Origin of the sequence: Enterobacter sp. MGH 37, assembly GCF_000534515.1 — a bacterium.
Classification (GTDB): domain Bacteria; phylum Pseudomonadota; class Gammaproteobacteria; order Enterobacterales; family Enterobacteriaceae; genus Enterobacter; species Enterobacter kobei.
In genome coordinates, this window is record NZ_KI973206.1 from 115344 (window position 1) to 171773 (window position 56430).

58 protein-coding genes (2 of these 58 running past the window's edge) are annotated in these 56430 nt (G+C 57.1%); 21 read left to right on the forward strand and 37 right to left on the reverse strand.

Translation table 11 applies throughout. The annotated features are described in order from the left end of the window. Both hydN and L383_RS10525 read right to left on the reverse strand, forming a co-directional pair. Positions 1-281, reverse strand: the 5' portion of a protein-coding gene (gene hydN / locus L383_RS10530; protein ID WP_008499565.1) for an electron transport protein HydN. The gene continues 265 nt to the left of window position 1, outside the view; the window shows 281 of its 546 coding nt (coding positions 1-281); its start codon is at positions 279-281; the stop codon falls past the left edge of the window. A 134-nt stretch (positions 282-415) separates the two neighbouring features. Continuing rightward, positions 416-1429, reverse strand: a complete 1014-nt coding sequence (locus L383_RS10525) for a LacI family DNA-binding transcriptional regulator (RefSeq protein WP_023331162.1) — start codon at positions 1427-1429, stop codon at positions 416-418. Positions 1430-1643: 214 nt separating this feature from the next. Between L383_RS10525 and ascF the strand changes: the two genes are divergently transcribed. Together ascF and L383_RS10515 are read left to right on the forward strand one after the other, a co-directional pair. Next, the gene (gene ascF / locus L383_RS10520; protein WP_023331163.1) at positions 1644-3095 is read left to right on the forward strand and encodes a PTS cellobiose/arbutin/salicin transporter subunit IIBC; all 1452 of its coding nucleotides are present in this window, start codon (positions 1644-1646) and stop codon (positions 3093-3095) included. Between the two features lie 18 nt (positions 3096-3113). Continuing rightward, a complete protein-coding gene (locus L383_RS10515) occupies positions 3114-4538 on the forward strand; it encodes a 6-phospho-beta-glucosidase (protein WP_023331164.1) in 1425 nt (474 codons plus the stop codon). An 87-nt stretch (positions 4539-4625) separates the two neighbouring features. Here the strand turns inward: L383_RS10515 and hycI are convergent, their stop codons facing one another. From hycI to hycA, 9 genes are all read right to left on the reverse strand, one after another. After that, positions 4626-5081 (reverse strand): hydrogenase maturation peptidase HycI, encoded by a 456-nt coding sequence (gene hycI, locus L383_RS10510; protein ID WP_014884999.1) that lies wholly within the window; start codon positions 5079-5081, stop codon positions 4626-4628. Beyond that, positions 5074-5484: a formate hydrogenlyase maturation HycH family protein gene (locus L383_RS10505; protein ID WP_014885000.1), complete on the reverse strand. Its 411-nt coding sequence runs from the start codon at positions 5482-5484 to the stop codon at positions 5074-5076. Before L383_RS10505 ends, hycI begins: the two co-directional genes overlap by 8 nt. Beyond that, positions 5481-6248 (reverse strand): NADH-quinone oxidoreductase subunit B family protein, encoded by a 768-nt coding sequence (locus L383_RS10500; RefSeq protein ID WP_014885001.1) that lies wholly within the window; start codon positions 6246-6248, stop codon positions 5481-5483. The genes L383_RS10505 and L383_RS10500 overlap by 4 nt, the downstream gene beginning before the upstream one ends. Continuing rightward, positions 6248-6790, reverse strand: a complete 543-nt coding sequence (locus L383_RS10495) for a formate hydrogenlyase complex iron-sulfur subunit (RefSeq protein ID WP_023331165.1) — start codon at positions 6788-6790, stop codon at positions 6248-6250. The genes L383_RS10500 and L383_RS10495 overlap by 1 nt, the downstream gene beginning before the upstream one ends. 9 nt (positions 6791-6799) lie before the next feature. Then, a complete protein-coding gene (gene hycE, locus L383_RS10490; RefSeq protein WP_023331166.1) occupies positions 6800-8509 on the reverse strand; it encodes a formate hydrogenlyase subunit HycE in 1710 nt (569 codons plus the stop codon). A gap of 15 nt (positions 8510-8524) precedes the next feature. Next, positions 8525-9448, reverse strand: a complete 924-nt coding sequence (locus L383_RS10485; RefSeq protein ID WP_023331167.1) for a respiratory chain complex I subunit 1 family protein — start codon at positions 9446-9448, stop codon at positions 8525-8527. Between the two features lies 1 nt (position 9449). Then, positions 9450-11264, reverse strand: coding sequence for a formate hydrogenlyase subunit 3 (gene hycC, locus L383_RS10480; protein WP_023331168.1), 1815 nt, complete (start codon positions 11262-11264; stop codon positions 9450-9452). Next, positions 11261-11869: a 4Fe-4S dicluster domain-containing protein gene (locus L383_RS10475; RefSeq protein ID WP_023331169.1), complete on the reverse strand. Its 609-nt coding sequence runs from the start codon at positions 11867-11869 to the stop codon at positions 11261-11263. The genes hycC and L383_RS10475 overlap by 4 nt, the downstream gene beginning before the upstream one ends. A gap of 73 nt (positions 11870-11942) precedes the next feature. Further along, positions 11943-12407 (reverse strand): formate hydrogenlyase regulator HycA, encoded by a 465-nt coding sequence (gene hycA / locus L383_RS10470; protein ID WP_014885007.1) that lies wholly within the window; start codon positions 12405-12407, stop codon positions 11943-11945. A 210-nt stretch (positions 12408-12617) separates the two neighbouring features. On the opposite strand from hycA, the gene hypA reads away from it, so the two are divergent. From hypA to L383_RS10420, 10 genes are all read left to right on the forward strand, one after another. Then, the gene (hypA, locus tag L383_RS10465; protein WP_023331170.1) at positions 12618-12968 is read left to right on the forward strand and encodes a hydrogenase maturation nickel metallochaperone HypA; all 351 of its coding nucleotides are present in this window, start codon (positions 12618-12620) and stop codon (positions 12966-12968) included. Positions 12969-12971: 3 nt separating this feature from the next. Further along, positions 12972-13835: a hydrogenase nickel incorporation protein HypB gene (hypB, locus tag L383_RS10460; protein WP_023331171.1), complete on the forward strand. Its 864-nt coding sequence runs from the start codon at positions 12972-12974 to the stop codon at positions 13833-13835. Next, on the forward strand, positions 13826-14098 hold the full coding sequence (locus L383_RS10455; RefSeq protein WP_014885010.1) for a HypC/HybG/HupF family hydrogenase formation chaperone: 273 nt from the start codon (positions 13826-13828) through the stop codon (positions 14096-14098). The genes hypB and L383_RS10455 overlap by 10 nt, the downstream gene beginning before the upstream one ends. 3 nt (positions 14099-14101) lie before the next feature. After that, positions 14102-15223: a hydrogenase formation protein HypD gene (hypD, locus tag L383_RS10450; RefSeq protein WP_023331172.1), complete on the forward strand. Its 1122-nt coding sequence runs from the start codon at positions 14102-14104 to the stop codon at positions 15221-15223. After that, on the forward strand, positions 15220-16230 hold the full coding sequence (hypE, locus tag L383_RS10445) for a hydrogenase expression/formation protein HypE (RefSeq protein ID WP_023331173.1): 1011 nt from the start codon (positions 15220-15222) through the stop codon (positions 16228-16230). Before hypD ends, hypE begins: the two co-directional genes overlap by 4 nt. 64 nt (positions 16231-16294) lie before the next feature. Continuing rightward, positions 16295-18367, forward strand: a complete 2073-nt coding sequence (gene flhA, locus L383_RS10440) for a formate hydrogenlyase transcriptional activator FlhA (protein ID WP_023331174.1) — start codon at positions 16295-16297, stop codon at positions 18365-18367. 154 nt (positions 18368-18521) lie between these two features. Then, positions 18522-19520, forward strand: a complete 999-nt coding sequence (locus tag L383_RS10435) for a siderophore ABC transporter substrate-binding protein EitA (RefSeq protein WP_023331175.1) — start codon at positions 18522-18524, stop codon at positions 19518-19520. Continuing rightward, entirely contained in the window at positions 19520-20557 is a 1038-nt protein-coding gene (locus L383_RS10430; protein ID WP_014885014.1) for a FecCD family ABC transporter permease, read from the forward strand. The genes L383_RS10435 and L383_RS10430 overlap by 1 nt, the downstream gene beginning before the upstream one ends. Then, on the forward strand, positions 20557-21318 hold the full coding sequence (locus L383_RS10425) for a siderophore ABC transporter ATP-binding protein EitC (protein WP_023331176.1): 762 nt from the start codon (positions 20557-20559) through the stop codon (positions 21316-21318). Before L383_RS10430 ends, L383_RS10425 begins: the two co-directional genes overlap by 1 nt. A gap of 16 nt (positions 21319-21334) precedes the next feature. After that, positions 21335-22555 carry an MDR family MFS transporter gene (locus tag L383_RS10420; RefSeq protein ID WP_023331177.1) on the forward strand — a complete coding sequence of 407 codons (1221 nt, stop codon included), beginning with the start codon at positions 21335-21337 and terminating at the stop codon, positions 22553-22555. Between the two features lie 5 nt (positions 22556-22560). Here the strand turns inward: L383_RS10420 and L383_RS10415 are convergent, their stop codons facing one another. Then, entirely contained in the window at positions 22561-22905 is a 345-nt protein-coding gene (locus tag L383_RS10415) for a nitrous oxide-stimulated promoter family protein (RefSeq protein ID WP_014885017.1), read from the reverse strand. Between the two features lie 175 nt (positions 22906-23080). Here L383_RS10415 and L383_RS10410 point away from each other — a divergent pair, with 175 nt between their 5' ends. Together L383_RS10410 and mutS are read left to right on the forward strand one after the other, a co-directional pair. Next, positions 23081-23311, forward strand: coding sequence for a SymE family type I addiction module toxin (locus tag L383_RS10410; RefSeq protein WP_023331178.1), 231 nt, complete (start codon positions 23081-23083; stop codon positions 23309-23311). 113 nt (positions 23312-23424) lie between these two features. Continuing rightward, complete coding sequence (gene mutS / locus L383_RS10405) at positions 23425-25986, forward strand: DNA mismatch repair protein MutS (protein WP_023331179.1); 2562 nt, start codon at positions 23425-23427, stop codon at positions 25984-25986. A 92-nt stretch (positions 25987-26078) separates the two neighbouring features. Here the strand turns inward: mutS and L383_RS10400 are convergent, their stop codons facing one another. Genes L383_RS10400 through L383_RS10390 form a run of 3 tightly spaced genes read right to left on the reverse strand, consistent with a single transcriptional unit; the run spans position 26079 to position 28330 of the window. Continuing rightward, positions 26079-26300, reverse strand: a complete 222-nt coding sequence (locus L383_RS10400) for a non-oxidative hydroxyarylic acid decarboxylases subunit D (RefSeq protein ID WP_003862116.1) — start codon at positions 26298-26300, stop codon at positions 26079-26081. Positions 26301-26310: 10 nt separating this feature from the next. Beyond that, complete coding sequence (locus tag L383_RS10395; RefSeq protein ID WP_023331180.1) at positions 26311-27738, reverse strand: non-oxidative hydroxyarylic acid decarboxylases subunit C; 1428 nt, start codon at positions 27736-27738, stop codon at positions 26311-26313. Beyond that, on the reverse strand, positions 27728-28330 hold the full coding sequence (locus tag L383_RS10390; protein ID WP_014885021.1) for a non-oxidative hydroxyarylic acid decarboxylases subunit B: 603 nt from the start codon (positions 28328-28330) through the stop codon (positions 27728-27730). Before L383_RS10390 ends, L383_RS10395 begins: the two co-directional genes overlap by 11 nt. Positions 28331-28502: 172 nt before the next feature. Between L383_RS10390 and L383_RS10385 the strand changes: the two genes are divergently transcribed. Further along, a complete protein-coding gene (locus L383_RS10385; protein WP_023331181.1) occupies positions 28503-28910 on the forward strand; it encodes a MarR family winged helix-turn-helix transcriptional regulator in 408 nt (135 codons plus the stop codon). On the opposite strand, the gene L383_RS10380 is transcribed toward L383_RS10385, so the two are convergent. After that, the gene (locus L383_RS10380; RefSeq protein ID WP_023331182.1) at positions 28907-29794 is read right to left on the reverse strand and encodes a LysR family transcriptional regulator; all 888 of its coding nucleotides are present in this window, start codon (positions 29792-29794) and stop codon (positions 28907-28909) included. The genes L383_RS10385 and L383_RS10380 overlap by 4 nt on opposite strands. A 108-nt stretch (positions 29795-29902) precedes the next feature. Here L383_RS10380 and L383_RS10375 point away from each other — a divergent pair, with 108 nt between their 5' ends. Together L383_RS10375 and L383_RS10370 are read left to right on the forward strand one after the other, a co-directional pair. Beyond that, a complete protein-coding gene (locus L383_RS10375) occupies positions 29903-31111 on the forward strand; it encodes an MFS transporter (RefSeq protein WP_023331183.1) in 1209 nt (402 codons plus the stop codon). After that, positions 31108-31485, forward strand: a complete 378-nt coding sequence (locus tag L383_RS10370) for a DUF4440 domain-containing protein (RefSeq protein ID WP_023331184.1) — start codon at positions 31108-31110, stop codon at positions 31483-31485. Before L383_RS10375 ends, L383_RS10370 begins: the two co-directional genes overlap by 4 nt. 52 nt (positions 31486-31537) lie before the next feature. On the opposite strand, the gene rpoS is transcribed toward L383_RS10370, so the two are convergent. From rpoS to cysG, 13 genes are all read right to left on the reverse strand, one after another. Continuing rightward, positions 31538-32530 carry an RNA polymerase sigma factor RpoS gene (gene rpoS / locus L383_RS10365; protein WP_008499600.1) on the reverse strand — a complete coding sequence of 331 codons (993 nt, stop codon included), beginning with the start codon at positions 32528-32530 and terminating at the stop codon, positions 31538-31540. Positions 32531-32589: 59 nt separating this feature from the next. Next, on the reverse strand, positions 32590-33714 hold the full coding sequence (gene nlpD, locus L383_RS10360; protein ID WP_014885026.1) for a murein hydrolase activator NlpD: 1125 nt from the start codon (positions 33712-33714) through the stop codon (positions 32590-32592). A gap of 116 nt (positions 33715-33830) precedes the next feature. Continuing rightward, positions 33831-34457, reverse strand: coding sequence for a protein-L-isoaspartate(D-aspartate) O-methyltransferase (locus tag L383_RS10355; RefSeq protein ID WP_014885027.1), 627 nt, complete (start codon positions 34455-34457; stop codon positions 33831-33833). Then, complete coding sequence (gene surE, locus L383_RS10350) at positions 34451-35212, reverse strand: 5'/3'-nucleotidase SurE (RefSeq protein WP_023331185.1); 762 nt, start codon at positions 35210-35212, stop codon at positions 34451-34453. Before surE ends, L383_RS10355 begins: the two co-directional genes overlap by 7 nt. Next, a complete protein-coding gene (gene truD, locus L383_RS10345) occupies positions 35193-36242 on the reverse strand; it encodes a tRNA pseudouridine(13) synthase TruD (protein ID WP_023331186.1) in 1050 nt (349 codons plus the stop codon). The genes surE and truD overlap by 20 nt, the downstream gene beginning before the upstream one ends. Then, the gene (gene ispF, locus L383_RS10340; RefSeq protein WP_006811766.1) at positions 36239-36718 is read right to left on the reverse strand and encodes a 2-C-methyl-D-erythritol 2,4-cyclodiphosphate synthase; all 480 of its coding nucleotides are present in this window, start codon (positions 36716-36718) and stop codon (positions 36239-36241) included. Before ispF ends, truD begins: the two co-directional genes overlap by 4 nt. Further along, positions 36718-37428, reverse strand: a complete 711-nt coding sequence (gene ispD, locus L383_RS10335; protein WP_023331187.1) for a 2-C-methyl-D-erythritol 4-phosphate cytidylyltransferase — start codon at positions 37426-37428, stop codon at positions 36718-36720. The genes ispF and ispD overlap by 1 nt, the downstream gene beginning before the upstream one ends. Positions 37429-37447: 19 nt before the next feature. After that, positions 37448-37759, reverse strand: coding sequence for a cell division protein FtsB (gene ftsB / locus L383_RS10330; protein WP_008499609.1), 312 nt, complete (start codon positions 37757-37759; stop codon positions 37448-37450). Between the two features lie 79 nt (positions 37760-37838). Continuing rightward, positions 37839-38165 (reverse strand): DUF3561 family protein, encoded by a 327-nt coding sequence (locus tag L383_RS10325; protein WP_014885031.1) that lies wholly within the window; start codon positions 38163-38165, stop codon positions 37839-37841. A gap of 58 nt (positions 38166-38223) precedes the next feature. Then, complete coding sequence (cysC, locus tag L383_RS10320) at positions 38224-38829, reverse strand: adenylyl-sulfate kinase (RefSeq protein ID WP_023331188.1); 606 nt, start codon at positions 38827-38829, stop codon at positions 38224-38226. After that, positions 38829-40253, reverse strand: coding sequence for a sulfate adenylyltransferase subunit CysN (gene cysN / locus L383_RS10315; protein ID WP_023331189.1), 1425 nt, complete (start codon positions 40251-40253; stop codon positions 38829-38831). The genes cysC and cysN overlap by 1 nt, the downstream gene beginning before the upstream one ends. A 9-nt stretch (positions 40254-40262) precedes the next feature. Next, positions 40263-41171 carry a sulfate adenylyltransferase subunit CysD gene (gene cysD, locus L383_RS10310; RefSeq protein ID WP_008499613.1) on the reverse strand — a complete coding sequence of 303 codons (909 nt, stop codon included), beginning with the start codon at positions 41169-41171 and terminating at the stop codon, positions 40263-40265. A gap of 9 nt (positions 41172-41180) precedes the next feature. Further along, positions 41181-42539 carry a siroheme synthase CysG gene (cysG, locus tag L383_RS10305; RefSeq protein WP_023331190.1) on the reverse strand — a complete coding sequence of 453 codons (1359 nt, stop codon included), beginning with the start codon at positions 42537-42539 and terminating at the stop codon, positions 41181-41183. A gap of 237 nt (positions 42540-42776) precedes the next feature. Between cysG and L383_RS10300 the strand changes: the two genes are divergently transcribed. Then, positions 42777-43820 carry an aminopeptidase gene (locus L383_RS10300; RefSeq protein ID WP_023331191.1) on the forward strand — a complete coding sequence of 348 codons (1044 nt, stop codon included), beginning with the start codon at positions 42777-42779 and terminating at the stop codon, positions 43818-43820. Between the two features lie 71 nt (positions 43821-43891). Here L383_RS10300 and cysH read toward each other — a convergent pair whose 3' ends face one another. From cysH to cysJ, 3 genes are read right to left on the reverse strand one after another with little or no spacing between them, the layout of a single operon-like run. Continuing rightward, a complete protein-coding gene (gene cysH, locus L383_RS10295) occupies positions 43892-44626 on the reverse strand; it encodes a phosphoadenosine phosphosulfate reductase (protein ID WP_023331192.1) in 735 nt (244 codons plus the stop codon). A gap of 15 nt (positions 44627-44641) precedes the next feature. After that, positions 44642-46354: an assimilatory sulfite reductase (NADPH) hemoprotein subunit gene (gene cysI, locus L383_RS10290; RefSeq protein ID WP_023331193.1), complete on the reverse strand. Its 1713-nt coding sequence runs from the start codon at positions 46352-46354 to the stop codon at positions 44642-44644. Then, on the reverse strand, positions 46354-48159 hold the full coding sequence (gene cysJ, locus L383_RS10285; protein ID WP_023331194.1) for an NADPH-dependent assimilatory sulfite reductase flavoprotein subunit: 1806 nt from the start codon (positions 48157-48159) through the stop codon (positions 46354-46356). The genes cysI and cysJ overlap by 1 nt, the downstream gene beginning before the upstream one ends. A gap of 306 nt (positions 48160-48465) precedes the next feature. Here cysJ and queD point away from each other — a divergent pair, with 306 nt between their 5' ends. After that, positions 48466-48828, forward strand: a complete 363-nt coding sequence (gene queD / locus L383_RS10280) for a 6-carboxytetrahydropterin synthase QueD (protein WP_014885039.1) — start codon at positions 48466-48468, stop codon at positions 48826-48828. Positions 48829-48858: 30 nt separating this feature from the next. Here the strand turns inward: queD and queE are convergent, their stop codons facing one another. Genes queE through L383_RS10265 form a run of 3 tightly spaced genes read right to left on the reverse strand, consistent with a single transcriptional unit; the run spans position 48859 to position 51851 of the window. Beyond that, positions 48859-49530, reverse strand: coding sequence for a 7-carboxy-7-deazaguanine synthase QueE (gene queE / locus L383_RS10275; RefSeq protein WP_023331195.1), 672 nt, complete (start codon positions 49528-49530; stop codon positions 48859-48861). 54 nt (positions 49531-49584) lie between these two features. Then, the gene (locus L383_RS10270; RefSeq protein ID WP_023331196.1) at positions 49585-50292 is read right to left on the reverse strand and encodes an N-acetylmannosamine-6-phosphate 2-epimerase; all 708 of its coding nucleotides are present in this window, start codon (positions 50290-50292) and stop codon (positions 49585-49587) included. After that, positions 50292-51851, reverse strand: coding sequence for a maltose/glucose-specific PTS transporter subunit IIC (locus L383_RS10265; RefSeq protein ID WP_014885042.1), 1560 nt, complete (start codon positions 51849-51851; stop codon positions 50292-50294). The genes L383_RS10270 and L383_RS10265 overlap by 1 nt, the downstream gene beginning before the upstream one ends. A 165-nt stretch (positions 51852-52016) precedes the next feature. Here L383_RS10265 and L383_RS10260 point away from each other — a divergent pair, with 165 nt between their 5' ends. Both L383_RS10260 and L383_RS10255 read left to right on the forward strand, forming a co-directional pair. After that, a complete protein-coding gene (locus tag L383_RS10260; protein WP_023331197.1) occupies positions 52017-52841 on the forward strand; it encodes a MurR/RpiR family transcriptional regulator in 825 nt (274 codons plus the stop codon). A gap of 357 nt (positions 52842-53198) precedes the next feature. After that, positions 53199-54308: an SDR family oxidoreductase gene (locus L383_RS10255; RefSeq protein ID WP_023331198.1), complete on the forward strand. Its 1110-nt coding sequence runs from the start codon at positions 53199-53201 to the stop codon at positions 54306-54308. A 52-nt stretch (positions 54309-54360) separates the two neighbouring features. Here the strand turns inward: L383_RS10255 and eno are convergent, their stop codons facing one another. Both eno and pyrG read right to left on the reverse strand, forming a co-directional pair. Continuing rightward, positions 54361-55659, reverse strand: coding sequence for a phosphopyruvate hydratase (gene eno / locus L383_RS10250; RefSeq protein ID WP_014885045.1), 1299 nt, complete (start codon positions 55657-55659; stop codon positions 54361-54363). A gap of 82 nt (positions 55660-55741) precedes the next feature. Next, positions 55742-56430 carry the 3' portion of a glutamine hydrolyzing CTP synthase gene (pyrG, locus tag L383_RS10245; RefSeq protein WP_014885046.1) on the reverse strand. The gene runs 949 nt beyond the window's last position, so only the last 689 of its 1638 coding nucleotides appear in the window; its start codon lies off the right edge, out of view; it ends in the stop codon at positions 55742-55744.

The window sequence follows — 56430 nt, forward strand, 5'->3', positions numbered from 1 at the left end:
GTTTTACAGCCAATGCAGCGCTCCTGCATCACATGCACAAAGCCCTTCTCGCGTTTAATCGCCCCGTTCGGGCAGACGTTCGCGCACGGTGCGTCTTCGCACTGGCGACAAATAGCGGCGGTGGAAATATTCACGCCTTTAATGACGTGGATGCGTGGCAAAAACGTGTCGGGGGTAAGTGATGCGCAATCCTGCTCCGCCTGATGGGAAACCACGCACGCCACTTCACAGGTACGGCAACCAATGCACTTACTGGCATCGGCCATAATAAAACGGTTCATCTGCTTCTCCAGCATTACAGTTATGCGCGGAGCTATTCATAAACCGTGCCAATTATTAAACAATTGATTTTAAACGACTTTAAAAATCACAGTCGCGCTGTCATCGTCACTTATGACGATGACAGCTGTCGACATCAGCAGTGGGGGCCGTCAGTCACGGAGTCGCGCAGGATAAGCTCGCCGGAGAACGTTTGCTGATATTTGAATTCACCGCCGTCGAGCATGAAAATCAGACGACTGATGGTTTCCTGGATCATCTCCGTGACCGGAATACGCACGCTGGAGAGCGAAGGCACAATGTACGGCGCTATCGCCACGTCGTCGAAGCCGATGACTGACACCGCGTCCGGCGTGGCAACGCCGCTCTCGTGCAGCTGTTTAATGGCGCCAATCGCCATGTCGTCATTGCTCGCCACCAGCGCCGTAAAGCGTTCGCCGCGTGCGAGCAGTTCGGATACCGCCGCCGCGCCGCTGGCCGGGTTCCACTTCCCTTCGGTGATAAGCTCGTCGCGCAGGGCAATACCGTGCTGCGTCAGCGCATCTTTGTAACCGGACAGTCGCTCAACGCCGGTCGGGGAATCCAGCGAACCGGTGATAAACGCAATCTCCCGGTGCCCTTTTGCAATCAGCTGCGACACCGCGTCCTGACAGGAAGCTTTATGATCGGACCAGACGCTGTGGCTGCTGTTTTTCCGCAGGCGGCGGTTGAGCACCATAATCGGCTGCTCACACTTCTCGACGATCGCATCCAGTTCATCCACGTTCAAAAAGCGCGGGTAGATGATCACCGCGTCGCAGCGCATATCGAGCAGATACTGGATCGCCTCGCGCTCTTCATCGGCGCTGTGCTTGCCGTCCGCGAGGATCAACTGCCGCCCTTTCTCTTCCGTCATTCGTGCGGCATGAAACAGCAGTTCGCTAAAGTAGACGCCGTGATAAAGGGTGTTCGTCACCACCAGCCCCAGGGTCTGGGTACGTTTGGTCGCCAAGTTTCGCGCCAGTAAATTCGGGCGATAACCGCTCTCTTCAATGGCCTGAAAAACCCGGTCTTTGGTCTCCTGGCTGACATAGCCATTTCCCGACAGCACGCGGGATACCGTCGCTTTCGAAACGCCTGCCCGCTTCGCCACTTCAAGCATCGTGGTCATGTTGTTATTCCATCTGAATCTGATGAAGCGCAGTGTACTGCACTGCAGAAAAATTGTCGCAGCGGCGAAATCACGCTTTCGCTACCGACCAGTGATCATCATCACGAATTGAAAAAATGACCAAAAAGCGATCTTGTTTCACTCAAAGAAACTCATGATGATTATGTGGAACCGGTTTCCTACATTTCACACAACGATAACAGGATCACATCCGATGGCCAAAAATTACGCTGCGCTGGCGAACGACGTTATCAGCGCGCTGGGCGGCAAAGAGAACATCGTCGCCGTCACCCACTGCATGACGCGACTGCGTTTCGTTCTGAAAGACGAAACCCTCACCGACGCCGCGCGCCTGAAAAGCATCAGCGGCGTGCTTGGCGTAGTGCGTAACGACAACCAGTGCCAGGTGATCATTGGCAACACGGTTTCTCAGGCCTACCGCGAAGTGGTCAGCCTGCTGCCCGTTGACCTGCAGCCCGCGGTGCCTGAAGGCCCGCAGAAGCTGACGTTACGCCGCATTGGCGCCGGGATCCTCGACGCGCTGATCGGCACCATGTCGCCGCTGATCCCCGCGATCATCGGCGGTTCGATGGTCAAGCTGCTGGCGATGATCCTTGAGATGACCGGCGTGCTGCCAAAGGGCGCGCCAACGCTTACCATTCTGACGGTGATTGGCGACGGGGCATTCTTCTTCCTGCCGCTGATGGTGGCCGCCTCGGCGGCAGTGAAATTCAAAACCAATATGTCGCTGGCGATCGCCATTGCGGGCGTGCTGGTGCACCCGAGCTTTATCGAACTGATGGCGAAAGCCGCGCAGGGCGAGCATGTTGAGTTCGCCTTTATCCCGGTGACGGCGGTGAAATACACCTACACCGTTATCCCCGCGCTGGTGATGACCTGGTGCCTGTCTTACATCGAACGCTGGGTCGATCGCATTACCCCGGCGGTGACGAAAAACTTCCTCAAGCCGATGCTGATCGTCCTGATTGCCGCCCCGCTCGCCATCGTGCTGATTGGGCCGCTCGGGATCTGGATCGGGAGCGCTATCTCCGCACTGGTTTACACCATTCACGGCTATCTGGGCTGGCTCTCCGTCGCCATCATGGGCGCACTCTGGCCGCTGCTGGTCATGACGGGGATGCACCGCGTCTTTACGCCAACCATCATTCAGACCATTGCCGAAACGGGTAAAGAAGGGATGGTCATGCCGTCAGAAATCGGCGCCAACCTGTCGCTCGGCGGTTCGTCTTTAGCGGTGGCATGGAAAACCAAAAACCCGGAACTGCGCCAGACGGCGCTGGCTGCGGCGGCTTCTGCCATCATGGCGGGGATCTCTGAACCGGCACTGTACGGTGTGGCGGTACGTCTCAAGCGTCCGCTGATTGCGAGCCTGATCAGCGGCTTTATCTGCGGCGCGGTGGCCGGCATCGCGGGTCTTGCCAGCCACTCCATGGCGGCGCCGGGGCTGTTTACCAGCGTGCAATTCTTCGATCCGGCCAACCCGATGACCATCGTCTGGGTATTCGGCGTGATGGCGCTGGCAGTTGTGCTGTCGTTTGTTCTGACCCTGCTGTTAGGGTTTGAGGATATCCCGGTCGAAGACGAGGCCGAAAAAGCGCGCGCTCTGCAGACCGCGGCGGTACAGAACAACGCAGCAAAAGCATAAATTGAAAGCGAGGTAAGAATGTCTGTTTTTCCACAAGGATTTTTATGGGGCGGCGCGCTTGCCGCTAACCAGAGTGAAGGTGCTTACCGTGAAGGCGGCAAAGGACTGACGACGGTCGATATGATCCCCCACGGCGCCAATCGTCTGGCGGTGAAGCTCGGCAAGGAAAAGCGTTTTTCGCTGCGTGACGACGAGTTTTACCCGAGCCACGAGGCGATTGATTTTTACCATCGCTATAAAGAAGACATTGCCCTGATGGCGGAGATGGGCTTTACGGTATTCCGCACCTCGATTGCCTGGAGCCGCCTCTACCCGAACGGTGACGAACCGCTGCCGAACAAAGAGGGCATAGCCTTTTACCGCGCGGTATTTGAGGAGTGCAAAAAGTACAACATCGAGCCGCTGGTGACGCTCTGCCACTTCGACGTGCCGATGCACCTGGTGACGGAATACGGTTCCTGGCGCAACCGCAAGATGGTCGACTTCTTCGCCCGCTACGCCCGCACCTGCTTTGAGGCGTTTAACGGGCTGGTAAAATACTGGCTGACTTTCAACGAAATCAACATCATGCTGCACAGCCCGTTCTCCGGTGCCGGGCTGGTGTTTGAGGAAGGTGAAAACGAAGATCAGGTAAAATATCAGGCCGCGCACCACGAGCTGGTGGCGAGCGCGCTGGCAACCAAAATCGCTCACGAGGTGAACCCGGAAAATCAGGTGGGCTGCATGCTGGCGGGCGGTAACTTCTATCCGTACTCCTGCAAACCGGAAGACGTGTGGATGGCGCTGGAGAAAGACCGCGAGAACCTGTTCTTTATCGACGTGCAGGCACGCGGCCGCTATCCGGCCTACTCGGCTCGCGTGTTCCGTGAGAAAGGCGTGGTCATTGTCAAAGACCCCGGCGATGACGAGCTGCTGAAAAACACCGTCGATTTTGTCTCGTTCAGCTATTACGCCTCGCGCTGCGCGTCGGCGGATATGAACGCGGGCAACACCAGCGCGGCAAACATCGTGAAGTCCCTGCGTAACCCGCACATTCAGGTGAGCGAATGGGGCTGGGGCATTGACCCGCTTGGCCTGCGCATTACCATGAACATGATGTACGACCGCTACCAAAAGCCGCTGTTCCTGGTGGAAAACGGCCTGGGTGCGAAAGATGTCATTGATGAAAACGGCGAGATTAACGACGACTACCGCATCAGCTATCTGCGCGAGCATATCCGCGCGATGGGTGATGCGATTGAGGACGGCGTGCCGCTGATGGGCTACACCACCTGGGGCTGTATCGACCTTGTTTCAGCGTCTACCGGCGAAATGAGCAAACGCTACGGGTTCGTGTACGTTGACCGCGACGATGCGGGGAACGGCACGCTGGACCGGAAGCGCAAGAAATCGTTCTGGTGGTATAAGAAGGTGATTGCGAGTAACGGGGGCGATCTCGAGTAGCCTGTTGCCCTCACCCCGGCTCTCTCCCACAGGGAGAGGGAACGGGTTTGGTAGGCCGGGTAAGGCGAAGCCGCCACCCGGCACTGCTCAGAGCGGAGAAAACCCCCCGTCCCCAACCCACCCTTCAAGCCGTGAATAAACCACTTCCACCGCCTCTTTTACCGGCGGCGTCATCGGGTAATAAAACCCAACAATGTCCGGCTGAATCCCCAGAAACAGCACCTCACCCACGTCGTCCTTGATCTGATCCACCAGATAATTCAGCGGCATATTGTGGGTCGTCATCATAAACATCCCGGCAATGTCGTCCGGGTCAATGAGTCGGATCTCTCCGGGGTTGAGCCCCATATCGGTAGCATCGACAATCAGCAGCCTCTCCGGGCGCAGCTCGCGGATGGCGACCACGTCATTTTCTGGCGCGCTACCGCCGTCAATCACCACCCAGTTGCCCTGAGGGTTCGCGGCGCACATCTCTGCCAGCAGCGGGCCCGCGCCGTCGTCGCCCATCATGCTGTTGCCGACACACAGTAAAACGTCAGTCACGTAATCTCCTCACCATCAGGTAGATGGCACTCTCCTGATGAATATCATGCAGCATGCCGAGCAACGTTTTGCTCCACGCCTGCTGTTCGGCGGATTGCCTGCTCAGCGCCGCATCAAAGGCGTTGGCGAGCATCGCAATGTGGTTGGCATCGATGACGATCTCACCGTACTTTGGCACGCCTTCCATTTTACGCCGCGCCGTGCTGCCCTCCTCCAGCGTGGCGATCCACGCCAGATACTCAGGCCAGGGGCAGCTCAGCGCGGCCTCCAGACAGTCAATCACCCCGAGGTGATGCCCAATCGCCAGGCTGTAATAGACCACCTGCTGCGCCGCATCCGGCGTGGCATCGTTCTCATCAATAAACTTACGGCTCAGTTGACTGAACACCACCGTTTCACTCATCGGATACGCGCCTCGTCCACAATGCTGTTCAGGTTCGCCACAATCTCATTCAGACGCGGATCGTTTTCCGCCTCCAGCCAGCGGGCTACCTGCTGCTCGCCCTGGCTCAGCAAACGCAGATAATCGTCGGCAATCTGACGACCATAACGGTAGCCCGCCAGCCTGCGCGCCGTACGGTCGACCTTCACCCGCAGCGGCTGCACCATATCCGGATGGAGGAGCATCGCGGGCTGGTTGTCGAGCTCGCCCGGTTCACGGGCGTGGATTTTCTGCTCCAGCAGGCCAAGCGCCATCGCAAAGCCGTACAGCGTGGCGGCAGGCGTCGGCGGGCAGCCCGGAATATAAACATCCACCGGTACGATTTTGTCGGTGCCGCCCCAGACGCAGTAGAGATCGTGGAAGATGCCGCCGCTGTTGCCGCAGGCACCGTAGGAGATGCAGATTTTCGGGTCTGGTGCAGACTGCCAGGCACGCAGCGCGGGCGAGCGCATGGCACGGGTGACCGCCCCGGTAAACAGCAGAATATCCGCATGGCGCGGAGACGGCACCACTTTGATACCGAAGCGTTCAGCGTCAAACAGCGGCGACAGCGTAGCGAAGATCTCGATCTCGCAGCCGTTACAGCCGCCGCAGTCCACGCGGTAGACGTAGGCCGAACGTTTGATTTTTTTCAGCAGCGACGCCTTCATGCTGGCAATGGATTCCTCCACCGTCATTGGCACCGGCATGCCATTGTCGTCGCGCGGGCCGAGTAAGTGTTCCATCAGCTGGCCTCTCTCATATGGCGGGTGATATCAATCCGGTCGGACGGCAGCAGGCATTTCTGACGCTTACACTCCGGGCAGGTTTCAAAACTTTCACGGTGATGTTCCGCCCGGACGTCACCGTTGTGCTGCAGCAGCGCGATGGCGTAGTCGATCTCTTTTTGCACGGCGAACGGACGCTTGCAGACGCGGCAGTGACACAGCGTGAAACGCGACTGCTGGAGGAAATCGGCTTTCTTCCACACTGCCAGCTCGTACTCCTGCGACAGGCGAATGGCGACCGTCGGGCAAACTTCCTCGCAGCGGCCGCAGAAAATGCAGCGTCCGAGGTTAAACTGCCAGGCCAGTTCGCCGGTTTTGAGATCCGTTTCCACCGTCAGGGCATTCGACGGGCAGGCATTGACGCAGGCCGCGCAGCCTATGCACTGCTGCGGATTGTGCTCCGGCTTGCCGCGAAAGTTTTTATCGACCGGCATCGGCTCCAGCGGATAACGGCTGGTCTGCGTGCCGGTTTTGATCACTTTTTTGATAAAGGTAAACATGACGAGTCCTTATTTCAGCGGCGAGTTCTTACGCTCGATGCTGTAGCGCTCAAGCTCTTTGTACGGCACCACCTGACTTTTCTTCTTGCGCACGTCCACCACGGTCATGCGGTCGGTGCAGGAGTAGCACGGGTCGAGGCTACCGATGATCAGCGGCGCATCGGAGACCGTATTGCCGCGCAGCATGTAGCGCAGCGTTGGCCAGTTGGCGTAGGTCGCCGCACGGCAGCGCCAGCGGTAGAGCTTCTGGTTGTCGCCAGTCATGCTCCAGTGGATATCGTCCCCGCGCGGCGCTTCTGCAAAGCCGAGCGCGAAGCGGTTCGGGATGTAGGTGAAGCCCTCTACCATCAGCGGACCGCCCGGCAGGTTATCGAGGCCGAAGTCGATCATGTTCAGGGCAGTGAACACCTCGTTAATGCGGACTTTCAGACGTGAGATGACGTCGCAGCCCTGCTCGCTGTGCACGGTCATGGGCAGCAGGCCGTAGCCGACGAACGGGTGATCGGCGCGGGTGTCGCGGGCGTGGCCGCTGGCGCGCACCATCGGGCCGACGTTGCTGAAGTCGCGGGCAATTTCCGGATCAAGACGGCCAATCCCTACGGTGCGCTGCTCGATGTTTGGCGTGCTGAGCAGCATATCCACCAGCTCCTGCACGTCCCGGCGCATCTGCTGCGCCAGCTGACGGGTCTGGATCATGTCATCTTTCAGCAGGTCGCGGCGGATCCCGCCGATCAGGTTCAGCCCGTAGGTTTTACGTGCCCCGGTGAGGATCTCCGCCATCTTCATCGACGCCTCACGCACGCGGAAGAACTGCATAAACCCGGAGTCAAAACCGACGAAGTGGCAGGCCAGGCCGAGGTTTAGCAGGTGCGAGTGCAGACGTTCCACCTCCAGCAGAATGGCGCGGATCATCTGCGCACGTTCCGGCACCACGATCCCCATACCGTTTTCTACCGACGTGGTGTAAGCGGTGCTGTGGGCAAAGCCGCAGATGCCGCACACGCGGTCAGAAAGGAACGTCACTTCGTTGTAGCCCATGCGGGTTTCCGCCAGCTTTTCCATGCCGCGATGGACGTAGAACAGGCGGTAGTCGGCGTCGATAATGTTTTCGCCGTCGACGAACAGACGAAAGTGGCCCGGTTCGTCGGAGGTGACGTGCAGCGGACCAATCGGCACCACGTTGTTCTTTTTGCTGCCCAGCTCGTTGATGAACTCGTAGGTTTCGCTGTCGGTGGTCGGCGCCGGGCGCTGGCGGTAGTCCATGCTGTCTTTACGCAGCGGATAGAGTTCATCCGGCCAGTCGTCCGGCAGCACCAGACGGCGCTCGTCCGGCAGGCCGACCGGCACCAGGCCGTACATGTCGCGCACTTCGCGTTCGCCCCAGACGGCAGCAGGCACCCGCGGCGTAACGGACGGATATTCCGGCTTATTCGGATCGACTTCAACGCGCACGGTCAGCCAGCACTTCTCGCCCTGCTCCATCGACATCACGTAGTACACGGCGTAATTGCCGCACAGCTGGCGCTCGTCGTTACCGAACAGCACCGACAGCCAGCCGCCCTGCTGGTAGTAAAGAAACTCCACCACCTCCGGCAGGTCGTTCACCTTTATGGTGACGGTGATCTGGTCTTTGGTTTGCCAGGACTCTTCCAGCACCACGCCGGGGAAAGCCTGGTGCAACGCGGCGAGATACTGCTGACCTTTCTTTTCTTCAGACATAAACACTCTCTTTAATCACGCCACCAGCAAGGAGACGAACGCTAAAAATGCAAAGCCAAAACCGGCCCAGGTGATGCGCGAGGTCGCCACAAAACGCAGACGCGCCATGCTGTTCTCGAACAGCGCAATCACCAGCACGCCGATAAGCAGCTTGATTGCAGCAACCACGACGGCCAGCACCAGGCCGCCCGCGGAAAAGTGCGTCATCTGCCCCCACGGGAAGAAGACGCCGACAAACATCTGCAACACCACCAGCTGCTTGAGGCTGATCCCCCACTTCAGTACCGCAAAGCCGTAGCCGCTGTATTCGGTGAGTGGCCCCTCCTGTAATTCCTGCTCGGCTTCCGCGAGATCGAACGGCAGTTTGCCCATCTCAATAAACGTGGCGAACGCGCAGGCGCAGAGTGCCAGCACCAGCGGAATGGAGCGGCTTACCGGCCAGTGATAAACGGTATGGGTGATAAAGCTGATATGGGTGGAGCCTGCGACCTGCGCGGCGACCCACAGCCCCAGCAGCAGGATCGGCTCAACCAGCACACCCAGCATCGCCTCGCGGCTGGCACCGAGGCCGGTAAACGGACTCCCGGTGTCCAGACCCGCAATCGCAAAGAAGAAACGGGCGATGGCGAAGAGGTAGATAAGCGTGATCAGATCGCCGAGCGCAGGCAGCGGTGAGCCCACCGTGACGACGGGCAGCGCGGTGGCGATGGTGAGCATCACGCCAACCATCACAAACGGCGTCAGGCGAAAGACCCAGCCTGCGGCATCGGGCGCCACGCTCTGGCGAGAGAGCAGCTTGAAGAGATCGCGATACTCCTGGAGCACGCCAGGGCCGCGACGGTTGTGCATCCGGGCGCGCGCCACGCGCGTGATGCCCGAGAGCAGCGGCGCAACGGCAAACAGCACCAGCGCCTGAAGAATTGCCAGTAACAGACTCATGTCAGGCTCCTCGTGAAATCACAATGACCACCAGCACCGACAGCTCAATCAGCGCCAGACGGCGGAACAGTGCGGGCGCGGCAGCACTCTGCCAGCCCGGAACCCAACCCTGCGGGTTGAGCATGCGGCGCAGCTTCAGCACGGCGGCGAAGTTCTCTTTTACCGGCATGGCGAAACCGTGGGCGGTGATGACCATTGACTGCTCGTGTTCGTAGCCGCAGGCCCAGGCTGCGCCGCGCGCACGGGAGGCGAGTCGATCGCGTTTAAAGAACAGCATCAGCACGAACGGCAGTAGCGGAGAGGCAATCAGCAGCAGGGCTATCATCGGTTGGGAAACGGTGGTTTGTGCCGTCTCAAGCGGCAACGGAATAGCGTTTCCGAGCAGCGGCAGCAGCCACGGCGCGGCAACCCCACCCGCAATGCAGCACAGCGCCAGCGCAACCACGCTGGTGGCCATCAATACCGGTGCACAGCAGGCATTTTCAGCCTCACGCGTGCGCGGTGCGCCAAGGAAGGTAACGCCGTAGACTTTCGCCATACACATCACCGCCAGCGCCCCGGTAATCGCCAGGCCGACCGCCAACAGCGGCCCCAGCAAACGGCCGATAAACGCATCGCTCTGACCGAGCGCGAAGAAAGACTGGTAGATCACCCACTCGCCGGCAAAACCGTTCAGTGGCGGCAGCGCGGCCATCGCCATCAGCCCCACCAGCATCGCCAGGGAAATCACCGGCATCTTTTTGCCAATGCCGCCGAGCTTTTCGATATCCCGATGACCGGTGCGGAACCAGACGCTGCCCGCGCCGAGGAACAGGGTGCTTTTAAACAGGCTGTGGTTGACGAGGTGATACAGACCACCGATAAACCCGGCGGCAATCAACGCGGGCTGATTCAGCGCCAGACCGGTGACGCCCGCGCCAAGACCGAGCAGGATAATGCCGATATTTTCGAGCGTGTGGTACGCCAGCAAACGCTGGATGTTGTGCTCCATCAGCGCGTACAGGCCACCCACGAACGCGGTGATCATCCCGGCCAGCAGCAGCACGACACCCCACCACAGCGGCGGTTGCCCGCTGGTCAGCGTGAGTACCAAAATCCCGAATAAACCCACTTTCATCACCACCACAGAGAACAGCGCGGCGGCGGGCGCGGAGGCATTGGCATGCGCCTGCGGCACCCAGCCGTGCAGCGGGATGATCCCGGCGAGCAGGCCAAAGCCCACAACGCCCAGCAGCCAGACGTCATTCCCCAGCGGATGGCCGTTGAGCGCAGAGAAATCCAGCGTACCGAAGCGTTGCCACACCAGCCAGCAGGCCAGCGCCAGCAGCAGCGTGCCGAGGCGACCGAGAGCAAACCACAGCTTGCCGGAGGCGCTACAGCCCGTCAGGAACACGCCGCACAGGGCCATAATTTCGGCCATCACCACCAGCGTGCCAAGATTGCTGGCGATAACGGTGCAGACCGCCGTCGCCATGAGCAGGTTTACCAGCAGACCATTAGCTCTGGTGTGCTGGTGGCGGTGCCAGTCGATATTGAACAGGCTGACAAACAGCCCGCACAGACCGAACGTCACCAGCCAGATGGCATTCAGCGGCGTAATCTCAACGCTGTGACGAATCAGCGGCATCACGGCCTCTGTGGATTGCCCCCCCAGCAAAACGACACCGCCTGCCGCGAGCGTCATCAGGCTGCCGAGCGCCCCGCCGATACCGGCTATCCAGCCGCTCAGGATTTTATGGAAAGAGAAGAGCAGCGCCAGCACGGCGGCGGCCGCAAAGTACGCTACGGCGCTGTTAATCATGTCTATCGCGTTCATTTCGCCCCCTCGTTAAGCGCCTGCAGAAGCGAAAGATCGCCGACGTCGGTATTAATGGTCAGCTCGCGCTTGCGTTTGCTGGTACGGGCGATATCGCGGATGTTAACCAGAATGAGCGCCTTGGTCGGACAGGTCCGCACGCAGGCCGGTCCCTGTTCATCAAAGCTGCACAGGTCACACTTCACCGCCACGGCGCGGATGCCGGGAACCCAGTCCAGTAGCGTACTTACGCGTGCCGGAGCCGGTGGCGCGGGCGGCGCTTTCGGGGAGTTGGCATTGGCCGGAATGTGCAGCGGACGGCTGCCGGAAAATTCAATGGCGCCGAACGGGCAGGCAATGCCGCACAGCTTGCAGCTGACGCACAGGCTTTCGTTCAGCTGGACCGCGCCATCAACGCGGGTGATGGCATTCACCGGACAAACACCCGCGCAGGGGGCATCTTCACAGTGGTGGCAGAGCTGCGGAGCAGACTCTTTTTCATTACGCATGACGCGAAGGCGCGGCATGGACTGCAGCCCGTGCAGGCGGTGAGTTTCCGAACACGCCGCCTCACAGGTTCGACAGCCAATACAGACCGTCGAGTCAGCAATTACAAAACGGTTCACCGGGCAATCCTCAGGTGATGGTCATTTTTGACGACGAAAAGCTGTCTTCTCGACACTTTTCGACACTCGGTTCTCAGGCAACGTTTGCGGAAGGGTTTCCGGCGATCAGCTGTTTCAGGTCGACCGGTAAGTCGTGTTCAACCGCGTGATAAAGCCCGTTGTAAACCGGCGCGATTTTCTCCAGATAGTGTTCAAGCACCTGCTGGCGATCGCGGTTGCTGACGTAGCCATCGACCATGCCGTCAGCCATCAGTTGCGCTTGCGCAATACACTGTTTTTCACCCTCTTTGTTCTCGACGTAGTACTCAATGGTGTGGCTGTTAAAGCTGTCTGCCAGGGTGACAAAGACCGTGAAGTGGCCGAAGAGGACAAAGCGCATATCGCCTTGCGCCGCACAACTCATCGCATGATGCAGACGCGCTTTTGACAGGGTGATCCCCTGAACCAGAGAGTTGCAGTAGAGGTGCCACTGCTCCTGTAGCTGCTGGTGGCGCTGCGCGATGTAATCCGCTTTTTCGCTGATTTCCCAAATAGTCATAAAAGGTATCCGGTTAATGGAGATAGCGGCTGTTAAGCAGATTCCGTGCCAGTTTTTAATCAACTGATTTTATTGATCTTTAATTTCAAAACTGCTGTCAACGCGGCGGTGTCGACGTGTCATTTCGACAGCATTGACATCGTCACGCCCTGACAAAATACAGGCTGGCACTGTTATTGCATTACCGGGGCAATTCATTGAGGAGGCGTCATGCACGAAATCACCCTCTGCCAGCGAGCGCTTGAACTTATCGAACAGCAGGCAGTGCAAAACCACGCGAAACGCGTCACCGGCGTCTGGCTGAAGATCGGGGCATTTTCCTGCGTCGAGACCAGCGCCCTGACCTTCTGTTTTGAGCTGGTATGCCGCGGCACGCTGGCGGAAGGCTGCGAGCTGCATATCGACGAGCAGCGGGCGGAGTGCTGGTGCGAGCAGTGTCAGCAGTACGTCACGCTGCTCTCCTCAAAGGTTCAGCGCTGTCCGCAGTGCCAGCGTACCGGGCTGCGGATCGTGGCGGATGACGGTATGCAGATCCAACGCCTCGAAATCGAAAAGGAGTAATGTATGTGTAGTACCTGCGGTTGCGCCGAAGGCAACCTGTATATAGAAGGGGACGAACACCGCCCCCACTCCGCGTTTCGCTCTGCGCCCTTTTCCCCTGCCCCGCGTCCTGCGGCAGTTCTGACCGGCATTACCTTTGCGCCGCAACGCTCTGACGCGGGCGACCTGCACTACGGCCACGGCGAAGCGGGCACTCATGCGCCGGGCATGAGCCAGCGGCAGATGCTGGACGTCGAGATCAACGTGCTGGACAAAAATAACCAGCTCGCGGCCCGCAATCGCGCGCGCTTTGCCGCCCGCAAACAGCTGGTGCTGAACCTGGTCTCCAGCCCGGGTTCAGGCAAAACCACGCTGTTAACAGAAACACTCAAGCGCCTGAACAAACGCGTCTCTTGCGCGGTGATCGAGGGCGATCAGCAGACCGTAAACGATGCCGCGCGCATTCGTGAAACCGGCACCCCGGCGATTCAGGTCAACACGGGCAAAGGCTGCCATCTGGATGCGCAGATGATTGCCGATGCCGCACCGCGTTTGCCGCTTGAAGAGAGCGGCATCCTGTTTATTGAAAACGTCGGTAACCTCGTGTGCCCGGCGAGCTTTGACCTCGGCGAGCGCCACAAAGTCGCGGTGCTCTCCGTCACCGAAGGGGAAGACAAGCCGCTGAAGTACCCGCATATGTTTGCCGCCGCCTCCCTGATGTTGCTGAACAAAGTCGACCTGCTGCCGTACCTGAATTTCGACGTGGAGAAATGCCTGGCGTATGCCCGCGAAGTGAATCCGGAGATTGCGATCGTGCTGGTCTCCGCCACGCGCGGCGACGGCATGGACGCATGGCTAAACTGGCTGGAGAGCGAACGATGTGCATAGGCGTACCCGGACAAATTCAGGCAATCGACGGTAACCAGGCCAGGGTGGAGGTCTGCGGTATATTGCGCGATGTGGATCTGACGCTGGTGGGCAGTACCGATGAAACCGGCGCGTCACGTCTCGGCCAGTGGGTGCTGGTCCATGTGGGCTTTGCAATGAGCGTGATTAACGAAGCGGAAGCCCGCGACACGCTGGATGCGCTGCAAAACATGTTTGACGTGGAGCCTGACGTGGGCGCCCTGCTGTACGGCGAGGAGCGGTAGCACATGCGTTACGTTGATGAATACCGCGCGCCAGAACAGGTACTGCAGCTTATCGGGCACCTGAAAACACGGGCGGCGCTGCTGAACAACACGAAAGAAAGGCCGCTGCGGATAATGGAGGTGTGCGGCGGACACACGCACGCCATCTTCAAATTTGGCCTCGACCAGCTACTGCCAGATAACATCGAGTTTATCCACGGCCCCGGCTGCCCGGTCTGCGTGTTGCCAATGGGCCGCATCGACAGCTGTATTGAAATTGCCAGCCAGCCTGACGTCATTTTCTGTACCTTTGGCGATGCGATGCGCGTGCCGGGGAAAAATGGCTCGCTGCTGCAGGCGAAAGCGCGCGGTGCGGACGTGCGGATCGTCTACTCGCCAATGGATGCCCTGACGCTGGCGAGGGATAACCCTGAGCGCAACGTCGTCTTTTTTGGGCTGGGTTTTGAAACCACTATGCCCGCGACGGCCATTACGCTGCAGCAGGCCAAAGCCCGCAACGTCACTAATTTTTTCTTTTTCTGTCAGCACATCACGCTCATTCCCACGCTGCGCAGCCTGCTGGAGGAGCCGGATAACGGTATCGACGCCTTTCTGGCGCCGGGACACGTCAGCATGGTGATTGGCACAGACGCCTACGGTTTCATCTCTGAACAGTACAATCGTCCGTTAGTGGTCGCTGGTTTCGAGCCACTTGATCTACTGCAAGGTGTGACCATGCTGGTTGAGCAGAAAATAGCGGCCCTGAGTGCGGTCGAAAACCAGTACCGCCGCGTGGTGCCCGATGCGGGAAATGAACGGGCCCAGCAGGCCATTGCCGACGTGTTTAGCGTTGAAGGCGACAGCGAGTGGCGCGGTCTGGGGCTGATTGCCGAATCCGGCGTGCGCCTCACGCCAGCCTATCGCGCGTTTGATGCAGAAACACATTTCCGCCCGCAGCCGCAGCAGGTGTGCGACGATCCCCGTTCTCGCTGTGGCGACGTGCTCACCGGTAAGTGTAAACCTCATCAATGCCCGTTATTTGGCAACACCTGTAACCCGCAAACCGCGTTTGGCGCGCTGATGGTCTCCTCCGAAGGGGCATGCGCCGCGTGGTATCAATATCGCAACCAGGAGTGTGAAGCATGAACACGGTGGAAATGGCGCACGGAAGCGGTGGGCAGGCGATGCAGCAGTTGATTAACCGGCTGTTTATGGAGGCTTTTAACAACCCCTGGCTCGCCGAGCAGGAAGACCAGGCGCGCATCGCGCTCTCGACACTCACTGCCCAGGGCGACAGGCTGGCGTTCTCCACCGACAGCTACGTCATTGACCCGCTGTTTTTCCCGGGCGGTGATATCGGCAAGCTCGCCATCTGCGGCACGGCCAACGACGTTGCCGTCAGCGGCGCCATTCCGCGCTACCTCTCCTGCGGGTTTATCCTTGAAGAGGGGCTGCCGATGGAGACGCTCACGGCGGTGGTCAACAGCATGGCACAGACGGCGCGCGAGGCGGGGATCGCTGTCGTCACCGGCGATACCAAAGTGGTTCAGCGCGGCGCCGCCGACAAACTGTTTATCAACACCGCCGGGATGGGCGCGATCCCCGCCGACATCCACTGGGGCGCACAGCAACTTAGCGTGGGCGACGTTCTGCTGGTGAGCGGCACCCTGGGATGCCATGGCGCGACGATTCTTAATCTGCGTGAAGGGTTAGGGCTGGACGGCGAACTGCGTAGCGACTGTGCAGTGCTTACCCCGCTTATTCAGACGCTGCGCGCCATTCCTGGTGTGAAAGCCCTGCGCGACGCCACCCGTGGCGGCGTGAATGCCGTCGTCCACGAGTTCGCCGTAAGCTGCGGGTGCGGGATTGAACTGACCGAGCGTGGTCTGCCTGTCAAACCCGCCGTACGCGGGCTGTGCGAGATGCTAGGGCTTGATCCCCTCAACTTTGCGAACGAAGGCAAGCTGGTGATCGGCGTTGAACGCGCAGCGGCGGAATCTGTCCTGGCCGGGCTGCGGTCGCATCCATTAGGGAAAGATGCCGCCATCATTGGGGAAGTGGTTGAGCGCAAAGGGGTGCGCCTGACCGGGCTTTACGGCGTGAAGCGCACACTGGATCTGCCGCACGCTGAACCGTTACCCCGAATTTGCTAGAACCGCGCCATAAGCGGTCAGCACTGAATGTCTCTTTTCTGCCAGTTTCAATTGGAAAGCAATAATGCCGTATACACCGATGAGCGATCTTGGACAGCAGGGCCTGTTTGATATCACGCGCACACTTTTACAGCAGCCCGATCTCAGCGCGCTAAGCGATGCTTTGACGCGACTGGTCAGGCAATCAGCCCTGGCAGACAGCGCCGCAATTGTGCTCTGGCATAGCGGAACGCAACGCGCGAGCTACTACTCAACGCGTGATAATGGCAAAACGTTTGAATACGAAGATGAAACGTATCTGGCGCATGGTCCGGTGCGCCGCATTCTCTCCCGTCCGGAAGCCCTGCACTGCAATTTTGAGGAGTTCAGGATGGCGTGGCCGCGGCTTGCCGGGAGCAACCTCTATCAGCCTTTTGGCCACTACAGCATGCTGCCGCTGGCGGCGGAGGGCCATATCTTTGGCGGCTGCGAGTTCATCCGCACGACCGACCGGCCCTGGAGCGAAGCGGAGTACGAGCGTCTGCACACCTTTACCCAGATTGTGGCCGTGGTGGCAGAGCAGATCCAAAGTCGCGTCACCAATAACGTGGATTACGACCTGCTGAGCCGCGAGCGCGATAACTTCCGCATCCTGGTGGCAATCACTAACGCCGTGCTGTCACGACTCGATATGGATGAGCTGGTCAGCGAAGTCTCAAAAGAGATCCACCACTATTTCAAAATCGACGCTATCAGTATTGCGCTGCGGGGGCATCGCAAGGGCAAGCTGAATATCTATTCCACGCACTATCTCGATGAAGCCAACCCGGCGCATGAGCAAAGTGAAGTGGATGAAGCGGGCACCCTTTCTGAACGGGTATTCAAAAGCAAAGAGATCCTCCTGCTTAACCTGAGCGAACAGGATCCGGTAGCGCCGTATGAGCGAATGCTGTTTAACACCTGGGGCAATAAGATCCAGACCCTGTGCCTGCTACCGCTGATGTCCGGCAATACCATGCTTGGCGTGCTGAAACTGGCGCAGTGTGATGAAGCCGTGTTTACCACCGCCAACCTGAAGCTGCTGCGCCAGATTGCCGAGCGTATCTCCATCGCGCTGGATAACGCCCTCGCCTATCAGGAGATCCATCGCCTGAAAGAGCGGCTGGTGGACGAGAACCTGGCCCTAACCGAGCAGCTTAATAATGTGGACAGCGAGTTTGGCGAAATCATCGGGCGCAGCGATGCGATGTACAGCGTCCTCAAGCAGGTGGAAATGGTGGCGCAGAGCGACAGCACGGTGCTGATTTTGGGTGAAACCGGCACGGGTAAAGAGCTGATTGCCAGAGCCATCCACAACCTGAGCAATCGCAACAGCCGCCGGATGGTGAAGATGAACTGCGCGGCGATGCCTGCGGGCCTGCTGGAAAGTGACCTCTTCGGCCATGAGCGCGGCGCATTTACCGGGGCCAGCAGCCAGCGCCTGGGGCGTTTTGAACTGGCCGATAAAAGCTCGCTGTTCCTCGACGAAGTGGGCGATATGCCGCTGGAGTTGCAGCCTAAACTGCTGCGCGTCTTGCAGGAGCAGGAGTTTGAGCGCCTTGGCAGCAACAAGCTTATCCAGACTGACGTGCGGCTGATTGCCGCCACCAACCGCGACCTGAAAAAAATGGTCGCCGACCGCGAATTCAGAAGCGATCTCTACTATCGCCTGAACGTCTTCCCGATCTGCCTGCCCCCGCTGCGCGAACGTCCGGAAGATATCCCCCTGCTGGTAAAAGCCTTTACCGCGAAGATCGCCCGCCGAATGGGGCGAAATATTGACAGTATTCCTGCCGAAACGCTACGCACCCTCTCGTCGATGGAGTGGCCGGGTAACGTCCGCGAACTGGAAAACGTCATTGAGCGTGCGGTGCTGCTCACGCGTGGCAATGTGCTGCAACTCTCCCTGCCGGAGGTTTCTCTGCCTGAAACGACCGTGACCGCAGCCGAGATCGCAAAAGAGGGAGAAGATGAATATCAGCTCATTATGCGCGTGCTGAAAGAGACGAACGGCGTGGTTGCCGGCCCGAAAGGGGCTGCCCAGCGTTTAGGCTTAAAACGCACGACCCTGCTGTCGCGCATGAAGCGCCTCGGGATTGATAAAGAGAACCTGCTGTAAGTCCGCAATCTGGCGGTGTTATTCTGGCACCGCCTTTTGTCACCCTGCGCAATTGTCCCTCATTGACACAAAATCGTTTCCTCTGTATAAAATTCCGCCTTAATAATGAGTTTCATTTGCATCAAAAAATAATTTTAATGAAGGGTAGCGTTTAATGAAAAAGGTCATCTGCGCGTTGGGCCTGGCGATTGCGTCGGTCAGTTCTGCTCTGGCAACCACATATCCTCTGACCATTGAAAACTGTGGTTATAAAGAGACCTTCACCAAAGCGCCGGAACGCGTCGTGGCCCTGGGTCAGAATACCGTCGAAATTTTGCTCCTGCTCGGCCTGCAGGATAAGGTGAAGGCCAGCGCCTTCTGGCCGACCAAAGTGCTGCCGCAGCTGGCTGAACAGAACGCAAAAATCAAAACCCTGACGGTAGAAATCCCTACGCTTGAATCTATCCTTGCGCAAAATCCTGATTTTGTACCTGCCCAGCTTCCTCTGTTACTTGGGCCTGAGAGTAAGGTCGCAAAACGTGAAGATTTGGCGACCGTCGGTGTGAATAGCTACGTCTCACCGGGCATGTGCGCGACCAAAAAAGCCACAGGAGATATGTACGGCAGCCGCCAGAAGCTGTGGGACATGACCTATCTCTATAAGGAGATTGAGGATTTTGCCAAAATCTTTAACGTGGAAGATCGCGGCCAGGCCGTCATTGCCGATTTCAAAAAACGTGAGGCTGACCTGCGCCAGGAGTTTGGTAAAAACAAAAAGGACCTCTCCTTTGTTTTCTGGTTCTCAAGCTCCTCTCCTTCGGCTGATGCTTACGTCGGCGGTAAAAACAGCGCCTCCGGATTTATTGCCAACGTGCTGGGCGGGCACAACGCCATTACATCTGAAACCGAATGGCCAACCGTGGGCTGGGAAAGCATTATTGCCGCTAATCCGGATGTGATTGTGGTCTCCAGTCTGGACCGTAACCGCTGGGCGCTGGATAACGCGGAAGAAAAAATCAAATTCCTGAAAAACGATCCTGCCGTCAGCCAGCTTGATGCCGTCAAAAAAGGCCATATCGTGGTGATGGACGGCCAGGCGATGAACCCAACGATTCGTACAATTTACGGTGCTGAACAGGTGGGTGAACAGCTCAGAAAACTGGGGCTGAACTGATGACAGCCGCTGTACTTCAGGCCCGCCAGGGCCTGTTCCTGACCACGTCTGCTCTGCTTGCCATTGTACTGTTGTTTCTGGTCATCGCCCTTGGCGTCAGCGTCGGTGAACTGTCCATCCCGCTGGATAACGTGTTTTATGCTATCAGCAATAAAATGGGGCTCACCGAGGTTCCGCTCAACCGCATCTATGAGAGCGTTATCTGGGACTTTCGTCTGAGCCGTGCGCTGGTTGCTGCCTGCTGTGGCGCCGGGCTAGCTATCTGCGGTGCCGTCCTGCAAAGTCTGTTGAAGAACGCGCTGGCGGAACCCTATGTTCTCGGCGTGTCTGCGGGGGCCTCAACCGGGGCGGTTTCCGTCGTGGTGCTGGGTGTGGGAACGGGAGCCGTTTCGCTGTCTGCGGGGGCCTTCGCGGGTGCCTTCGCCGCCTTTGCATTTGTCGCTTTTCTGACGAACGGCGCACGCGGCGGCAATGAACGCACTATTCTGGCAGGCGTTGCGGCTTCGCAGTTGTTCAATGCCATTACCGCCTACACCATCAGCACGTCAGCCAGCGCACAGCAGGCGCGAGATGTCATGTTCTGGCTGCTGGGCAGCTTCAGCGGCGTACGCTGGCCGGAATTCCAGCTGGTACTGGTGGTGGTCCTGCTGGGGTTAGCCGTTTGCCTCTACTATTCCCGGGCGCTGGATGCCTTTACGTTTGGTGACGACGCTGCCGCATCGCTGGGGATTGCCGTTCCCTGGGTACGCCTGGCGTTATTTATCACGACCGCACTGATTACCGCGACCATCGTCAGTATGGCAGGCTCCATCGGTTTTGTGGGGCTGGTGGTTCCGCACGTCATGCGTTTCCTGTTCGGACCTTTGCATCGCACGCTGCTCATTGCCAGCGCGCTGGCCGGGGCGATCCTGATGGTGCTGGCAGACATTGCCTCACGCATGCTGATTGCGCCGCAAAGCCTGCCCGTCGGCGTAGTGACCGCACTGGTGGGCGTTCCCTTCTTTGCCGTGATTATTTACCGTTCAAGGAATAAGTGATGAGTATCTGCGCTGAAAATATTACCTGGAAGGTCGGCAAAAAGGCGATCGTCAATGACGTCTCGCTGAAGGTCTCCCGGGGGGAAACCGTCGGCCTGCTGGGCCCAAACGGCTGCGGAAAATCGTCTCTTTTGCGTATCTTCGCGGGACTGCGTCGCCCGGATGCGGGCCGCGTGACGCTGGACGGGCAGGACATCTCCCGCATCGCCAAAAAGCAGCTTGCCCGCCGGGTAGCGTTCGTTGAGCAGCACGGGATGACCGACGCCAACATGCGCGTTCGCGACGTGGTGAAACTTGGACGAATTCCGCACCACTCCGCTTTTTCCAACTGGAGCACGAACGATGACGAGACCGTCACGGCGGCATTGCAACGCGTGGATATGCTGGATAAAAGCGACCAGGGCTGGCTGAGCCTCTCCGGCGGAGAGCGCCAGCGGGTGCACATTGCCCGCGCGCTGGCCCAGACCCCAACGGAAATCCTGCTGGACGAACCGACCAACCACCTGGACATTCATCATCAGATGCAGCTGATGCAGTTGATCAGCGAATTACCGGTCACCAGCATTGTCGCTATCCACGATCTCAACCACGCCTCGATGTTCTGCGACTCGCTGATTGTGATGCAGAAGGGGCAAATTGTGGCGACGGGGACACCTCAGGACATCTTATCCGAGTCGTTGCTGTGGGATGTTTTCCGGGTCAAAACCAAAATTGAGATCTCGCCGTTCCATGGCAAAAAGCACATCCACTTTATCGTTTAGGGGCGCGTAAATCACAATGCTCCTTCGCCCAGCCGCCACGCTCTGGCCGCCCGTCTTACTGGGTAGTCAGTTTGTTTTCAACATTGGCTTTTACGCCGTCGTTCCTTTCCTGGCGATATTCCTGCGCGACGACATGCTGCTCTCCGGCGGACTGATCGGGCTGATTCTGGGCCTGCGCACCTTCTCCCAGCAGGGGATGTTTATCGTTGGCGGTGCCCTCTCGGACCGGTTTGGCGCGAAAGTGGTTATCCTCAGCGGCTGTATTGTTCGTGTTTCAGGTTATCTGCTGCTGGCCTTCGGGGAATCGCTCTCGCCGATTATTGTGGGCGCATGTCTGACGGGCATCGGCGGCGCATTATTTTCCCCTTCGATTGAGGCATTGCTGGCCAAAGCGGGCACGCACAGTGAGGCGAAAGGGACACGAAGCCGGGCGGAGTGGTTTGCACTGTTTGCAGTCTGCGGGGAACTCGGCGCGGTACTGGGCCCGGTTGCTGGCGCCCTGTTAACGGGGCTTGGCTTCCGCCAGGTGGCGCTGGCGGGTGCAGGGGTCTTTATTATTGCGTTAGTGGTGCTCTACTTCTGCCTTCCTGCTTCTGGCCGCCGTTCGCAAACGCTGAAAATACAGCCCTGGTGGACAACCTTCCGCCAGCCTCGCTTCGTCGCCTTCATCATTGCCTATAGCTCATGGCTGTTAAGCTACAACCAGCTTTATCTGGCGCTGCCGGTGGAGATCCAGCGATCTGGTGGTAACGAGAAAGATCTCGGTCCGCTTTTTATGCTCGCCTCCATGCTGATCATTACCTTACAGCTGCCGCTGGCACGCTTTGCCCGCCGCGTGGGCGCGGTGAGGATCCTGCCGGTGGGCTTTTTGCTGCTTTCTACGGCCTTTGCGAGCGTAGCGATGTTTGCAGCGACTGAACCGCCGGAGGGCTGGTTGCGGTTGCTGCCGTCGGTCTTATTTGTCACGTTACTGACGCTGGGACAAATGCTGCTGGTCCCCTCGGCAAAAGATCTCATTCCGCGGTTCGCCGAGGAATCAACGTTGGGGGCGCATTATGGTGCTCTCGCCACCGCCGGAGGGATTGCGGTACTGGCGGGAAATTTGTTGTTTGGCAGTCTGCTGGATCGCGCGCTGGTGCCTTCGGCTCAGGCAATATACCCCTGGCTGCTGCTGGCCCTCTTCCCGTTGTGCAGCGCCCTGGCCCTGCAGGTAATTTGCCGGCCGCTAAGACGCTGAACGGCTCACTTTTTCGGGCGATACTTTTCCGGTAATTCCGGCACCGGACGACGATCGTCAATCAGATGACGAACGGTCAGGACAGGATGACGCCATAACATGCGTGGCCCCGCCCAGCGCATAATCTGCTTCATCTCTTCCCGCTTTGCGGGCTGGTAGCAGTGTACCGGACACTGTTTACAGGCAGGCTTTTCTTCACCAAAAACACACTTATCCAGGCGCTTATCGGCATACGCGTTCAGCGCCTGATAATGCCCCTCTTCCCGAGACGCCTGCGGGCACTGCTTTTCAAACAACGCGATCATTTTCGCGATAGTCTCTTTTTCTCGTGATATGCGTTTACCGGACATAGCGACTTACCGATTAATAAGATGCATCGATAATACTCTTTTAAACCCTGAATTTCAGTTGTTGCATTCCGTTTTCTGAAGCCTGATTCCAGCATTAATGCTACACCTCCTGAAAATCACGGGTATTTTATACAGGCATCAGGAGTGACCGTTGTCCGTATTGTCTGGAGGTTCTGTGCAAGAGATCGCGACTGGCAAACCCTACCGCCATTTAAAAGTGGGATATTTCAGAAAACGTCACGAGGATCGAAAAACTAAGATACCTAAGCGTTACAGCGTACATGCGGCGTTGAGCTTAAAAGGGGACTGGCTTGAAAAGGCGGGCTTTACTACCAACACCCAGGTCAGGGTGGGCGTGGAACATGGCAAAATTGTCATCGAGTTGATGCCGGAAGGCACGTCGTAAAGCCGCGACATTTTTCTGCGACATCGCTTTTTTTCATGCGACAATAGCAGGAACTAACGGCCACTGAGCCGCTCAAAACGGTTTCTTTTCAAAGAAATGGACATCATAACTCCATGAGCACAATCGACAATTTCGACGCACATACGCCGATGATGCAGCAGTATCTGAAGCTGAAAGCACAGCATCCGGAAATCCTGCTGTTTTACCGTATGGGCGATTTTTATGAGCTGTTTTATGACGATGCCAAACGTGCATCGCAGTTGCTCGACATTTCGCTGACCAAACGTGGCGCATCGGCAGGTGAGCCCATCCCGATGGCAGGCATCCCGCACCATGCGGTAGAGAACTACCTGGCCAAACTGGTCAATCAGGGAGAATCCGTCGCCATTTGCGAACAGATTGGCGATCCGGCGACGTCGAAGGGGCCGGTTGAACGCAAAGTCGTGCGCATCGTCACGCCAGGTACCATCAGTGATGAAGCCCTGCTTCAGGAGCGCCAGGATAACCTGCTGGCGGCGCTGTGGCAGGACGGCAAAGGGTTTGGTTATGCCACACTGGACATCAGCTCCGGGCGTTTTCGTCTGAGTGAACCCGCTGACCGTGAAACGATGGCTGCCGAATTGCAGCGCACCAACCCGGCCGAGCTGCTCTATGCCGAAGATTTCGCCGAGATGGCGCTGATTGAAGGTCGCCGAGGTTTACGCCGTCGCCCGCTGTGGGAATTCGAAATAGATACCGCGCGCCAGCAGCTGAATCTGCAGTTTGGCACCCGCGACTTGATCGGTTTTGGCGTTGAAAATGCGCCGCGCGGGTTGTGTGCAGCAGGTTGCCTGCTGCAATACGTGAAAGACACCCAACGCACCGCCCTGCCGCATATCCGTTCTATCACCATGGAGCGCCAGCAGGACAGCATCATCATGGATGCCGCCACGCGCCGCAACCTGGAGATCACGCAGAACCTGGCGGGTGGCATAGAAAATACCCTCGCGTCGGTCCTCGACAGCACGGTGACGCCGATGGGGAGCCGTATGCTGAAACGCTGGCTGCATATGCCCATTCGCGATACGAATACGCTTGTCTGCCGTCAACAGACGATTGCCGCATTGCAGGATCGTTACACCGAGCTGCAGCCCGTTCTGCGTCAGGTGGGCGATCTCGAGCGTATCCTTGCCCGTCTGGCATTGCGCACCGCGCGCCCACGCGATCTCGCACGTATGCGTCATGCTTTCCAGCAGTTACCAGAACTGCGTGCTCAGTTGAGCGACGTTGACAGCGCTCCGGTTCAGAAACTCCGTGAAACGATGGGCGAGTTTACCGAGCTTCGCGAACTGCTGGAACGCGCCATTATCGATGCGCCTCCGGTTCTGGTGCGTGACGGCGGCGTCATTGCCCCTGGCTACAACGAGGAGCTGGACGAATGGCGGGCGCTGGCAGACGGTGCAACGGATTATCTTGATAAACTGGAAATCCGCGAGCGCGAGCGTCTTGGGCTCGACACCCTGAAAGTGGGGTATAACGCGGTACACGGTTACTATATTCAGATCAGCCGCGGTCAGAGCCATCTGGCACCAATTCACTACGTCCGTCGTCAGACGTTGAAAAACGCCGAGCGCTACATTATTCCCGAGCTGAAAGAGTACGAAGACAAAGTGCTCACCTCGAAAGGTAAAGCGCTGGCGCTGGAAAAACAGCTGTATGAAGAGCTGTTTGACATGCTGATGCCACACCTGGCCGATCTGCAGCTTAGCGCCAGCGCGCTGGCGGAGCTGGATGTGCTGGTGAACCTGGCTGAACGCGCGGAAACGCTGAACTATACCTGTCCGACCTTTACCGACAAGCCCGGTATCCGCATCACTGAAGGCCGTCACCCGGTGGTCGAGCAGGTACTGAATGAGCCGTTCATCGCCAACCCGCTGAACCTCTCGCCGCAGCGAAGAATGCTGATCATTACCGGGCCAAACATGGGCGGTAAAAGTACCTATATGCGCCAGACCGCTTTGATTGCGCTGCTCGCCTATATCGGCAGCTACGTCCCGGCGCAACACGTTGAGATTGGCCCTATCGACCGTATCTTTACCCGCGTCGGGGCGGCAGACGATCTGGCGAGCGGTCGCTCAACCTTTATGGTGGAGATGACCGAAACGGCTAACATTCTGCACAACGCGACGGAACACAGTCTGGTGCTGATGGACGAAGTCGGACGCGGAACATCAACCTACGATGGCCTGTCGCTGGCATGGGCCTGCGCTGAAAGCCTCGCGAACAAAATCAAAGCCATGACGCTGTTCGCCACCCATTACTTCGAGCTGACGCAGCTACCGGAGAAGATGGAAGGGGTGGCTAACGTCCACCTTGATGCGCTGGAACACGGCGATACCATCGCCTTCATGCACACGGTGCAGGACGGTGCGGCGAGCAAGAGCTATGGCCTGGCCGTCGCGGCGCTGGCTGGCGTACCGAAAGAGGTAATTAAGCGCGCGCGTCAGAAACTGCGTGAGCTGGAAAGCCTGTCACCGAATGCGGCGGCGACGCAGATTGATGGCACGCAGATGTCGCTGCTGGTGCCTGCGGAAGAGACGTCGCCTGCGGTGGAAGCACTTGAGAATCTCGACCCGGATTCACTGACGCCGCGTCAGGCGCTGGAGTGGATTTATCGGTTGAAGAGTCTGGTTTAGTTCTCTGCGGTCTTTATTGCCCGGTGGCGCTGCGCTTACCGGGCCTACGGGTTTTGTAGGCCGGGTAAAGCGAAGCCGCCACCCGGCTTTTTTTACAGCAGCGGCGGGATCGTCGGCACCTGCGGTGCCTCGTCAATATCCTTCTGCGTCATACGAAACGCTTCCGGATAATGTTCACGGCTGGTGCGGCGCAGCGGCTCGGTATCGCGCCAGGTATAGAGACAATGCTGGCACTGATAAACCGTCCAGACCCCCTTCACGGGTGATGTCGCCATCACTTCAATATGTTCATCGGCACAACGTGGACAAATCATCTTTTCCTCCTTATTGACGTGCTGCCAGCATCGCGGTCAGTTTTTCAGCCCAGGCTTTGGTCTCAGGCAGATCCTGTACCGGCTGGCTATAGTGGCCTCGGGTGTCCGGGGCGACAGGCGTCGTCGCATCAATAATCAGTTTGTCGGTAATGCCCGCCGGGCTGGAGCCTGGGTCGAGTTCAAGCACCGACATGTTCGGCAGTTGCACCAGATCGCCTGCCGGGTTGACCTTCGATGACAGCGCCCACATCACCTGCGGGAGGTTGAACGGGTCAACATCTTCATCCACCATAATCACCATCTTCACGTAGCCCAGGCCATGCGGCGTAGTCATGGCACGCAAACCGACCGCGCGGGCAAAACCGCCGTAACGCTTTTTGGTGGAGATAATCGCCAGCAAACCGTGGGTGTACATCGCGTTCACCGCCTGCACTTCCGGAAATTCGGCTTTCAGCTGCTGGTATAACGGCACGCAGGTGGCTGGGCCCATCAGATAGTCAATTTCGGTCCACGGCATACCGAGGTACAGGGATTCGAAAATCGGTTTCGTGCGATAAGAAACTTTATCAATACGTACCACCGTCATATTACGGCCACCGGAATAGTGCCCGGTAAACTCTCCAAACGGCCCTTCGATTTCACGTTTACGACCTTCAATCACCCCTTCCAGGATCACTTCAGAGCCCCACGGTACATCGAAGCCGGTCAACGGTGCGGTGGCAATCGGGTATGGGCTTTCGCGCAGGGCACCCGCCATCTCATATTCTGACTGATCGTATTTCAGCGGCGTCGCGCCCATCAGGGTGATGATCGGATCGTTGCCGAGAGTAATTGCAATCGGCAGATCTTCCCCACGCTCTTCCGCTTTATGCAGATGCAGGGCGATATCGTGCATCGGCACCGGCTGCAGGCCGAGCTTGCGCTTACCTTTCACCTCCATGCGATAAATGCCGACGTTCTGCTTGCCGAAGTTATCCGGGTCAAGCGGATCGCGCGAAACAACGCACGCTTTGTCGAGATAAAAACCACCGTCTCCGTCATTCAGGCGAAACAGCGGCAGGATGTCGAACAGGTTGATGTCTTCACCCTCCACCGTATTCTCAGCCCAGGCCGGGTTGGCGCGGCGCTCCGGTGCGATGGGGAATTTATCCCAGCGGCGGATAAACTCGTCGATCTGTTTTTTCACCGGGGTATTCGCAGGCAGCCCCATCGAAATGGCGTGGTTCTGCCAGGAGCCGATGGTGTTCATCACCACGCGGGCATCGGTAAACCCGCGAATATTGTCAAACCACAGCGCGGGCGCACCGTCGCCAATGCGACCGGTGGCATTGGCTGCCGCCGCCAGATCCGGCTCCGCATTCACCTCTTCCTCAATTTTCAGCAGTTGCCCTTGCTCATCGAGTGCCTGCAGAAAGCTTCTCAAATCATCAAATGCCATTTTTATTCTCCTGTGAAAAATCTTTCGCCTCCCGCAGCCCATTCCAGCGGCGTGCCTTTTTATGCTCCAGACCAAACTGGTCGAGCACGCGGGTCACGATATGCTGGGTGATGTCATCGGCGGTCTGCGGATGGTTGTAATACGCAGGCATGGGCGGCACCATCGCCACGCCCATTCGGGAAAGCGCCAGCATGTTCTCCAGATGGATGGTGCTGAGCGGCGTTTCGCGGGGAACCAGCACCAGCTTGCGCCCCTCTTTCAACACCACATCCGCCGCACGGCCCACCAGCCCTTCGGCGTAGCCTGCGCGGATCCCCGCCAGCGTTTTCATGCTGCAGGGAATGACGATCATGCCGTCGGTGCGAAACGACCCGGAGGAGATGGTGGCAGCCTGGTCAGCCGGGCTGTGGACAACGTCAGCCAGCGCAGCAACGTCCTGCGCGGTGTAAGGCGTTTCCAGCTCGATGGTGGTTTTAGCCCACTTCGACATCACCAGATGCGTTTCCACCTCAGGCATCTCCCGCAGCGCCTGCAGCAGCGCCACGCCCAGCGGAGCCCCCGTCGCCCCCGTCATTCCCACGATCAATCTCATTCATCACCTCAATTAATTTGTTCGTGTACGAACATTATAAGTAAACTACTCCCGGATCGTTTTTCTGACAAGATCGTTCGCATACGATCACACTAATTGCTAAAAAATGCCGCATTATCATCCCGGGCTTTAGCGGCTATCATAGGGGGAGATTTTTTCCGTCGGAGTGTTCATGGAACTAAGACAAGAGGCGTTCCACCTGTTACGTCAGCTTTTTCAACAGCATACCGCGCAGTGGCAACATGCCTTACCGGAGCTGACCAAGCCGCAGTATGCGGTTATGCGTTCTGTTGCCGAGCATCCGGGCATTGAACAGGTGGCATTGACCGAAGTGGCTGTCAGCACGAAAGCGACCCTGGCGGAAATGCTGAGCCGCATGGAGGCGCGCGGGCTGGTCAAACGCGAGCATGACCCCGCCGATAAGCGCCGCCGGTTTGTCTTCCTGACACCAGAAGGCGAAGCCCTGCTTGAAGGCTGCAAGCCGGTAAGCAATGAAGTAGATGAGGCATTTTTAGGGCGCCTGAGTCAGGCCGAGCGGGAGCAGTTCTCCGCGCTTATCAAGAAAATGATGCACGATTAATTCACGCTGGCGCGCATAAAATCAATAAAGGTGCGTACTTTCGCCGGCACGTGCCGGGCATCCGGATAAACCGCGTAAATGCCCTGCCGCGCGAAGGTATATTCCGGTAAAACCGGCACCAGTTTTCCCGTATCCAGCGCATCGCGCACCAGCCATTCCGGCAGTAATGCCACTCCACCTCCGGCGAGTGCAAAGGCCATAAGAGCCTGCGCACTGTCGGCAAACAGACGCGGCGCTTTTTTTATCTCCAGCGTGTCGGGCAAACCACCGGCATTTTTCACCTGCCAGCGCAGCGGCGAGGTTAAGCGCTCGTGGATAATCCAGTCCGCATGGGCAAGCTGCGCCAGCGATGCGATCGGATGAGTAACGAGCCACTCGGGTGTCGCAACGGGCAGGATCGAAAAGTGTGCGATCAATGCAGCGTGATAGCGTGAATCGGTAAGCGTTCCCAGTCGGATAGCCACATCAAAGCGCTCTGAGATAAGGTCGGCATGCAGTGACGACGAAACATGACGCACGCGAAGATCCGGGTGCTGCTGGCTGAACCTTGCCAGCATCGGCACCACGACCTGTGAGCCATACTCAGGCGTAGTCGTGATCCGCAACTCCCCGGTGAGCCCGGCATGATTCGCGCGGACATCATCCTGCAACTGTTCTGCATCCTTCAGAAGCGCGACGCTGCGTTGATGAAAAAGAGTACCCGCGTCGGTTAACGTCAGGCGGCGGGTGGATCGCAGCAACAGGGTAACGCCCAGTTCGGCTTCGAGCTGACGAATATTGAAGCTGACCACGGCTTTTGTCAGCCCCATCGCCTCAGCTGCCGCAGTGAAACTGCCGGTGTCTGCCACCGCAACAAACATCTGCGTCCGCTGTAAGTTAATCATCATCACGCCTTTTACCGTCAAAATATTTTTGACAGTATATCGCGCTTTGTCTGGTTTATCCGTGCCTGGCGCGTCGATACGATACGCCTCCTCACGGGAGGAACCACCATGACCTATCGCAGCAAAGTCGCCGTTGTCTATCTGCTGGGCTTTTTTCTTGATTTGATTAACATGTTTATTGCCAGCGTCGCTTTTCCGGCAATGGCTCACGCCTTTCACGCCACGCCTTCAGCACTTGCCTGGGTCAGTAACGGGTACATTGCTGGTCTGACGCTGGTGATCCCGTTTAGCAGCGTGCTCACGCGCCGAATTGGACCGAAGCGCGTCATCCTGCTCTCGCTTTTTCTGTTCAGCGCTGCCTCTGCTGCGGCAGGCTTGTCTGCCACGCTGGAAAGCCTGATTGCCTGGCGAGTGTTGCAGGGGGTGGGAGGAGGCTTATTGATTCCCGTTGGACAGGCGTTGACCTGGCAACAGTTTAAGCCTCACGAGCGAGCCAGACTCTCCTCAGCGGTTATGCTGGTCGCACTGCTTGCCCCCGCCTGCTCCCCTGCTCTCGGAGGCGTGCTGGTGCAAACGCTAAGCTGGCGATGGATATTTTTCGCCACGCTCCCGGTTGCCATCGTGACCTTTGTTCTGGGCTGTTTGTGGCTTAAACACGAACAGCCCGCGATGAAAGCAAGCCGGCTGCTAAACCTGCCTTTACTTGCGGACCCGCTTTTGCGTTTTTCCATGCTGGTCTATGTCTGTGTACCAGGCATATTTATTGGTGTGAACGTCACGGGTATGTATTACCTTCAGAGCGAGGCCAATATGACACCCGGCGCAACGGGAATGCTGATGCTGCCGTGGTCTGTGGCATCGTTTGTCGCTATCACGACAACAGGACGCTATTTTAACCGTATTGGTCCTCGTCCCCTTGTCGTCACAGGCTGTCTGCTCCAGGCGCTGGGCGTTCTGCTTTTACTGAGCGTCAGTACGGCCTGCACAGCGCTGTTACCCACCCTTGCCTTTGTGTTGATGGGTGCAGGGGGAAGTCTTTGCAGCAGCACGGCTCAGAGCAGCGCTTTTCTGACAACGCGCCGGGAAGATATGCCGGATGCCAGTGCGCTGTGGAATCTTAATCGTCAGTTGAGCTTTTTTGTGGGTACCCTGCTGCTGGCGCAGGTCCTGAACCTTGCGCAGGCCTGGCTACCCCCGCTCGCCGCGTGGCACGGGATGTTTATTTTTGCCGCAGGCATGACCTTACTGCCTGTACTGTACGTTTTTCGTCTTAACAATACGCAGGTGCTCACCCAGCTGCGGCAGGAGAATTCATGACGCCTTTTGAACACGAGATTATCGACCTCCACATTGCACTTGAAAACTGGCTAGGCAAAGGCGAAGGCGATTCCGACGCCCTGCTCGCCCGTTTTCGGTCTGATTTTCTGATGATCCCACCCGGTGGGGTCCATATAGACTACAACGGGCTTGTTCGTTTTCTGGATAACCAGCGCGGAAGTCGTCCTGGGCTTAAGATCGTCATTGACGAATTATCGACGCGACAGAGCTGGGATGATGGCGCGGTGCTTCACTACCGGGAGACGCAAACCCGCCCGGATCACCCCATCAACGTGCGCTGGTCAACCGCAGTGCTGAATCAGGAAGATGGCAGGATCACATGGCGTCTGCTGCACGAAACGGCGCAGCCATAGCACAAAAGAAAAAGGCCCGTCTCACGACGGGCCTTTTTTGACGAAAGGTTGCTTATTCGCGGAACAGCGCTTCGATATTCAGACCTTGCCCCTGCAGGATTTCACGCAGGCGGCGCAGACCTTCAACCTGAATCTGACGAACACGTTCACGAGTCAGACCAATTTCGCGGCCAACATCTTCCAGTGTCGCAGCTTCATACCCCAGTAAACCGAAACGACGTGCCAGCACTTCACGCTGTTTGGCGTTCAGTTCGAACAGCCATTTGACGATGCTCTGTTTCATGTCATCGTCCTGCGTGGTGTCTTCCGGACCGTTGTCTTTTTCATCGGCCAGGATGTCCAGCAGCGCTTTTTCGGAGTCGCCACCCAACGGGGTGTCAACGGAGGTAATGCGCTCGTTGAGACGCAGCATACGGCTTACGTCATCAACCGGTTTATCGAGTTGTTCGGCAATTTCTTCTGCGCTTGGCTCGTGGTCCAGTTTATGGGACAACTCGCGCGCGGTACGCAGATACACGTTCAACTCTTTGACGATGTGGATCGGCAGGCGGATCGTACGGGTCTGGTTCATAATAGCCCGTTCGATGGTCTGACGAATCCACCAGGTCGCGTAGGTTGAGAAACGGAACCCGCGTTCCGGGTCAAACTTCTCAACTGCGCGGATGAGACCTAAGTTGCCCTCTTCAATCAGATCCAGCAGAGCCAGACCACGATTGCCGTAACGGCGGGCAATTTTCACGACCAGTCGCAGGTTACTTTCGATCATGCGACGACGCGAGGCAACATCACCACGCAAAGCACGACGTGCGAAATAGACTTCTTCTTCGGCCGTTAGCAGTGGGGAGTAACCAATCTCCCCAAGGTAAAGCTGAGTCGCGTCCAGTACACGCTGTGTGGCGCCCTGCGATAACAGCTCTTCTTCAGCCAAATCGTTATCACTGGGTTCCTCTTCTACTAAGGCTTTTTCGTCAAAAGCCTCTACTCCGTTCTCATCAAATTCCGCATCTTCATTTAAATCATGAACTTTCAGCGTATTCTGACTCATAAGGTGGCTCCTACCCGTGATCCCTGAACGAGACACCCTGGCTGGCATGCCCCGTCAAATTATCGCTGCGGCAAATACTGCAGCGGGTTTACGGATTTCCCCTTGTAACGAATTTCAAAATGCAAGCGTGTAGAACTGGTTCCGGTGCTACCCATGGTAGCGATTTTTTGCCCCGCCTTAACTTCTTGTTGTTCCCGGACCAGCATTGTGTCGTTATGGGCGTAGGCACTCAGGTAATCATCATTGTGTTTGATGATGATAAGATTACCGTAACCGCGCAGAGCATTACCGGCATACACAACGCGTCCGTCTGCGGTCGCGATGATAGCCTGTCCTTTACTGCCTGCGATATCGATCCCTTTGTTCCCACCCTCAGAAGTGGCGAAGTTTTCGATAATCTTGCCGTCAGTTGGCCAGCGCCAGGTAGTGATTGACGAACTGGCATTCTGACTGCTTGCAGTCGGTTCAGTAGAGCTAACCACAGGTGCCGTAACCGGTGCTGTGACAGTAGTCGCAGTCCCTTTATTATTCGGCAACATTTTGTTAGCAGTCTGATCACCTGAATCCTCAGAATACGTAATTACAGGTTGTGAAGCAACCACCGTGGTGGATTTTTGTGCAGGCTTAACGCTGTTATTTTGTGCGGTCACATCGGCCGCTGAAACCGTGTTGCCAGGCGTCAGTGGCGTACCCGTTGCGTTGCCCACCTGGAGCGTTTGCCCAACCTCCAGACCATACGGGGCCTGGACGTTGTTACGCTGTGCGAGGTCACGGAAATCGTTCCCGGTGATCCAGGCAATATAGAACAGCGTATCGCCGCGTTTCACGGTATAGGTGCTGCCGCCGGTATAGCTGCCTTTCGGAATGTTCCCATACTGACGGTTATACACTATGCGGCCATTTTGGGTCTGAACAGGCTGTTCAACTGGCTGAACCTGCATTGGCTGTGTAACAGGATGTTGCACAGGCTGAATTTGTGGTGTTTGCTGCTGCGCAGCCGTCCCCATTTTAGGTGGCGGCGTGATCAACATTCCGCTGGACGTGTTACCGGAGCCGCTGTTTCCGCCGACGGAACTGACGGGCGCAGGTGCATTGTTAGAACTTGTACAGCCAGCCAGCCAGAGCGAAACCAGTGATAATGCCGCAACACGGCTGATGGTGAATTTAGGGCTTCCCGCGCTCATTTATCCCCCAGGAATGTGTTAACTACCAGTGACTTAAAATTTACCGTGATGGCACGAATCTTTCGCGCCACACCATACGCTGAATTTGCCTTAATAACCCTGGATAAATCCGAGTCTCAGGCCAACTCCCCCTTTACCAGAGGCACAAAGCGCACGGCTTCCACGGTGTCGATAATAAACTCGCCGCCACGTCGACGAACGCGCTTCAGGAGCTGCTGCTCGTCGCCGACGGGCAGAACAAGAATGCCCCCCTCATCCAGCTGCGACAACAGGGCTGCAGGAATTTCAGGCGGGGCTGCCGTCACGATGATGGCGTCGAACGGGGCGCGAGCCTGCCAACCCTGCCATCCATCACCGTGTCGTGTCGAAACATTGTGTAAATCAAGTTGTTTCAGGCGACGACGCGCCTGCCACTGTAAACCTTTAATCCGCTCAACGGAGCAGACATGGTGCACCAGATGCGCCAGGATCGCGGTCTGATAACCCGAGCCGGTGCCAATCTCCAGCACGCGCGAATTGGGCGTGAGCTCAAGCAGCTCCGTCATGCGCGCCACCATGTAAGGCTGCGAAATCGTCTGGCCTTGCCCAATAGGCAGCGCCACGTTTTCCCACGCTTTGTGTTCAAACGCCTCGTCTACAAATTTCTCACGCGGAACCTGGGCAAGCGCTTCAAGCACATGCTCGTCGCGGATCCCCTGTGCGCGAAGTTGTTCCAGAAGAGTTTGTACACGTTTGCTTACCATTGCGCGTTCACTCCTGCGCGATCCAGCCAGCCCGAAACCACATCTTGCGCACTATACGCCGTTAAATCTACGTGCAGTGGCGTAACGGAAACATAGCCTTCATCCACGGCGGCAAAGTCGGTATCCGGACCCGCGTCGCACTTATCGCCAGGAGGGCCAATCCAGTAAAGCGTATTGCCGCGAGGATCCTGCTGCGGGATAACCTGATCGGCCGGATGACGGCTGCCGCACCGTGTGACGCGAATGCCTTTAATTTCCTCCAGCGGGAGATCCGGCACGTTGATGTTCAGAATACGCCCGGTACGCAGCGGCTCGCGGCCGAGCGCCCGCAGGATCGAGCAGGTCACCGCGGCGGCGGTGTCGTAGTGCGTGTGGCCGTTTAACGAAACCGCCAGCGCCGGGAACCCCAGATGACGACCTTCCATTGCGGCCGCCACGGTACCGGAGTAAATCACGTCGTCGCCGAGGTTCGGCCCGGCATTAATACCGGAGACAACAATATCCGGACGCGGTCGCATCAGGGCATTCACGCCCAGAAAGACGCAGTCGGTCGGTGTGCCCATCTGTACGGCAATATCGCCATTTTCAAAGGTAACGGTGCGAAGCGACGACTCCAGGGTCAGTGAGTTAGACGCTCCACTGCGGTTACGATCGGGCGCCACAACCTGCACATCCGCAAATTCACGGAGGTGCTTCGCCAGGGTCTGAATGCCTGGCGCGTGGATCCCGTCATCGTTACTCAGCAATATTCGCATAATCACCCGAGGTGTTGATAAGTTCCCTGACAACGCTGGTGGCAAAGCTACCGGCCGGCAGCCAGAAGCGTAACTCGACGGTGACGTCATCCCACCAGTTCCAGCTTAGCTGCTGCGGGTAGAGCAGCATCGCGCGGCGTGCTGCTTCGACTTTTTCCCGCACCAGCAATGATTGTAATGCCTGCGCATCGGCGACAGCCGCCTGCTCAGCGCTCAGCGCGTCGCCCTGCGTCCCCCACTCACCGGAGCCGGGCAACGCGGCGGTAATCATCAGCGATTTCGCGTCCACGCGCGACTGCACATCGGCCATTTCGTCGGCCGTTGCCACAAACCAGCTTCCGCGTCCCGCTAATTGTAGCGCATCGCCAACAACAACTTGATTCGCGTCCGGTTTTTTCAGCCTTTCGCTCACAATCTGATTAAACAACGCACTGCGGGCCGCCGACAACCAAAAACTACGCTTATTCCTGTCGCGCACCGGCGCATCGCTTTGTGCCCATCGCAGCGCGCCCTGCAGGTTACTGCCGCCAATGCCAAAGCGCTGGGCGCCAAAGTAGTTCGGTACGCCGCGTTCATTGATGGCGTTGAGGCGTTTTTCAACGTCTGAACGGTCGGACACTTCACGCAATACCAGCGTAAACGCATTGCCTTTCAACGCCCCCAGGCGCAGTTTGCGCTTGTGACGGGCGTATTCCAGCACTTTACAGCCTTCCAGCTCAAACTGGCTTAAATCAGGCATCGTATTGCCGGGAACGCGCGCGCACAGCCACTGTTCGGTGACGGCGTGTTTATCTTTCTGTCCGGCGAAGCTCACCTCGCGGGCATGAATTTTGAGGAATTTTGCCAGCGCATCGGCCACAAACCGGGTATTGCAGCCGTTTTTAAGAATTCGTACCAGGATATGTTCGCCTTCACCGTCCGGCTCAAACCCCAAATCCTCAACCACCACGAAATCTTCTGGGCTGGCCTTCAGCATGCCAGAACCCAGCGGTTTACCGTGCAGATAAGTCAGGTTATCGAAGTCCGTCATTTGGCGGCCTTCACCAGCAGCGCCACCGCTTCACAGGCAATGCCCTCGCCGCGACCGGTAAAGCCTAGCTTCTCGGTGGTGGTGGCTTTGACGTTCACGTCGTCCATGTGACAGCCCAGATCCTCAGCAATAAACACGCGCATCTGCGGTATATGCGGCAGCATTTTCGGCGCCTGAGCGATGATCGTCACGTCGACGTTGCCCAGCGTATAGCCTTTGGCCTGAATGCGGCGCCAGGCTTCGCGCAGCAGTTCCCGGCTGTCTGCGCCTTTAAACGCCGGATCGGTGTCCGGGAACAGCTTGCCGATATCCCCCAGCGCAGCAGCGCCCAGCAGGGCGTCGGTCAGCGCATGCAACGCCACGTCGCCATCAGAATGCGCCAGCAGACCTTTTTCGTAAGGAATACGTACGCCGCCAATGATAATTGGGCCTTCTCCGCCAAAGGCGTGTACATCAAAACCGTGTCCAATTCGCATTATGCCTTCTCCTGATGGGTCGAACGGGTAAGATAAAATTCCGCGAGCTGTAAATCTTCCGGGCGCGTCACTTTTATATTATCAGCGCGTCCTTCAACCAGTTCGGGGTGAAAACCGCAATACTCCAGCGCGGAGGCTTCATCCGTGATGGTCGCCCCTTCTTTAAGCGCACGCGTTAAGCAGTCGTGGAGTAATTCGCGGGGGAAAAATTGTGGCGTCAGCGCGTGCCAGAGATCGACGCGCTCAACGGTGTGGGCGATAGCCTGCTTGCCAGGCTCGGCGCGCTTCATGGTGTCACGCACCGGAGCGGCCAGGATGCCCCCCACTTTACTGGTTTCACTCAGCGCCAGCAGGCGCGCCAGATCTTCCTGATGCAGACACGGACGTGCGGCGTCGTGCACCAGCACCCACGGCGCGTCTCCGGCAGCCTGAATGCCCGCCAGCACGGAATCGGCGCGCTCGGCGCCGCCGTCAACAACGGTAATCTGTGGATGGTTTGCCAGCGGTAGCTGCGCAAAACGCGCATCGCCGGGGCTGATGACAATGATCGCTCGCGTCACCCGAGGGTGCGCCAGCAGCGCCGCCACGGCGTGCTCGAGGATCGTTTTATCACCAATTGAAAGGTACTGCTTGGGACACTCTGTTTGCATGCGCCGGCCAAAACCTGCGGCCGGCACCACGGCACAGACGTCCGAAAAAGTTGCTGCCATGTCGTAATCCTGGGCCTGATTATCGATTATTTTGTGCTGAGCCCTGATTGCGTTTAGACGCATCCGGAACCAGACGATAAAAGGTTTCGCCCGGCTTAGTCATACTGAGTTCATTGCGTGCGCGTTCCTCAATCGCCTCCTGTCCGCCATTGAGGTCATCAATTTCAGCAAAGAGTTGATCGTTACGCGCCTTAAGTTTGGCGTTTGTTGCCTGCTGAGCCGCGACGTCATCGCTCACCCGGCTGTAGTCGTGCAGTCCGTTCTTACCGAACCACAACGAGTATTGCAGCCAAATCAGCAAAGCCAGCAACAGCAGCGTTAGTTTACCCATCCTGCCCCCTGAAAAAACGGCTTCATCATCCCATAACTTTCCGCTGGACTCTACTCTGGGGTTTTAATTATGCCGCAAGTTAACCCATCAGCCATAAAAATAGCAGCCCAAATATGATGACTACGGCGGCGATAGTGAACACGGCACTATACAGGAGCCTGCCATTGAACAGGGAGTGCAACGCAATGCCGACGACAACCGCGACGGGCATTAGCGCCAGGAAGAAAGGCCAGGTGTAGAGGAAGAAGAACAGCGTATTACCGCCATACATAAGAAACGGGATGCCAAGCGCCAGCAACCAGGAGACGAAGCCAATAATGGCCCCGGGAAATGACCAGGTCGTTTCGTCGTCGGTCGCGAGCGGCTCCGACCCGGTGGTGATAATGTAGTTTTCACTGTTGCGCATAGCTAATCCTGTGACCGTGACTCATCGTTCGGAAAGACAGCTCCCGAACGATACCGCCTCAGGATCTGATAATATCGTCCCGTCTGAGCAGGTCTAATAATTGGCTTACTAAATTTGTTACCAATTGTTGACCTTCCAGGTGAATCTCAGGCGATTCAGGCGCTTCGTAAACCGCGTCAATTCCGGTGAAGTTGCGCAGTTCGCCGGCACGCGCTTTTTTGTACAGCCCTTTCGGGTCGCGAGCTTCGCAGACCGCCAGCGGCGTATCGACAAACACTTCGATAAAGCGATCCGGCCCCACGCGCTCACGCACCATCTGGCGCTCAGCACGATGCGGCGAGATAAACGCCGTTAACACCACCAGCCCCGCATCCGCCATCAGGCTGGCGACTTCTCCCACCCGGCGAATATTCTCTTTGCGGTCGTCGTCGCTGAAGCCTAAATCGCTGCACAGACCATGACGGACATTATCCCCGTCCAGCAGGTAGGTGCTCACGCCCCTCTGATGCAGCGCCTCTTCCAGCGCGCCCGCTACCGTGGATTTACCGGAACCAGACAGCCCGGTAAACCACAGCACAACCCCACGATGTCCGTGGAGTTGCTCACGCTGCGCGACGGTGACCGGATGAGGATGCCAGACGACGTTCTCATCATGTGCGGCCATTATTTGCCTCCCAGCAGATCGCGGGCGCCCCAGTGCGGGAAGTGCTTACGCACCAGCGCGTTCAGCTCCAGTTCGAAGGCACTGAATTCAGAGGCGACGGTCGCCTGCTCGTTTGGCTCACGAACCATCCCCGCGCCAAAGGTGACGTTAGTCAGACGGTCGATAAAGATCAGGCCGCCCGTTACCGGGTTCTGCTGATACGGATCCAGCACCAGCGGCTCATCGAAAGTCAGATCCACCAGGCCAATACCGTTCAGCGGCAGCTCGCTCACGTCACGCTGGGTGAGATTATTGATGTCCACCTGGAACTGAATGCCGTCCACGCGGGCGCGAGTTTTCTTGCCCGCTATTTTGATGTCGTAGCTCTGGCCTGCGGTCAGCGGCTGTTCCGCCATCCAGACCACATCCACAGACGCGCCCTGCACGGCTGCCAGCGTTTCCTGCGCGTCGACCAGCAGATCGCCCCGGCTGATATCAATCTCGTCTTTCAGCACCAGGGTGACCGCCTCCCCTGCCCCGGCTTCCTGGAGGTCGCCGTCGAACGTCACGATGCGCGCGATTGCCGATTCTACGCCGGAGGGCAGCACTTTGACACGCTGTCCCACCTTCACGGAGCCGGAGGCAATCGTGCCGGAGAAGCCGCGGAAATCGAGATTTGGACGGTTAACGTACTGCACCGGGAAGCGCATCGGCTGGGTATCAACCACGCGCTGAATTTCAACGGTCTCCAGCACTTCCAGCAGCGTCGGGCCGCTGTACCACGGCATATTCGCGCTCTGGGAGGCGACGTTATCGCCTTCCAGCGCGGAAAGCGGCACGAAGCGGATATCCAGATTACCCGGCAGCTGTTCGGCAAAGGTCAGGTAACTCTGGCGGATCTCCTCAAATTTCTCTTCGCTGAAGTTCACCAGATCCATCTTGTTGACCGCCACAACCAGGTGTTTGATCCCCAACAGCGTGGAGATAAAGCTGTGACGACGGGTTTGATCCAGCACGCCTTTACGGGCGTCGATCAGCAGGATCGCCAGGTCGCAGGTCGACGCGCCGGTCGCCATATTACGGGTATACTGCTCGTGCCCCGGGGTGTCGGCGATAATAAATTTGCGCTTCTCCGTTGAGAAATAGCGATATGCCACGTCAATGGTGATGCCCTGCTCGCGCTCTGCCTGCAAACCATCCACCAGCAGCGCCAGGTCGAGTTTTTCACCCTGGGTACCATGACGTTTGCTGTCGTTGTGCAGAGAAGAGAGCTGATCTTCGTAAATCTGGCGTGTATCGTGCAACAGGCGACCAATCAGGGTACTTTTCCCGTCATCCACGCTGCCGCAGGTCAGAAAACGCAGCAGACTTTTGTGTTGTTGCGCGTGCAGATACGCTTCCACGCCGCCTTCGTTGGCAATTTGTTGAGCAATAGTGGTGTTCATGGCGGCTCCTTAGAAATAACCCTGACGTTTCTTCAGCTCCATGGAGCCTGCCTGGTCGCGGTCAATCACGCGCCCCTGTCGCTCACTGGTGGTCGACACCAGCATCTCTTCAATGATCTCCGGCAGCGTCTGCGCGTTGGATTCCACCGCGCCGGTCAGCGGCCAGCAGCCGAGGGTACGGAAACGCACCATCTGTTTTTTGATGACTTCGCCCGGCTGCAGGTCGATGCGATCGTCGTCGATCATCATCAGCATGCCGTCGCGCTCGAGCACCGGGCGCTCAGCCGCCAGATACAGCGGAACGATCTCGATATTTTCCAGATAGATGTACTGCCAGATATCCAGCTCGGTCCAGTTGGAGAGCGGGAAAACGCGGATGCTTTCGCCTTTGTTGATCTGGCCGTTGTAGTTGTGCCACAGCTCCGGGCGCTGGTTTTTCGGATCCCAGCGGTGGAAACGATCGCGGAAAGAGTAGATACGCTCTTTAGCACGAGACTTCTCTTCGTCACGGCGCGCGCCGCCGAAGGCGGCATCAAAGCCGTATTTGTTCAGCGCCTGCTTCAGCCCTTCGGTTTTCATGATATCCGTATGTTTGGCGCTGCCGTGCACGAAGGGGTTAATGCCCATCGCCACCCCTTCCGGATTTTTATGCACCAGCAGCTCGCAGCCGTAAGCTTTTGCGGTACGGTCGCGGAATTCGTACATTTCGCGGAATTTCCAGCCGGTATCGACGTGCAGCAGCGGGAACGGCAGCGTACCCGGATAAAACGCTTTACGCGCCAGATGCAGCATGACGCTGGAATCTTTACCGATGGAGTACATCATCACCGGGTTAGAAAATTCGGCTGCCACTTCGCGGATAATATGGATACTTTCCGCTTCGAGCTGCCGCAGGTGAGTAAGTCGTTTTTGGTCCATAACCGTTCCTTAAGCCAGATTCACCACAGAGGAACCAAACCCCTCTGAGTCTGTAGTATGTTGAAACCAGGCGAGCGTACTGTGCAGCTGTACCACTTCCCCCACCACGATCAGGGCGGGCATCGGGGCATCTTTCGCCAGGTCTGCAAGTTCGAGTAATGTGCCGATAGCAACATGCTGATCGACGCGGGTGCCGCGAGAAATCACGGCAACGGGCGTCTCTGCCTCGCGACCGTGCTGAATCAGCTGTTCGCTGATGTCTGCGGCTTTCATCGTGCCCATGTATATCGCCAGCGTTTGCCGGCTCTGGGCGAGATGCGACCAGTCAAACGGCGTGCTGTCGGCCTTGTAGTGCCCGGTCACAAAAGTGACGCTCTGCGCATAATCGCGATGGGTCAGCGGAATACCGGCATAGGCCGTTACTGCTGATGCCGCCGTAATGCCAGGCACCACCTGGAACGGCACGCCCGCTTCGGCTGCCGCCTGCAACTCTTCTCCGCCGCGTCCGAAGATAAACGGATCGCCCCCTTTCAGACGCACCACGGTTTTGCCCGCTTTGGCGGCAGCAATCAGCATCTGATTGGTGTCGTGCTGCGGCACAGAGTGCTCGCCTGCCCTTTTGCCGACGCAGATCTGCTCCGCGTCGCGACGGATCAGCTCGCGCACGCCGTCGGTGACCAGATGGTCGTAGAACACCACGTCCGCGTCCTGCAGCACCTGAAGGCCACGCAGCGTCAGAAGCCCGGCATCGCCCGGCCCCGCGCCCACCAGAATGATCTCCCCGTTCGTACTGCCAGGGTTGTCCAGTTCGTCTTCGAGAATTTTCTGCGCCGCCGTCTCATTGCCGGCCTGCATCAGGCTGGCAAAGCGGCCGCGAAACACCCGCTCCCAGAAGCGACGACGTTCCGCCACGCTGGTCAGCCGGGTCTTCAGATGGTTACGCCAGTAGCTGGCTGTCTCCGCCATGCGCCCGAGGCTTGTCGGCAGCAGTGCTTCGATTTTTTCCCGCAGCACGCGCGCCAGCACCGGAGCAGTACCGCCGGAGGAGATCGCCACCAGAAGCGGCGAACGGTCAACGATCGACGGGAAGATAAACGAGCATAACGGCTGGTCGTCCACCACGTTCACCAGGCGGTAACGGGCCTGAGCGGCGTCGGAAACACGACGGTTCAGGTCGCGATCTTCGGTCGCCGCTATTACCAGCACTACGCTGTCGATTTGTGATTCGTCAAAATCCGCTTCTGCCACTACCCGCACCTGCGCCCCCGCACGTTGCAAAAACGCGATTTTGCGATCGGCAATTTCACCCGTGCCAACAACCAGCACCGGTTTCTCTTTAATCGCGGCAAATAAGGGCAGATAGTCCACAGGCAACAACTCACTAACAACGAGGAATAGAGGGACTATAGGGGGCGGCTTAGACCGAATGAAATTACGAATTGGAATGAGTAGTTACTCAATGGAATAACGATGTGAAAAAGTTAATATCAAAAAGTGCTTAACACGCGAATTTTCGGGCATTTAAGAGCAATTCAAATTGTGTATGGGCGATCACAGTTTCATACTAGGCCAGTTAAAATTTTGCTCTGTTTTTAAGGACTCACTATGTTTTCCGCAACGCGCCACTGTGTTGCTGCCCTGGCGCTAGGCGTTTGCTTTATTCTTCCGGCTCAGGCAAAAAATCAACCCTATGGTGAAATCGCCACTCAGCAGGCGCGGCATATTGCCACCGTGTTCCCTGGCCGCATGACCGGTTCACCTGCGGAAATGCTCTCCGCTGACTATATTCGCCAGCAATTTGCTGATATGGGTTACCAGAGCGATATCCGGTCGTTTCACAGCCGCTATATCTATACCTCGCGCAATAAAACACAAAACTGGCACAACGTGACCGGCAGTACGGTTATTGCGGCTCACGAAGGTCGCGCGGCGGAACAGATTATTATCATGGCGCATCTCGATACTTACGCACCGCTCAGCGATGCCGACACCGATAACAACCTCGGCGGGCTGACGCTGCAGGGCATTGACGATAACGCAGCGGGTCTTGGCGTGATGCTCGAACTGGCCGAGCGAATGAAGAACATTCCGACGCAATATGGCATTCGTTTCGTTGCCACCAGCGGTGAAGAGGAGGGTAAGCTCGGCGCTGAGAATCTCCTTAAACGCATGAGCGCTGAAGAGAAGAAAAATACGCTGCTGGTAATTAACCTCGATAACCTAATTGTCGGCGATAAACTGTATTTCAACAGCGGACAGAGTACGCCGGGAAGCGTGCGTAAACTGACGCGTGACCGGGCGCTCGCCATTGCCCGCAGCCACGGGGTGTATGCCGCCAGCAACCCGGGCGGCAATCCAAATTATCCGCGAGGAACGGGCTGCTGCAACGACGGCGAAGTGTTCGATAAAGCGGGCATTCCGGTCCTTTACGTGGAAGCAACCAACTGGGCGCTGGGGAAAAAAGATGGCTACCAGCAACGGGGAAAATCGAAAGCCTTCCCGGACGGGACAAGCTGGCATAACGTGATGCTGGATAATCAGCAGCATATTGATAGCGCCCTGCCGCAGCGCATTGAACACCGCAGCCGGGACGTGGTGAAAGTGATGCTGCCGCTGGTGAAGGAGCTGGCGAAGGCGGGGAAAGGCTGAGGTTTTTAAGTATAGCGCGGCCTGATGCCCTCACCCCACCCCTCTCCCACAGGGAGAGGGCGGTTAAGGAATTACCCTTCGTGCAACCCGCACTCGCGCTTCAGCCCAAAGAATCGCGTCTCTTCTTCCGCCATTCCCGGTTCCCATTTGCGCGTGGTGTGGGTGTCTCCAACTGACAGGTAGCCCTGGTCCCACAGCGGATGGTACTTCAGCCCGTGTTTTTGCAGGTACTGGTACACCGTCCGGTTATCCCAGTCGATAATCGGCAGCACCTTAAAGACTCCGCGCTGAACCGCCAGCACCGGCAGCGTGGCACGGCTGCCGGATTGCTCACGGCGCAACCCTGCAAACCACGTCTGCGCGTTAAGCTCTTTCAGTGCCCGGTTCATCGGCTCGACTTTGTTGATCTCATTGTATTTCTCAATGCCCTCAACGCCCTGCTCCCACAGCTTGCCGTAGCGTGCCTCCTGCCAGGCCGCGCTTTCCGTCGCGCGGTAGACTTTCAGGTTCAGCCTGAGCTTGTCCGTCAGCTCGTCAATAAACTGGTAGGTTTCCGGGAACAGGTAGCCGGTGTCGGTGAGGATCACCGGAATGTCCGGACGGATCTGATTCACCAGATGCAAACTCACCGCCGCCTGAATACCAAAGCTCGACGAAAGCACATAGTCTTCCGGCAGGTTTTCCAGCGCCCAGGCCACGCGCCCTTCGGCATCGAGCTTTTCCAGTTGGGCGTTGGTTTCTGCCAGCGCCAGAATGCGTTCGACTTTTGGCAGTTCGTTAAGGGCGTTTAGATCGAGTACGGACATAATTACCTCTCGTGGTTACTCCCAGAAATCCCTTGCGGGATCGAGCACCGGGCGAATGATGCCCGCACGCACCGTAAAGTCGCCGAAGCCTTCACCCGCTTCGCGCTCTTTCGCCCAGCGCCCGACAAGCTCGTCGATGGAATCAAGAATTTCCGGCTCGGTGATGTTCTCGCGGAACATACGTGGAATACGTGTGCCGATACGGTTACCGCCCAGATGCAGGTTATAGCGACCCGGCGCTTTCCCCACCAGCCCCAGCTCGGCCAGCATCGCGCGACCGCAGCCGTTCGGGCAGCCGGTCACTCGCATAACAATATGCTCGTCCGGAATGCCGTGTTTTTCCAGAATCGCTTCCACTTTGTCAGTAAATGACGGCAGGAAACGTTCCGCTTCGGCCATCGCCAGCGGACAGGTCGGGAACGACACGCAGGCCATGGAGTTTTCACGCTGCGGTTTGACCGCATCCATCAACCCATGATCGCGCGCCAGCGTCTCGATCTTTGCCTTCAGGCTCTCCGGCACGCCGGCAATGATCAGGTTCTGGTTAGCGGTAATGCGGAACTCGCCTTTGTGGATCTTCGCAATTTCCAGCAGACCGGTTTTCAGCGGACGGCCCGGATAATCCAGAATTCGACCATTTTCGATAAACAGCGTCAGATGCCATTTATTGTCGATACCTTTCACCCAGCCAATACGATCGCCGCGACCGGTGAATTCGTAAGGACGGACTGGCTCAAATTTGATCCCCGCGCGACGCTCCACTTCCGCTTTGAACGTCTCCACCCCCACGCGCTCGAGGGTATATTTGGTTTTCGCGTTTTTACGGTCGGTACGGTTACCCCAGTCGCGCTGGGTCGTGACCACGGCTTCCGCCACCGCCAGCGTGTGCTCCAGCGGCAGGAAACCAAACTCGCTCGCGGTGCGGGCGTAGGTTTTCTTGTTACCGTGCTCAATGGACAGGCCCCCGCCCACCAGCAGGTTAAAGCCGACCAGCTTGCCGTTTTCGGCAATCGCCACGAAGTTCATGTCGTTGGCATGCAGGTCAATATCGTTCTGCGGCGGGATCACGACCGTGGTTTTGAACTTACGCGGCAGATAGGTCTGGCCGAGAATCGGTTCTTCATCGGTGGTCGCGACTTTCTCCTGATCGAGCCAAATCTCTGCATAGGCGCGGGTGCGCGGCAGCAGATGCTCAGAGATCTTCTTCGCCCACTCATACGCTTCGGCATGCAGCTCAGACTCGTACGGGTTCGACGTGCAAAGCACGTTACGGTTCATGTCGTTGGCAGTAGCCAGTGCGTCCAGCCCAACGGAGTGGAGCATCTGGTGCACCGGCTTCACGTTCTTCTTCAGAATACCGTGGAACTGGAAGGTCTGACGGTTGGTCAGGCGGATGCTGCCGTAGATCGTGTTTTCGCCAGCGAATTTATCAATCGCCTGCCACTGTTTGGTGGTGATGACCCCACCCGGCAGACGGCAGCGCAGCAGCATCGCATGACGCGGCTCCAGCTTCTGTTCGGCACGCTCAGCGCGAATATCGCGGTCGTCCTGCTGGTACATACCGTGGAAACGGATCAGCAGGAAGTTGTCGCCTTTAAAACCGCCGGTGAGACCGTCATTCAAATCTTCAGCAATGGTGCCGCGCAGGTAGTTGCTTTCCAGCTTCATGCGCTCGGCGTCTGTCAGTTTACCTTCGACCACCAGTGGCCCTGGATATTTTTCGCTCATTAGTAGACATCTCGCTGATAACGGCGCTCAACGCGCAGCTCACTTAAAAATTCATCCGCCGTTTCGGCATCCATACCGCCGAATTCGGCAATCACTTCCAGCAGTGCCTGCTCAACGTCTTTCGCCATGCGATTGGCGTCGCCGCAGACATAAATGTGGGCACCGTCATTGATCCAGCGCCACAGCTCTGCGCCCTGTTCGCGCAGTTTGTCTTGTACGTAGACTTTTTCTTTCTGGTCGCGGGACCAGGCCAGATCGATACGGGTCAACACGCCCTCTTTGACGTAACGCTGCCACTCAACCTGGTAGAGGAAATCTTCGGTAAAGTGTGGGTTGCCGAAGAACAGCCAGTTTTTGCCTGGCGCGTCGTCCGCTGCACGTTGCTGCATAAAGGCGCGGAACGGCGCAATACCGGTGCCTGGACCAATCATGATCACCGGGGTTTCCGGGTTTGCCGGCAGACGGAAGTTGTCGTTGTGCTCGATAAAGACGCGCACTTCGCCCTCTTCTTCCACGCGGTCCGCCAGGAAACTTGATGCCCCACCCGCACGGGCGCGGCCTTCGATGTCATATCGCACCACGCCCACGGTGATATGCACTTCGCTCTCCACCTCTGCCTGAGAAGAGGCGATGGAGTAGAGGCGCGGGGTCAATGGACGCAGCAGCCCGACCACTGCATCGGCATCCAGCTGCGCCGGAGAGAAGCGCACCATATCGACAATCGGCGTCGTCGCGGCGTAATGCTGCAGTTTCGCTTTGTCGCCCACCAGCGGCAGCAGCGATTCACTGCGCGTTAAGGTGGCGTAATTTTCGACGATGTTCGGAGTGTTGACCGTCAGTTCGAAATGCCACTGCAGCGCATCAGAAAGCGACTGGGTTTTGCCGTCAACGGTGACAGGCTCATCACCTTTCAGCCACAGCAGCTCAACCAGCTCTTTCACCAGCGCCGGATCGTTCTGATACCAGACGCCCAGCGCATCGCCAGGCTGATAACGCAGGCCAGAGTCACCGAGATCGATTTCGATATGACGCACGTCTTTTTCCGAGTCGCGGCCAGTGATTTTCTGGTTCACCGACAGGCTTGCCGCCAGCGGTGCTTCTTTCGTGTAAGGGCTGGTATGGATATCGTTGACGACGCCCGCTGAGGTCAATGCGGCCTGCGCCGGCGTCTCTTTCGGCACGCGCGCTTTCAGCACCTCAACAATGCGCGCGCGCCATTCGGCGGCGGCAGTCTGGTATTCCACATCCGCGTCGACGCGGTCCAGCAGGCGCTCTGCGCCGAGCTCCGCCAGCTTACTGTCGAAGTCTTTACCGGACTGACAGAAGAATTCATAGGAGGTATCGCCCAGACCAAACACGGCAAACGCCGTGCCATCCAGTTTTGGGGCTTTTTTCGAGAACAGAAACTTATGCAGCGCTACCGCTTCTTCAGCGGGTTCACCTTCGCCCTGGGTAGAGGCGACCACCACCAGCAGCTTTTCTGACGCGATTTGCTTAAATTTATAATCGCCGGCGTTGACCAGGTTCACGTTCAGTTTGGCGGCCAGCAGGTCGTCACGCAACGCTTCGGCCACGCGGCGGGCGTTGCCCGTCTGCGAGGCGGAAATCAGCGTAATAGCGGGAATTTCCACAGCCGTTGCCGGTGCGCCCGCGACAGCGCCAGGCTGCTGATTGAGCATTCCCCAGAAATAACCGGAGACCCAGGCAAGCTGAGTGGGAGAAAAATCAGAGGTGGCAGCCTGAAGGCGCGCCAGTTGCTCCGGGTTCAGGGGAAGCAAATTTGATGGTGGGGCCTGTGTTGTCATGCGTCGTTATGTTCCAGTAGCCAAGCGGACTTTAAGCGAATAAATCCAAACTGAAGATAAGGTTAACGGCGAGGATAATAACAATTAAAGAAGGGATGGAAATAATAAATAACCAAATGGACTAACCTGTTTTAGTTATCGTTCTTAGCGATAAAACAGGTTAACTAACTCATTGAAAATAAATAGTTAAAAACCAAAAAAGCACCTTACCACCATGGCTGCGCCTTCAGAGCCGTTTTAGTTAATGCTAAAAATTGTGCTTTCCGGTACTATGCGGCGGTTTTTTCCGCATTACTGAGAGCGATCATGTCCACCACACTGTTTAAAGATTTCACCTTCGAAGCCGCCCACCACCTTCCGCATGTTCCTGAAGGGCATAAATGTGGCCGTCTGCATGGGCATTCGTTTATGGTGCGTCTTGAGATCACCGGTGAAGTTGATCCGCATACCGGTTGGATCATGGATTTTGCCGAACTGAAGGCCGCGTTTAAACCGACCTACGACCGTCTGGATCACTACTATCTGAATGAGATCCCGGGCCTTGAAAACCCGACCAGCGAAGTGCTGGCAAAATGGATTTGGGATCAGATGAAGCCGCTGGTACCACTGCTGAGCGCGGTGATGATCAAAGAGACCTGCACGGCAGGCTGCGTGTATCGCGGAGAGTAAAAAAATAGCCCGGCAAAACCGGGCTTTTTTTTAGGCTATATTCAGGTATTTGTGCGTCTGCATGGACAGGCGCCAGTTACGCGCGATACAGGTTTCAATACACAGACGCGTCGCATCTTCTTTCTGGCTGATAGGCTGCAGGGCAATCACCCGCTGCTTTTCATCCGTCAGCGTCGCCAGCAGTTCGTCCAGCGCTTCGATATCGCGCACGCGCCCTACTGGGTGCTTAATCTCATCCGCGCGTTCCAGCGCCTGAGAGAGCACGTCATACCCGCCGCGCATATTCACTTTTGGCGAAACCGTCACCCAGGTAGAGTGAGAGCAGCGCACTTCGTGGGTGCCACTGGTTTCAATCTGGCAGCTGTAGCCGTTCTTTTCGAGCAGCTCGGTCAGCGGGGTCAGATCGTGGATACAGGGTTCACCGCCGGTGATCACCACATGGCGCGCCGTCCAGCCCTGACGACCAATAATCGCCAGCAGATCTTCTGAACTGCCCGCGCCCCACTTATCGCTCTCTTTGGTTTTCACCAGAATGCTAAACAGCGACACTTCCCGATCTGCGAGCTTATCCCACGTATGTTTGGTATCACACCAGGCACAGCCAACCGGGCATCCCTGTAAACGAATGAAAATAGCGGGAACGCCGGTAAAGTAACCCTCGCCTTGCAGGGTCTGGAACATCTCGTTAATCGGGTACTGCATAGTCATCTCAGTTAAGGGGATAAACGATAAGTATCGCAGATCCCCGCCGGATGGTCATGCTCCATCGGTGCTTTGCGCGCTAATCGCCGCCATAAACCGTTCGGTAATTTGCTGTGGACGGGTGATCGCGCCACCGACGACGACCGTGTGCGCACCCAGCGCCAGGCACCGGGCCGCGCGTTCAGGCGTATCCACGTTCCCTTCGGCAACCACGGGAACCGTCACGGCTGCCAGCACGGCCTTCAGGAACGCGCAGTCGTTCTCCGGAAGCGAATGGCCTGCCGTTTCCGCCGTATAGCCGTAAAGCGTCGTGCCGACGCAGTCAAAGCCCAGCGCCTGCGCCGTCACGGCTTCGTCCACGGTGGAAATATCCGCCATCAGCAGTACCGAGGGGTAGCGCGAGCGGATGCGCATGACCAGCGTTTCCAGGGATTCCCCACCGGGACGCTCCCTGGCCGTGGCATCAAGGGCTATGATTTCCGGAGAGACGGCCATGAGCTCATCCACCTCTTTCATCGTGGCGGTGATAAACACTTCGCTTTCCGGGTAATCCCGTTTGATGATGCCGATGACAGGCAAAGAGACCTGCTGCTTAATGGCCTCGATATCCACCACGCTGTTGGCACGAATGGCAGCGGCCCCGCCCTGCGCCGCCGCCAGCGCCATCCGCGACATAATAAACGGGCTATGCAGCGGTTCATTCTCCAGCGCCTGACAGGAGACGACCAGTTTTCCCTTCAGGTTATCCAGTACAGTTTTCATTACGATAAAATCTCTTCCACTTCGTTTTTGATAATGGTGACGTGCGGGCCATAAATGACCTGAACCCCGTTACCGCGCACGATAACGCCGCGCGCGCCGGTCGCTTTCAGCGCCGCGTCATCCACCTTGCTGCCGTCTTTGACCGTGACGCGAAGGCGCGTGGCGCAGCAGTCCACCTCGTCCAGATTGTCTTTTCCACCTAATCCGGCGATCACCGCCGCAGCGCGCTCGCTTTGCGGCAGACTCACTTCATCAACCATCGCCGTCTTTTCACGGCCCGGCGTGGCGAAATCAAAACGGTTAATCAGGTAGCGGAAGGTGAAGTAGTAAAGGAAGAACCACGGCACGCCGACCAGCGGAACGAACATCCAGTTGGTTTTGGCCTCCCCCTGCAAAATACCGAACAGCACGAAGTCGATAAAACCGCCGGAGAAGGTTTGCCCGATGGTGATATGCAGCATGTGTGCAAGCATGAACGCCAGCCCGTCAAACAGCGCATGGATGACGTAAAGCACCGGCGCAATAAACAGGAAGGAGAACTCGATGGGCTCGGTAATGCCCGTCAGGAAAGAGGTTAACGCCGCAGAGAGCAGCAGCCCGGCAACGCGCTTTTTGTTCTCGGGTTTTGCCGTGTGGTACATCGCCAGACACGCGCCGAGCAGGCCAAACATCATCGTAATAAAGCGCCCAGACATGAAGCGCGACGTACCTTCATAAAACTGACGCGTCGTCGGGTCAGCCAGCTGGGCGAAGAAGATACGCTGCGTACCCTCCACCAGATGACCATTGACGATCTCGCTGCCGCCAAGGGCCGTGGTCCAGAACGGAAGATAGAAGATGTGGTGCAACCCGAACGGGCCCAGCATGCGTAAAATGAAGCCGTACAGCAGGGTGCCCAGATAACCGGTGGCGTCTACCAGCCCGCCCAGACCAAAGATCAGTTTCTGGAAATGCGGCCAGACCACGGTCATCAGCGCGCCGACGAGTATCGCCGCCAGCGAGCTGATAATCGGGACAAAGCGCGAGCCGCCAAAGAAGCCCAGGAACTGCGGAAGGGCAATTTTATTAAACCGGTGATGCAACGCGCAGGTCACGAGACCAATCACTACGCCGCCAAATACACCCGTTTCCAGCGTCTGAATCCCCAGCGTCATCCCCTGCCCCACGGCCCCCGGGTTTTCCTGCGCCAGTTTGCCGGTGAGGATCAGCAGCGCGTTGATGGTGGCGTTCATCACCAGAAACGCCAGTAACGCCGCCAGCCCTGCCGTGCCTTTATCACTTTTTGCCAGCCCAACGGCCACCCCAACCGCAAACAGCACCGAGAGGTTCGCAAATACGATGGAACCTGCACTGCTCATGATGGTGAAAACCGCCTGCAGCCAGCCCACATCTAAAAACGGATAGGCCGTTAGCGTATTGGGATTCGACAACGCGCCGCCTATCCCAAGCAGCAGACCCGCCGCAGGCAACACGGCGATGGGCAACATAAACGATTTGCCGAAGCGCTGCGCTTTTTCAAACCATCCCCCCGAAGAGGCTCCACTGAACATTTGCATCATTTTTTCATCCCCTCATTTATTGATGAAAATTTTTACCATATAAATATTTAATAGTGAAAATTATCATCAAAAACCAGGAGACCGATCATACTTTTTCAAAATGACTGGCATCTTTCCCCTGCTTTCCGTCACACTAGTCACAGAGAAACGCATTAAGGACCTGGCATGTCGGACCATGAAAATCTGCTGCTGAAGCTCCGCCAGGAGGCTTCCGGGTACAGCCCAACACAACAAAAACTCGGCGAGTTTGTCCTCAGCGATCCCGCCCGAGTGCTCTACCTGACGATCACGGAACTGGCGCGCGAGAGTCACACCAGCGAGGCCAGCGTGACGCGTCTTTGCCGGACGCTGGGCTGCAAGGGCTATAACGAATTCAAAATGGCGCTGGCGCTGGATATTCAGCAGGGTCAGCCCGCGCGAGAGGCCGGGGATGAAATTGATAACGTGGTGGATGAGTCAATCCTGGCTCTGCAGGATACCGCCAGGCTCCTGGACCGGGCGCTGCTTGAAAAAGCCGCACTGGCACTGCATCAGGCGCAATCCGTGCAGATCTATGGCGTCGCGGCCAGCGCAATCCTCGGTGAGTATCTGCATTACAAGTTATTAAGGCTGGGTAAACCCGCACAGTTATTTAGCGACATGCACCGCGCAGCCATGAATGCGGCAACGCTCTCGGCTGAAACGCTGGTCGTGGCTATCTCCAGTTCCGGTTCTACGCGGGATTTACTTCATGTGGTGAAACTGGCCCGCAAGCGCGGCGTAAAGGTTCTGGCGCTCAGCAACACGCCACGTAGCCCGCTGGCTTCCCTGAGTGATATGCAACTGGTAGCCGCCAAGCCAGAAGGCCCGCTTAGCGCTGGCGCGCTCAATGCAAAGGTGGGTGTCATGCTGCTGGTCGAATTGCTGACCACCTCTCTTATTACGCTGGACAACCATTACGCGGATGTTAGCCAGCAAACAGCCAGCGCTACGCTTCCTTTGCTGCTCTGAAAATATTACGCAGGCTACATAAACTAGCCTGCTTTTAAGTTACTCAATTTCCCTTAAGCAAAATTTAATTTATTTTCCAGAGAAATGTTTGGTGTAACAAAATATTTTATTTATTACATTTTCAATGCTGTAACCACCCTATCCCCGAAGCATAAAAATCAATACAAATCATAAAGTTGAAATATAATTATTTATAAATTGAATTTTTCACCTTTCCGCAATGTCCAATATCTCCACCTGATTTCCTTTCCTTAAAATAAGCTTAAGACGCAGCCTGTTTCGGCGATTTATTATTTAAATGCCGTTTACTTTTGCGCGCCTACAATCCGCCTCATCAATCATAATGAGACGGTATGAATGAAGATGTTATTGATTACAGGCGTGACCGGTTTCCTGGGCGGTGCAGTACTTGAAAAAATTCTGACGAGCGATCAATCCGTGAAACTCCTTTTGCTTGCCCGCGCCGGCGATCCGCAAAGCGGGCTGGAGCGCGTGCAGGAGAACATGCGTAAGTTCAACGTTTCTGAGGAGAAACTGGCTTCCCTGAGCGTGGAGAATATTCTCATTGGCGACCTCAGCCAGCCGGAGGCCTTTCTGAACGATCCGCGACTGAACCAGGTCACGCATGTGGTTAACTGCGCGGCTGTCGCCTCATTTGGAAACAACCCGCTTATCTGGAAGGTAAACGTCGACGGTACCCTTGCGCTGGCACGCCGCATGGAACAGGTCACTGGACTGCAGCGTTTCCTGCACGTAGGCACAGCAATGTCATGCACCCCGGAGCAGGATTCACTGGTCGCGGAAAGTGCTGAATTCAGAGAAAATGCTGAACATCTGGTGGAATACACTTATTCGAAGTCAACCATTGAAAAGCTGATGCGTCAGGAGTGCCCGGACCTGCCGCTGCTTATCGCCCGCCCCTCCATCGTCGTCGGCCATACCCGTCACGGCTGCACGCCGTCGAGCAGCATCTTCTGGGTCTTCAGTATGGGCCTGATGCTGCAAAAGTTTATGTGTTCAATGGAAGACCGGATCGACGTAGTGCCGGTGGATTATTGCGCCGACGCGCTGTTAATGCTGCTCGGCAGCAACGCGCGTCCGGGTGAGGTGGTGCATATTTCTGCCGGGGAAGAAAACAGCGTTCGCTTTGCAGACATCGATCAGGCGATGGCGCAGGCGCTGGAGAAAGCGCCCGTCGGTGATAAATATGCGCAGGTCAGCTACGAAACGCTGGTCAGAATGCGCCGCGAGCTGAAAACGATTTTTGGTCCATGCAACGAACGCCTGATGCTGAGAGCGATGCGCTTATACGGCGCCTTTGCCACGCTGAACGTGCGCTTCAGCAACGATAAGCTGCTCAGCATGGGAATGCCGAAACCCCCGCGTTTTACGGATTATATCGCCCGCTGCGTCCAGACTACCCGGGGATTGACCATCCCGGAGCAAATGGCGGTCGATTTTAAATAGCCAAAAAAAATGCCAGTCTTTCGACTGGCATTTTCATTTAAGGCTTAAGCAATTATGCCTGGCCTTTGATCTCTTTACGACCGTTGTATGGTGCTTTTTCGCCCAGCGCTTCTTCGATACGAATCAGCTGGTTGTATTTAGCAACACGGTCAGAACGGCTCATAGAACCGGTTTTGATCTGGCCTGCAGCGGTACCCACTGCCAGGTCAGCAATGGTTGCATCTTCAGTTTCACCAGAACGGTGAGAGATGACAGCGGTGTAGCCAGCGTCTTTCGCCATTTTGATCGCAGCCAGGGTTTCGGTCAGAGAACCGATCTGGTTGAATTTGATCAGGATGGAGTTAACGATGCCTTTCTCGATGCCTTCTTTCAGGATCTTGGTGTTGGTTACGAACAGATCGTCACCAACCAGCTGGATTTTGTCGCCCAGTACTTTGGTCTGGTATGCGAAACCATCCCAGTCAGACTCGTCCAGACCGTCTTCGATAGAGACGATTGGGTACTGTTTGGTCAGGTCTTCCAGGAAGTGAGTGAACTCTTCGGAGGTGAACGCTTTGTTGCCTTCGCCAGCCAGAACGTATTTACCGTCTTTGTAGAATTCAGATGCTGCACAGTCCATCGCCAGGGTGATGTCTTTGCCCAGCTCGTAGCCAGCAGCTTTTACTGCTTCTGCGATAACAGCCAGAGCTTCTGCGTTAGAACCCAGGTTTGGCGCATAGCCACCTTCGTCACCTACAGCCGTGTTCATACCTTTAGCTTTCAGAACTTTAGCCAGGTTGTGGAACACTTCAGAACCCATACGTACCGCTTCTTTCAGGGATTTCGCGCCAACTGGCTGAATCATGAATTCCTGAATATCAACGTTGTTGTCTGCGTGCTCACCACCGTTGATGATGTTCATCATTGGTACAGGCATGGAGTATTTGCCTGGGGTGCCGTTCAGTTCAGCGATGTGCTCGAACAGTGGCATACCTTTAGCAGCCGCTGCTGCTTTGGCGTTCGCCAGGGAAACCGCCAGGATTGCGTTCGCACCGAAGTTAGATTTGTTTTCAGTACCGTCCAGATCGATCATGATCTTGTCGATGCCAGCCTGGTCTTTAGCGTCTTTGCCAATGATGGCCTGAGCAATAGGACCGTTTACAGCGCCAACCGCTTTCAGTACGCCTTTGCCCATGAAACGGGATTTGTCGCCATCGCGCAGTTCCAGCGCTTCGCGGGAACCCGTAGAAGCACCTGATGGAGCAGCTGCCATACCGACGAAACCACCTTCCAGATGAACTTCAGCTTCAACGGTCGGGTTACCACGGGAGTCGATGATTTCACGACCGATGACTTTAACGATTTTGGACATTAGATTTTCCTCAGTACAAGTTAAACTAAAACTCCAGACAAACAACGCGTACCAAAGGTACGCGTTGCCGTTCTAACTTTTTTTACTTCGCCTGACGCTTCTGGTACTCGCTGGCGGCTTTCACGAAGCCTGCAAACAGCGGATGCCCGTCACGCGGCGTTGAAGTAAATTCCGGGTGGAACTGGCAGGCAACAAACCATGGATGGTTTGGCACTTCAATGATCTCGACTAACTGATCATCCCCGGAGCGGCCCGCAACGCGCAGGCCCGCAGCTTCAATTTGTTTCAACAGCATGTTGTTGACTTCATAGCGGTGACGATGGCGCTCGGTGATGACCGATTCGCCATACAGCTTGCGAACCACGCTATCGTCGGACAGCTGGCAGGCCTGTGCGCCAAGACGCATTGTGCCACCCAGATCGCTCTTCTCGGTACGGACTTCGACGTTACCGTCTTCGTCGCGCCATTCCGTAATCAGCGCCACTACAGGGTACTTACAGTCTGGCACAAATTCCGTAGAGTTCGCGTTTTCCATTCCCGCTACGTTGCGCGCAAATTCGATCAGCGCAACCTGCATACCCAGGCAGATGCCGAGGTAAGGAATATTGTTTTCACGCGCATAGCGTGCAGTGGCGATCTTGCCTTCAACACCGCGGTAGCCAAAGCCGCCAGGGATGAGAATCGCATCCAGATCTTTCAGAATTTCCACGCCACGCGTTTCAACATCCTGCGAATCAATCAGCTTGATGTTCACGGAGACGCGGTTCTTCA

Excerpts from the sequence above, each read along its gene's own strand:
- cysN (WP_023331189.1), bottom strand. The coding sequence starts at position 40,253 with ATGAACACCACTATTGCTCAACAAATTGCCAACGAAGGCGGCGTGGAA.
- eno (WP_014885045.1), bottom strand. The coding sequence starts at position 55,659 with ATGTCCAAAATCGTTAAAGTCATCGGTCGTGAAATCATCGACTCCCGT.
- cysI (WP_023331193.1), bottom strand. The coding sequence starts at position 46,354 with ATGAGCGAAAAATATCCAGGGCCACTGGTGGTCGAAGGTAAACTGACA.
- ftsB (WP_008499609.1), bottom strand. The coding sequence starts at position 37,759 with ATGGGTAAACTAACGCTGCTGTTGCTGGCTTTGCTGATTTGGCTGCAA.
- L383_RS10485 (WP_023331167.1), bottom strand. The coding sequence starts at position 9,448 with ATGAGTCTGTTACTGGCAATTCTTCAGGCGCTGGTGCTGTTTGCCGTT.
- rpoS (WP_008499600.1), bottom strand. The coding sequence starts at position 32,530 with ATGAGTCAGAATACGCTGAAAGTTCATGATTTAAATGAAGATGCGGAA.
- hypB (WP_023331171.1), top strand. The coding sequence starts at position 12,972 with ATGTGTAGTACCTGCGGTTGCGCCGAAGGCAACCTGTATATAGAAGGG.
- L383_RS10495 (WP_023331165.1), bottom strand. The coding sequence starts at position 6,790 with ATGTTTACCTTTATCAAAAAAGTGATCAAAACCGGCACGCAGACCAGC.
- queE (WP_023331195.1), bottom strand. The coding sequence starts at position 49,530 with ATGCAGTACCCGATTAACGAGATGTTCCAGACCCTGCAAGGCGAGGGT.
- L383_RS10515 (WP_023331164.1), top strand. The coding sequence starts at position 3,114 with ATGTCTGTTTTTCCACAAGGATTTTTATGGGGCGGCGCGCTTGCCGCT.
- hycC (WP_023331168.1), bottom strand. The coding sequence starts at position 11,264 with ATGAACGCGATAGACATGATTAACAGCGCCGTAGCGTACTTTGCGGCC.
- L383_RS10355 (WP_014885027.1), bottom strand. The coding sequence starts at position 34,457 with ATGGTAAGCAAACGTGTACAAACTCTTCTGGAACAACTTCGCGCACAG.
- hycA (WP_014885007.1), bottom strand. The coding sequence starts at position 12,407 with ATGACTATTTGGGAAATCAGCGAAAAAGCGGATTACATCGCGCAGCGC.
- hypA (WP_023331170.1), top strand. The coding sequence starts at position 12,618 with ATGCACGAAATCACCCTCTGCCAGCGAGCGCTTGAACTTATCGAACAG.
- ascF (WP_023331163.1), top strand. The coding sequence starts at position 1,644 with ATGGCCAAAAATTACGCTGCGCTGGCGAACGACGTTATCAGCGCGCTG.
- L383_RS10385 (WP_023331181.1), top strand. The coding sequence starts at position 28,503 with ATGGAACTAAGACAAGAGGCGTTCCACCTGTTACGTCAGCTTTTTCAA.
- L383_RS10525 (WP_023331162.1), bottom strand. The coding sequence starts at position 1,429 with ATGACCACGATGCTTGAAGTGGCGAAGCGGGCAGGCGTTTCGAAAGCG.
- L383_RS10400 (WP_003862116.1), bottom strand. The coding sequence starts at position 26,300 with ATGATTTGTCCACGTTGTGCCGATGAACATATTGAAGTGATGGCGACA.
- L383_RS10455 (WP_014885010.1), top strand. The coding sequence starts at position 13,826 with ATGTGCATAGGCGTACCCGGACAAATTCAGGCAATCGACGGTAACCAG.
- hypD (WP_023331172.1), top strand. The coding sequence starts at position 14,102 with ATGCGTTACGTTGATGAATACCGCGCGCCAGAACAGGTACTGCAGCTT.
- L383_RS10380 (WP_023331182.1), bottom strand. The coding sequence starts at position 29,794 with ATGATTAACTTACAGCGGACGCAGATGTTTGTTGCGGTGGCAGACACC.
- ispF (WP_006811766.1), bottom strand. The coding sequence starts at position 36,718 with ATGCGAATTGGACACGGTTTTGATGTACACGCCTTTGGCGGAGAAGGC.
- L383_RS10395 (WP_023331180.1), bottom strand. The coding sequence starts at position 27,738 with ATGGCATTTGATGATTTGAGAAGCTTTCTGCAGGCACTCGATGAGCAA.
- L383_RS10435 (WP_023331175.1), top strand. The coding sequence starts at position 18,522 with ATGAAAAAGGTCATCTGCGCGTTGGGCCTGGCGATTGCGTCGGTCAGT.
- L383_RS10420 (WP_023331177.1), top strand. The coding sequence starts at position 21,335 with ATGCTCCTTCGCCCAGCCGCCACGCTCTGGCCGCCCGTCTTACTGGGT.
- ispD (WP_023331187.1), bottom strand. The coding sequence starts at position 37,428 with ATGGCAGCAACTTTTTCGGACGTCTGTGCCGTGGTGCCGGCCGCAGGT.
- cysH (WP_023331192.1), bottom strand. The coding sequence starts at position 44,626 with ATGTCCGTACTCGATCTAAACGCCCTTAACGAACTGCCAAAAGTCGAA.
- cysJ (WP_023331194.1), bottom strand. The coding sequence starts at position 48,159 with ATGACAACACAGGCCCCACCATCAAATTTGCTTCCCCTGAACCCGGAG.
- L383_RS10265 (WP_014885042.1), bottom strand. The coding sequence starts at position 51,851 with ATGATGCAAATGTTCAGTGGAGCCTCTTCGGGGGGATGGTTTGAAAAA.
- nlpD (WP_014885026.1), bottom strand. The coding sequence starts at position 33,714 with ATGAGCGCGGGAAGCCCTAAATTCACCATCAGCCGTGTTGCGGCATTA.
- L383_RS10325 (WP_014885031.1), bottom strand. The coding sequence starts at position 38,165 with ATGCGCAACAGTGAAAACTACATTATCACCACCGGGTCGGAGCCGCTC.
- hypE (WP_023331173.1), top strand. The coding sequence starts at position 15,220 with ATGAACACGGTGGAAATGGCGCACGGAAGCGGTGGGCAGGCGATGCAG.
- L383_RS10375 (WP_023331183.1), top strand. The coding sequence starts at position 29,903 with ATGACCTATCGCAGCAAAGTCGCCGTTGTCTATCTGCTGGGCTTTTTT.
- L383_RS10500 (WP_014885001.1), bottom strand. The coding sequence starts at position 6,248 with ATGGAACACTTACTCGGCCCGCGCGACGACAATGGCATGCCGGTGCCA.
- L383_RS10505 (WP_014885000.1), bottom strand. The coding sequence starts at position 5,484 with ATGAGTGAAACGGTGGTGTTCAGTCAACTGAGCCGTAAGTTTATTGAT.
- L383_RS10260 (WP_023331197.1), top strand. The coding sequence starts at position 52,017 with ATGTCGGACCATGAAAATCTGCTGCTGAAGCTCCGCCAGGAGGCTTCC.
- L383_RS10425 (WP_023331176.1), top strand. The coding sequence starts at position 20,557 with ATGAGTATCTGCGCTGAAAATATTACCTGGAAGGTCGGCAAAAAGGCG.
- L383_RS10390 (WP_014885021.1), bottom strand. The coding sequence starts at position 28,330 with ATGAGATTGATCGTGGGAATGACGGGGGCGACGGGGGCTCCGCTGGGC.
- queD (WP_014885039.1), top strand. The coding sequence starts at position 48,466 with ATGTCCACCACACTGTTTAAAGATTTCACCTTCGAAGCCGCCCACCAC.
- L383_RS10270 (WP_023331196.1), bottom strand. The coding sequence starts at position 50,292 with ATGAAAACTGTACTGGATAACCTGAAGGGAAAACTGGTCGTCTCCTGT.
- surE (WP_023331185.1), bottom strand. The coding sequence starts at position 35,212 with ATGCGAATATTGCTGAGTAACGATGACGGGATCCACGCGCCAGGCATT.
- flhA (WP_023331174.1), top strand. The coding sequence starts at position 16,295 with ATGCCGTATACACCGATGAGCGATCTTGGACAGCAGGGCCTGTTTGAT.
- L383_RS10430 (WP_014885014.1), top strand. The coding sequence starts at position 19,520 with ATGACAGCCGCTGTACTTCAGGCCCGCCAGGGCCTGTTCCTGACCACG.
- L383_RS10300 (WP_023331191.1), top strand. The coding sequence starts at position 42,777 with ATGTTTTCCGCAACGCGCCACTGTGTTGCTGCCCTGGCGCTAGGCGTT.
- cysD (WP_008499613.1), bottom strand. The coding sequence starts at position 41,171 with ATGGACCAAAAACGACTTACTCACCTGCGGCAGCTCGAAGCGGAAAGT.
- hycE (WP_023331166.1), bottom strand. The coding sequence starts at position 8,509 with ATGTCTGAAGAAAAGAAAGGTCAGCAGTATCTCGCCGCGTTGCACCAG.
- cysC (WP_023331188.1), bottom strand. The coding sequence starts at position 38,829 with ATGGCCGCACATGATGAGAACGTCGTCTGGCATCCTCATCCGGTCACC.
- mutS (WP_023331179.1), top strand. The coding sequence starts at position 23,425 with ATGAGCACAATCGACAATTTCGACGCACATACGCCGATGATGCAGCAG.
- L383_RS10255 (WP_023331198.1), top strand. The coding sequence starts at position 53,199 with ATGAAGATGTTATTGATTACAGGCGTGACCGGTTTCCTGGGCGGTGCA.
- truD (WP_023331186.1), bottom strand. The coding sequence starts at position 36,242 with ATGACGGACTTCGATAACCTGACTTATCTGCACGGTAAACCGCTGGGT.
- L383_RS10415 (WP_014885017.1), bottom strand. The coding sequence starts at position 22,905 with ATGTCCGGTAAACGCATATCACGAGAAAAAGAGACTATCGCGAAAATG.
- L383_RS10370 (WP_023331184.1), top strand. The coding sequence starts at position 31,108 with ATGACGCCTTTTGAACACGAGATTATCGACCTCCACATTGCACTTGAA.